This window comes from Vibrio sp. A37 (assembly GCF_059777565.1).
In genome coordinates, this window is the sequence record NZ_JBLNLI010000003.1 from 57,672 (window position 1) to 115,342 (window position 57,671).

The 57,671-nt window shown below is 42.4% G+C and carries 55 protein-coding genes and 1 pseudogene (2 of these 56 cut by a window edge); 22 read left to right on the forward strand and 34 right to left on the reverse strand.

Going from position 1 to position 57,671, the window contains the following annotated elements; translation table 11 throughout:
* The 4 genes from corC to miaB form a co-directional block, all read right to left on the reverse strand.
* On the reverse strand, positions 1-63 hold the beginning of the coding sequence (corC, locus tag ACM2FC_RS06305) for a CNNM family magnesium/cobalt transport protein CorC (RefSeq protein WP_498480037.1). 837 nt of this gene lie to the left of the window's left edge; only the first 63 of its 900 coding nucleotides appear in the window; it begins with the start codon at positions 61-63; the stop codon falls past the left edge of the window.
* A gap of 78 nt (positions 64-141) precedes the next feature.
* Positions 142-606: an rRNA maturation RNase YbeY gene (ybeY, locus tag ACM2FC_RS06310; protein ID WP_498480038.1), complete on the reverse strand. Its 465-nt coding sequence runs from the start codon at positions 604-606 to the stop codon at positions 142-144.
* A 5-nt stretch (positions 607-611) separates the two neighbouring features.
* Positions 612-1,706, reverse strand: a complete 1,095-nt coding sequence (locus tag ACM2FC_RS06315; protein ID WP_498480039.1) for a PhoH family protein — start codon at positions 1,704-1,706, stop codon at positions 612-614.
* Positions 1,707-1,843: 137 nt separating this feature from the next.
* Positions 1,844-3,268: a tRNA (N6-isopentenyl adenosine(37)-C2)-methylthiotransferase MiaB gene (gene miaB, locus ACM2FC_RS06320; RefSeq protein WP_498480040.1), complete on the reverse strand. Its 1,425-nt coding sequence runs from the start codon at positions 3,266-3,268 to the stop codon at positions 1,844-1,846.
* A gap of 227 nt (positions 3,269-3,495) precedes the next feature.
* Here miaB and ACM2FC_RS06325 point away from each other — a divergent pair, with 227 nt between their 5' ends.
* Complete coding sequence (locus tag ACM2FC_RS06325) at positions 3,496-4,662, forward strand: 2-octaprenyl-3-methyl-6-methoxy-1,4-benzoquinol hydroxylase (protein WP_498480041.1); 1,167 nt, start codon at positions 3,496-3,498, stop codon at positions 4,660-4,662.
* A gap of 79 nt (positions 4,663-4,741) precedes the next feature.
* Here ACM2FC_RS06325 and crr read toward each other — a convergent pair whose 3' ends face one another.
* The 5 genes from crr to cysZ form a co-directional block, all read right to left on the reverse strand.
* On the reverse strand, positions 4,742-5,251 hold the full coding sequence (gene crr / locus ACM2FC_RS06330) for a PTS glucose transporter subunit IIA (RefSeq protein WP_498480042.1): 510 nt from the start codon (positions 5,249-5,251) through the stop codon (positions 4,742-4,744).
* A gap of 114 nt (positions 5,252-5,365) precedes the next feature.
* Complete coding sequence (ptsI, locus tag ACM2FC_RS06335) at positions 5,366-7,090, reverse strand: phosphoenolpyruvate-protein phosphotransferase PtsI (RefSeq protein WP_498480043.1); 1,725 nt, start codon at positions 7,088-7,090, stop codon at positions 5,366-5,368.
* A 134-nt stretch (positions 7,091-7,224) separates the two neighbouring features.
* Complete coding sequence (locus ACM2FC_RS06340) at positions 7,225-7,482, reverse strand: HPr family phosphocarrier protein (RefSeq protein WP_498480044.1); 258 nt, start codon at positions 7,480-7,482, stop codon at positions 7,225-7,227.
* 302 nt (positions 7,483-7,784) lie between these two features.
* On the reverse strand, positions 7,785-8,753 hold the full coding sequence (cysK, locus tag ACM2FC_RS06345; protein ID WP_498480045.1) for a cysteine synthase A: 969 nt from the start codon (positions 8,751-8,753) through the stop codon (positions 7,785-7,787).
* A 170-nt stretch (positions 8,754-8,923) separates the two neighbouring features.
* On the reverse strand, positions 8,924-9,664 hold the full coding sequence (gene cysZ, locus ACM2FC_RS06350; RefSeq protein WP_498480046.1) for a sulfate transporter CysZ: 741 nt from the start codon (positions 9,662-9,664) through the stop codon (positions 8,924-8,926).
* Between the two features lie 293 nt (positions 9,665-9,957).
* Here cysZ and zipA point away from each other — a divergent pair, with 293 nt between their 5' ends.
* Both zipA and ligA read left to right on the forward strand, forming a co-directional pair.
* A complete protein-coding gene (gene zipA, locus ACM2FC_RS06355) occupies positions 9,958-10,923 on the forward strand; it encodes a cell division protein ZipA (RefSeq protein ID WP_498480047.1) in 966 nt (321 codons plus the stop codon).
* A gap of 69 nt (positions 10,924-10,992) precedes the next feature.
* Positions 10,993-13,002: an NAD-dependent DNA ligase LigA gene (gene ligA, locus ACM2FC_RS06360; RefSeq protein ID WP_498480048.1), complete on the forward strand. Its 2,010-nt coding sequence runs from the start codon at positions 10,993-10,995 to the stop codon at positions 13,000-13,002.
* Positions 13,003-13,127: 125 nt separating this feature from the next.
* On the opposite strand, the gene ACM2FC_RS06365 is transcribed toward ligA, so the two are convergent.
* The 5 genes from ACM2FC_RS06365 to ACM2FC_RS06385 form a co-directional block, all read right to left on the reverse strand.
* A complete protein-coding gene (locus ACM2FC_RS06365; RefSeq protein ID WP_498480049.1) occupies positions 13,128-13,586 on the reverse strand; it encodes an NfeD family protein in 459 nt (152 codons plus the stop codon).
* A 44-nt stretch (positions 13,587-13,630) separates the two neighbouring features.
* On the reverse strand, positions 13,631-14,551 hold the full coding sequence (locus tag ACM2FC_RS06370; RefSeq protein ID WP_498480050.1) for an SPFH domain-containing protein: 921 nt from the start codon (positions 14,549-14,551) through the stop codon (positions 13,631-13,633).
* A 333-nt stretch (positions 14,552-14,884) separates the two neighbouring features.
* The gene (locus tag ACM2FC_RS06375) at positions 14,885-15,739 is read right to left on the reverse strand and encodes a co-chaperone YbbN (RefSeq protein WP_498480051.1); all 855 of its coding nucleotides are present in this window, start codon (positions 15,737-15,739) and stop codon (positions 14,885-14,887) included.
* Between the two features lie 376 nt (positions 15,740-16,115).
* Positions 16,116-16,943, reverse strand: coding sequence for an SDR family oxidoreductase (locus ACM2FC_RS06380; protein ID WP_498480052.1), 828 nt, complete (start codon positions 16,941-16,943; stop codon positions 16,116-16,118).
* Positions 16,944-16,990: 47 nt separating this feature from the next.
* Entirely contained in the window at positions 16,991-17,905 is a 915-nt protein-coding gene (locus ACM2FC_RS06385) for a TIGR01777 family oxidoreductase (protein ID WP_498480053.1), read from the reverse strand.
* Between the two features lie 234 nt (positions 17,906-18,139).
* Between ACM2FC_RS06385 and yfcE the strand changes: the two genes are divergently transcribed.
* Positions 18,140-18,688 (forward strand): phosphodiesterase, encoded by a 549-nt coding sequence (gene yfcE / locus ACM2FC_RS06390; RefSeq protein WP_498480054.1) that lies wholly within the window; start codon positions 18,140-18,142, stop codon positions 18,686-18,688.
* A gap of 22 nt (positions 18,689-18,710) precedes the next feature.
* Here the strand turns inward: yfcE and ACM2FC_RS06395 are convergent, their stop codons facing one another.
* The 3 genes from ACM2FC_RS06395 to ACM2FC_RS06405 all read right to left on the reverse strand — a co-directional run bounded on the left by ACM2FC_RS06395 (position 18,711) and on the right by ACM2FC_RS06405 (position 20,453).
* Positions 18,711-18,989 carry an Rdx family protein gene (locus ACM2FC_RS06395; RefSeq protein ID WP_498480055.1) on the reverse strand — a complete coding sequence of 93 codons (279 nt, stop codon included), beginning with the start codon at positions 18,987-18,989 and terminating at the stop codon, positions 18,711-18,713.
* A 66-nt stretch (positions 18,990-19,055) separates the two neighbouring features.
* Positions 19,056-19,580 carry a regulatory protein ToxS gene (locus ACM2FC_RS06400; protein WP_498480056.1) on the reverse strand — a complete coding sequence of 175 codons (525 nt, stop codon included), beginning with the start codon at positions 19,578-19,580 and terminating at the stop codon, positions 19,056-19,058.
* Positions 19,581-19,595: 15 nt separating this feature from the next.
* The gene (locus tag ACM2FC_RS06405; protein ID WP_498480057.1) at positions 19,596-20,453 is read right to left on the reverse strand and encodes a winged helix-turn-helix domain-containing protein; all 858 of its coding nucleotides are present in this window, start codon (positions 20,451-20,453) and stop codon (positions 19,596-19,598) included.
* Positions 20,454-20,713: 260 nt separating this feature from the next.
* On the opposite strand from ACM2FC_RS06405, the gene htpG reads away from it, so the two are divergent.
* The 3 genes from htpG to hemH all read left to right on the forward strand — a co-directional run bounded on the left by htpG (position 20,714) and on the right by hemH (position 24,610).
* Positions 20,714-22,624, forward strand: a complete 1,911-nt coding sequence (htpG, locus tag ACM2FC_RS06410) for a molecular chaperone HtpG (RefSeq protein WP_498480058.1) — start codon at positions 20,714-20,716, stop codon at positions 22,622-22,624.
* A gap of 287 nt (positions 22,625-22,911) precedes the next feature.
* A complete protein-coding gene (gene adk / locus ACM2FC_RS06415) occupies positions 22,912-23,556 on the forward strand; it encodes an adenylate kinase (RefSeq protein ID WP_498480059.1) in 645 nt (214 codons plus the stop codon).
* A 100-nt stretch (positions 23,557-23,656) separates the two neighbouring features.
* Positions 23,657-24,610: a ferrochelatase gene (gene hemH / locus ACM2FC_RS06420; protein ID WP_498480060.1), complete on the forward strand. Its 954-nt coding sequence runs from the start codon at positions 23,657-23,659 to the stop codon at positions 24,608-24,610.
* Between the two features lie 71 nt (positions 24,611-24,681).
* Here hemH and dtpA read toward each other — a convergent pair.
* From dtpA to ACM2FC_RS06435, 3 genes and pseudogenes are all read right to left on the reverse strand, one after another.
* Positions 24,682-26,175 (reverse strand): annotated as a pseudogene (gene dtpA, locus ACM2FC_RS06425) (dipeptide/tripeptide permease DtpA); the annotation flags it as partial.
* 405 nt (positions 26,176-26,580) lie between these two features.
* Positions 26,581-27,045, reverse strand: coding sequence for a thioredoxin-dependent thiol peroxidase (gene bcp / locus ACM2FC_RS06430; protein ID WP_498480061.1), 465 nt, complete (start codon positions 27,043-27,045; stop codon positions 26,581-26,583).
* 15 nt (positions 27,046-27,060) lie between these two features.
* Positions 27,061-27,603, reverse strand: a complete 543-nt coding sequence (locus ACM2FC_RS06435) for a glycine cleavage system transcriptional repressor (protein ID WP_498480062.1) — start codon at positions 27,601-27,603, stop codon at positions 27,061-27,063.
* A gap of 281 nt (positions 27,604-27,884) precedes the next feature.
* On the opposite strand from ACM2FC_RS06435, the gene dapA reads away from it, so the two are divergent.
* Both dapA and bamC read left to right on the forward strand, forming a co-directional pair.
* The gene (gene dapA / locus ACM2FC_RS06440) at positions 27,885-28,763 is read left to right on the forward strand and encodes a 4-hydroxy-tetrahydrodipicolinate synthase (RefSeq protein WP_498480063.1); all 879 of its coding nucleotides are present in this window, start codon (positions 27,885-27,887) and stop codon (positions 28,761-28,763) included.
* A 47-nt stretch (positions 28,764-28,810) separates the two neighbouring features.
* Positions 28,811-29,848, forward strand: coding sequence for an outer membrane protein assembly factor BamC (bamC, locus tag ACM2FC_RS06445; RefSeq protein ID WP_498480064.1), 1,038 nt, complete (start codon positions 28,811-28,813; stop codon positions 29,846-29,848).
* 30 nt (positions 29,849-29,878) lie between these two features.
* On the opposite strand, the gene ACM2FC_RS06450 is transcribed toward bamC, so the two are convergent.
* From ACM2FC_RS06450 to ACM2FC_RS06465, 4 genes are read right to left on the reverse strand one after another with little or no spacing between them, the layout of a single operon-like run.
* Complete coding sequence (locus ACM2FC_RS06450) at positions 29,879-30,103, reverse strand: DUF2897 family protein (RefSeq protein ID WP_498480410.1); 225 nt, start codon at positions 30,101-30,103, stop codon at positions 29,879-29,881.
* A 2-nt stretch (positions 30,104-30,105) separates the two neighbouring features.
* The gene (locus tag ACM2FC_RS06455) at positions 30,106-30,792 is read right to left on the reverse strand and encodes a M15 family metallopeptidase (RefSeq protein ID WP_498480065.1); all 687 of its coding nucleotides are present in this window, start codon (positions 30,790-30,792) and stop codon (positions 30,106-30,108) included.
* A gap of 9 nt (positions 30,793-30,801) precedes the next feature.
* On the reverse strand, positions 30,802-31,935 hold the full coding sequence (gene dapE, locus ACM2FC_RS06460) for a succinyl-diaminopimelate desuccinylase (RefSeq protein ID WP_498480066.1): 1,134 nt from the start codon (positions 31,933-31,935) through the stop codon (positions 30,802-30,804).
* 10 nt (positions 31,936-31,945) lie between these two features.
* Positions 31,946-32,293, reverse strand: a complete 348-nt coding sequence (locus ACM2FC_RS06465) for an ArsC family reductase (RefSeq protein ID WP_498480067.1) — start codon at positions 32,291-32,293, stop codon at positions 31,946-31,948.
* 197 nt (positions 32,294-32,490) lie between these two features.
* Here ACM2FC_RS06465 and ACM2FC_RS06470 point away from each other — a divergent pair, with 197 nt between their 5' ends.
* Positions 32,491-32,772 carry a winged helix-turn-helix domain-containing protein gene (locus ACM2FC_RS06470; protein ID WP_498480068.1) on the forward strand — a complete coding sequence of 94 codons (282 nt, stop codon included), beginning with the start codon at positions 32,491-32,493 and terminating at the stop codon, positions 32,770-32,772.
* Positions 32,773-32,807: 35 nt separating this feature from the next.
* Here the strand turns inward: ACM2FC_RS06470 and ACM2FC_RS06475 are convergent, their stop codons facing one another.
* The 9 genes from ACM2FC_RS06475 to cobA all read right to left on the reverse strand — a co-directional run bounded on the left by ACM2FC_RS06475 (position 32,808) and on the right by cobA (position 42,208).
* Positions 32,808-33,149 carry a DUF2956 domain-containing protein gene (locus tag ACM2FC_RS06475; RefSeq protein ID WP_498480069.1) on the reverse strand — a complete coding sequence of 114 codons (342 nt, stop codon included), beginning with the start codon at positions 33,147-33,149 and terminating at the stop codon, positions 32,808-32,810.
* A gap of 79 nt (positions 33,150-33,228) precedes the next feature.
* On the reverse strand, positions 33,229-33,576 hold the full coding sequence (locus tag ACM2FC_RS06480; protein WP_498480070.1) for an AzlD domain-containing protein: 348 nt from the start codon (positions 33,574-33,576) through the stop codon (positions 33,229-33,231).
* Entirely contained in the window at positions 33,569-34,300 is a 732-nt protein-coding gene (locus ACM2FC_RS06485; protein ID WP_498480071.1) for an AzlC family ABC transporter permease, read from the reverse strand. Before ACM2FC_RS06485 ends, ACM2FC_RS06480 begins: the two co-directional genes overlap by 8 nt.
* Complete coding sequence (locus ACM2FC_RS06490) at positions 34,297-34,827, reverse strand: helix-turn-helix domain-containing protein (protein WP_498480072.1); 531 nt, start codon at positions 34,825-34,827, stop codon at positions 34,297-34,299. Before ACM2FC_RS06490 ends, ACM2FC_RS06485 begins: the two co-directional genes overlap by 4 nt.
* Positions 34,828-35,024: 197 nt before the next feature.
* Entirely contained in the window at positions 35,025-36,776 is a 1,752-nt protein-coding gene (locus ACM2FC_RS06495; protein ID WP_498480073.1) for a bifunctional protein-serine/threonine kinase/phosphatase, read from the reverse strand.
* 153 nt (positions 36,777-36,929) lie between these two features.
* The gene (locus ACM2FC_RS06500) at positions 36,930-38,399 is read right to left on the reverse strand and encodes a NarK family nitrate/nitrite MFS transporter (protein ID WP_498480074.1); all 1,470 of its coding nucleotides are present in this window, start codon (positions 38,397-38,399) and stop codon (positions 36,930-36,932) included.
* 18 nt (positions 38,400-38,417) lie between these two features.
* On the reverse strand, positions 38,418-38,750 hold the full coding sequence (gene nirD, locus ACM2FC_RS06505) for a nitrite reductase small subunit NirD (RefSeq protein ID WP_498480075.1): 333 nt from the start codon (positions 38,748-38,750) through the stop codon (positions 38,418-38,420).
* A gap of 9 nt (positions 38,751-38,759) precedes the next feature.
* Positions 38,760-41,324, reverse strand: a complete 2,565-nt coding sequence (gene nirB, locus ACM2FC_RS06510) for a nitrite reductase large subunit NirB (RefSeq protein WP_498480076.1) — start codon at positions 41,322-41,324, stop codon at positions 38,760-38,762.
* 29 nt (positions 41,325-41,353) lie between these two features.
* Positions 41,354-42,208, reverse strand: a complete 855-nt coding sequence (cobA, locus tag ACM2FC_RS06515; RefSeq protein ID WP_498480077.1) for a uroporphyrinogen-III C-methyltransferase — start codon at positions 42,206-42,208, stop codon at positions 41,354-41,356.
* Between the two features lie 454 nt (positions 42,209-42,662).
* Between cobA and ACM2FC_RS06520 the strand changes: the two genes are divergently transcribed.
* Positions 42,663-45,161 carry a molybdopterin oxidoreductase family protein gene (locus ACM2FC_RS06520; protein ID WP_498480079.1) on the forward strand — a complete coding sequence of 833 codons (2,499 nt, stop codon included), beginning with the start codon at positions 42,663-42,665 and terminating at the stop codon, positions 45,159-45,161.
* A 52-nt stretch (positions 45,162-45,213) separates the two neighbouring features.
* On the opposite strand, the gene ACM2FC_RS06525 is transcribed toward ACM2FC_RS06520, so the two are convergent.
* Positions 45,214-46,017, reverse strand: a complete 804-nt coding sequence (locus ACM2FC_RS06525) for a substrate-binding periplasmic protein (protein ID WP_498480080.1) — start codon at positions 46,015-46,017, stop codon at positions 45,214-45,216.
* Positions 46,018-46,290: 273 nt separating this feature from the next.
* On the opposite strand from ACM2FC_RS06525, the gene ACM2FC_RS06530 reads away from it, so the two are divergent.
* The 11 genes from ACM2FC_RS06530 to ACM2FC_RS06580 form a co-directional block, all read left to right on the forward strand.
* Positions 46,291-47,193: a Dyp-type peroxidase gene (locus ACM2FC_RS06530; RefSeq protein WP_498480081.1), complete on the forward strand. Its 903-nt coding sequence runs from the start codon at positions 46,291-46,293 to the stop codon at positions 47,191-47,193.
* 128 nt (positions 47,194-47,321) lie between these two features.
* Positions 47,322-48,455, forward strand: coding sequence for a flagellin (locus tag ACM2FC_RS06535; protein ID WP_498480082.1), 1,134 nt, complete (start codon positions 47,322-47,324; stop codon positions 48,453-48,455).
* Between the two features lie 234 nt (positions 48,456-48,689).
* Positions 48,690-49,823, forward strand: a complete 1,134-nt coding sequence (locus tag ACM2FC_RS06540; protein ID WP_498480083.1) for a flagellin — start codon at positions 48,690-48,692, stop codon at positions 49,821-49,823.
* A gap of 332 nt (positions 49,824-50,155) precedes the next feature.
* Positions 50,156-51,286, forward strand: coding sequence for a flagellin (locus ACM2FC_RS06545; protein WP_498480084.1), 1,131 nt, complete (start codon positions 50,156-50,158; stop codon positions 51,284-51,286).
* 76 nt (positions 51,287-51,362) lie between these two features.
* Entirely contained in the window at positions 51,363-51,794 is a 432-nt protein-coding gene (gene flaG / locus ACM2FC_RS06550; RefSeq protein ID WP_498480085.1) for a flagellar protein FlaG, read from the forward strand.
* A gap of 23 nt (positions 51,795-51,817) precedes the next feature.
* A complete protein-coding gene (fliD, locus tag ACM2FC_RS06555) occupies positions 51,818-53,815 on the forward strand; it encodes a flagellar filament capping protein FliD (protein WP_498480086.1) in 1,998 nt (665 codons plus the stop codon).
* Between the two features lie 3 nt (positions 53,816-53,818).
* Positions 53,819-54,124, forward strand: coding sequence for a flagellar protein FliT (gene fliT, locus ACM2FC_RS06560; RefSeq protein ID WP_498480087.1), 306 nt, complete (start codon positions 53,819-53,821; stop codon positions 54,122-54,124).
* Between the two features lie 13 nt (positions 54,125-54,137).
* A complete protein-coding gene (fliS, locus tag ACM2FC_RS06565; RefSeq protein ID WP_498480088.1) occupies positions 54,138-54,548 on the forward strand; it encodes a flagellar export chaperone FliS in 411 nt (136 codons plus the stop codon).
* A 257-nt stretch (positions 54,549-54,805) separates the two neighbouring features.
* Positions 54,806-56,278 (forward strand): sigma-54 dependent transcriptional regulator, encoded by a 1,473-nt coding sequence (locus tag ACM2FC_RS06570; RefSeq protein WP_498480089.1) that lies wholly within the window; start codon positions 54,806-54,808, stop codon positions 56,276-56,278.
* A gap of 3 nt (positions 56,279-56,281) precedes the next feature.
* A complete protein-coding gene (locus ACM2FC_RS06575; RefSeq protein ID WP_498480090.1) occupies positions 56,282-56,419 on the forward strand; it encodes a hypothetical protein in 138 nt (45 codons plus the stop codon).
* Between the two features lie 134 nt (positions 56,420-56,553).
* A protein-coding gene (locus tag ACM2FC_RS06580) for a DUF8605 domain-containing protein (RefSeq protein ID WP_498480091.1) crosses the window boundary here: on the forward strand, positions 56,554-57,671 show its 5' portion. It continues 130 nt past the right edge of the window; 1,118 of the gene's 1,248 nt are visible here — the first part of the coding sequence; its start codon is at positions 56,554-56,556; the stop codon falls past the right edge of the window.

A 57,671-nucleotide genomic window follows, 5' to 3' on the forward strand; every position in this document is an offset into this window, starting at 1 on the left:
ACTCGGACCTTCCGATTTTTCCTTTTTTCCCTCGGTAGACGGGGGAGAATTATCTTCGTTCATTGTCTATCTATGATGTAACGCTATCAGACGTGTGATAGCACACATTGTGTAGCTCATCGATATAACGGCTTTCGTGGGCTACTCCTTTTCTGCAAGATAGGGATCTTCGAACCCTAGCTCTTGCATAATTTTACTTTCGAGGGACTCCATCTCTTCTGCTTCATCGTCCTCGATATGATCATAACCTAGCAGATGTAGGCTACCATGTACAACCATGTGTGCCCAATGGGCGATTAAAGGTTTACCCTGTTGATTTGACTCATTTTCAACAACTTGCTTGCAGATAACCAAATCACCTAGCAGGTCTAACTCAACCCCAGGAGGCGCTTCAAATGGGAAGGATAGAACGTTAGTAGGTTTATCCTTGCCGCGATATTCAAGGTTCAGCTGGTGGCTTTCTTCTGAGTCAACGACTCGCACTGTGACTTCAGCGCTTGGTTGATCAGAGCTAACAGTATGAGAAAGCCACTGTTGAAATTGGGGCTCACTAGGAAGATTTTCAGGCTCTTCAACTGCAATTTGCAGATCAAGTACAACACTCATGAGTTTTAATCTACCTTAGTCATTACGGTGGTGGGCTCTAATTTTTGAGCTTCTAATAGCGTTGCTTCGCGCTCTTCACGGCGGCGCTTTTCATATTCTTTACGCTCTTTTTGATCTTGTGCTTCCCACTTTTCGTACGCGTTAACAATGCGAGCGACAACTGGATGGCGAACAACATCATCAGATTGGAAGAAGTTAAAGCTGATTTCATCGACATCGTTGAGAACTTCTACGGCGTGTCTTAGGCCAGATTTCGCGCCGCGAGGTAAGTCAATTTGTGTTACGTCACCAGTGATGACCGCTCGTGAGTTGAAGCCAATACGAGTCAAAAACATTTTCATCTGCTCAACTGTCGTGTTTTGACTCTCATCGAGAATGATAAAGGCGTCGTTCAGCGTTCTACCACGCATATAAGCGAGTGGTGCAACTTCAATGACGTTTCTTTCAATCAGTTTCTCAACACGTTCAAAGCCAAGCATCTCGAATAGGGCATCGTATAGAGGACGCAAATAAGGGTCGACCTTTTGACTCAAGTCACCCGGTAAAAAACCCAATTTTTCTCCAGCTTCAACCGCTGGGCGAGTCAGTAAAATTCGGCGAATTTCTTGACGTTCAAGGGCATCTACTGCGGCCGCAACAGCGAGGTAGGTTTTACCAGTGCCTGCTGGGCCAATACCGAAGCTAATATCATGGGTGACCATGTTGACTAAGTATTGTGCCTGATTTGGTGTGCGCGGTTTAATTACGCCTTTTTTTGTCTTAATGAACACTTCTTTGCCGTGTTCAATATTCGATTCTGAGCTTTGCTCTAGAATACCAGATTCTTTTACCGCTAAGTGAATCTGTTCAGGCTCGATATCTGGAATATTGCCTCGAATTGGCGCAGTGTCGACATAAAGGGATTTAACGATATCGAGAGTAGCTGCAGCAGTGTGAGGTTTACCAACGATAGTAAAGAAGTTACTTCTATAGTTGATTTCTACCCCTAAGCGGCGTTCTAGGTGTTTAATATTGTCATCAAAAGGGCCGCAAAGACTGGCAAGCCTGCGGTTATCGGAAGGTTCTAGAGCGATCTCTAGAGTCACAATTTTATTGCTCAATGTTGCCTCACAGTTCGGTCATTACCAGTACCCGATAACGACCGGGTACCTAATGACATTATATACCTAAATGACCTCAACGTGCACATTGGTGAAGAATTCTGCACCTTGAGGATCTTAAGGTCGAGTATTAGAGCTTATGGAGTAAAAGTGGCAACTCCAAGCTCGTCTTCACGTCGTGTTTTATCCATCATTTCTGATGGTGAAGTCACAACGCGAAGGTCCATTTCTTGTTCAGTTCTAACTAACTCACCACGCAGAGAATTTGGGAATACGTCGACAATGTTTACATCAACGAATTGGCCAATTAACTCAGCAGGGCCTTCGAAGTTTACGACTCGGTTATTTTCCGTACGGCCGCGTAGTTCCATCAAGTTTTTCTTTGACGGGCCTTCAACTAGGATCCTTTGCTCAGTGCCTTGCATTAAGCGAGAGTAACGCATTGCTTGTGTGTTAACGGTTTGTTGAAGCTCATATAAGCGCTCTTTCTTCACTTGCTCAGGAGTATCACAAGGATAATCTGCAGCTGGAGTACCCGGGCGAGGAGAGAAGATAAAGCTAAAGCTCATATCGAAATCAACGTCTTTAATTAGCTTCATGGTATCTTGGAAATCTTGATCAGATTCGCCAGGGAAACCAACAATAAAGTCAGAGCTGATTTGAATATCTGGGCGTGCTTTGCGTAGTTTGCGAATGATAGATTTGTATTCAATTGCCGTGTGTGGGCGCTTCATCATAGTCAGTACGCGATCTGAACCGCTTTGTACTGGTAAATGCAAGAAACTAACTAGCTCAGGAGTGTCTTCGTATACGGCGATGATATCGTCTGTAAACTCAAGTGGGTGGCTAGTAGTAAAACGAATACGGTCAATACCATCAATAGAGGCAACCAGTCTTAGTAGCTCAGCAAAAGAGCAAATCTCACCATCATGGGTTAGGCCGCGATATGCGTTTACGTTTTGACCTAGTAGGTTAACTTCACGTACGCCTTGTTCAGCCAGTTGAGCGACTTCATACAAGACATCGTCCATTGGGCGGCTAACTTCTTCACCACGAGTATATGGAACCACGCAGTAAGTACAGTATTTAGAGCAGCCTTCCATAATGGAAACGAATGCTGTTACGCCGTCTGCTTTCGGCTCTGGTAAGCAGTCAAATTTTTCGATTTCTGGGAAAGAAATATCCATAACAGGCGCTTCGTTACTTTGCGACTGTTTAATCATTTCTGGAAGACGATGCAGTGTTTGCGGGCCAAAGATAACATCTACAAACGGCGCTCGCTCACGAATGTGGTCGCCTTCTTGAGTTGCAACACAACCACCGACTCCGATAACTACGCCATCTTTCTTGTCTTTCAGCGTTTTCCAACGACCTAGTTGGTGGAAAACCTTCTCTTGTGCTTTTTCACGAATAGAACAGGTATTCAGTAATAAAACGTCTGCTTCTTCTGGCTCTTCCGTTAGCTCATAGCCGTTCGCCGCGTTGAGCAGATCAGCCATTTTTGATGAATCGTATTCGTTCATCTGGCATCCCCAGGTTTTAATTAGCAGTTTTTTACTCATCTCACTTACGCTCGTTCTATTTTGTCAATTTGGCGGACGCTTGTCTGCCATCAGTCATGCAATTAGGCGGCGTATTGTACTGCTTTCCACTCCCTGTTGCTAGTGGGCTATTGATGTTTGTTGGTTGTTTTTTGTTCAACAATATCCCTCAATTTTATGGGTATTCGACTTACTTTTTATCTCATAAGCCTTACAATATTGGCAATTAATATATTGGGTATCTGATAGTGCAAGAGCTAGAAAAGTTTGATGTAGTCATTGTTGGCGGTGGTATGGTTGGTGCGGCGTTGGCCGTAGGGTTAGCTAAACAGAATAAAACAGTAGCGGTAATAGAAGGTGCTAGGCCAAAGCCATTCCAAACTGAGCAAGCGATGGATATTCGTGTATCAGCGATTTCTGCCGCTTCCGTATCGTTACTAACGGAGCTAGGAGCTTGGGATTCAATACGACAGTTAAGAGTGTGTCCTTATCGCCGGTTAGAAACATGGGAGCACCCAGAATGTCGAACTCGATTCAATTCTGACGAGCTTAACCTTTCTGAGTTGGGTTTTATCGTAGAAAACAGATTGATTCAGCTCGGCCTATGGCAGCAATTCGAGCACTATGAGCAGTTGACTTGTTATTGCCCAGAGAAGCTTCAATCTATTGCTTTTGAAGAGAGCGGTTTAAATCAAGTAGAGCTGGAATCTGGTCGGGTGCTCGAGGCTCAATGGGTAGTCGGTGCGGATGGAGCGAACTCTTTGGTGCGTCAGATTGCCTGTATTGGTGTTACTGCATGGGATTATCGACACCATTGCATGTTGATCAATGTAGAAACAGAGCTCGAGCAGCAAGACATTACTTGGCAACAATTTACGCCTAAAGGCCCTCGTTCGTTCCTGCCGTTATGCGGCAATCAAGGCTCGCTAGTTTGGTACGATTCACCAAAGAGAATTCAGCAGCTTAGTGCGATGACCAATGAGCAGCTGCGTGAGCAGGTTCTGGCTGAGTTTCCTGATGAGTTAGGTGGTATCCAAGTGTTGCAACATGGTAGCTTTCCACTGACTCGACGTCACGCACAGCAATACTCGAAACGCAATTGTGTGTTAGTTGGAGATTCCGCTCATACTATTAACCCTTTAGCGGGGCAGGGCGTAAATCTTGGCTTTAAGGATGTCGAGGTACTACTGAAAGTGACTGGTGAAGTAGAGCCTTTGAGCCCTGATATGCTGAAGGAGTATGAAAAGTTACGCCGAAAAGATAATTTGCTAATGCAGACGGGAATGGACTTGTTTTATAAAGGATTTAGCAATAACAATTTGGCACTTAAGTCACTACGAAACATCGCACTTAAAGTAGCAGAGAACTCTGGGCCGCTTAAGCACAAGGTGCTCAAATATGCATTAGGGATGTGACTCACGGAAGTTCAATTATACAAAAACGCTGCTAGGAGCAGCGTTTTTGCAAAGAACTGTAAGGTACGTAGGTAACAGATTATTTAGTTACACGTAAAACTGGGGTTTCACCTACAGTTACAGCACCAGAAAGCTTGTTCAACTCTTTGATTTCGTCCATGTTTGAAATAACAACTGGAGTTAGAGTAGATTTTGCTTTTTCTTGAAGAAGCGCAAGGTCGAATTCGATTACTGTGTCGCCGACTTTAACTGTTTGGCCTTCTTCAGCAATACGCTTGAAACCTTCACCTTTTAGCTCAACTGTGTCAATTCCGAAGTGAACAAATAGCTCAACACCGTCATCTGACTCGATAGAGAAAGCGTGGTTAGTTTCGAAGATTTTACCGATTGTGCCATTTACAGGAGCAACCATTTTGTCACCACTTGGCTTGATAGCGATACCGTCACCAACGATCTTCTCTGCGAATACCACATCTGGCACATCTTCGATGTTTACGATATCACCAGAAAGAGGTGCGATAATTTCAATAGCACCAGCCTCGGCACTGTCGTCAGATACGAACTTCTTTAGTTTGTCAAACAGACCCATTGTGTCATGCTCCTAACGTTTGTTTATTCTGTCGAATTATAGTATACCAATGAAACAAAATAGACGACTACTTTTAGCCGCCTATTCAATCTTCATTTGATTAGTATCAGTAGATTATTGAGTTTTCTCTGCGATAAATCTTTCTACACAAGCTTCAATTTCAGCTGCTGTTGGCAGTGAAAGGGCTTCTTTAGCCATTGCTTGTACTTCCGCAAAGTTAGAGTTACGAATGACTTTCTTCACTTTAGGGATAGAAATTCCACTCATTGAGAATTCGTTCAGACCCATACCTAGAAGCAGTAGAGTAGCACGCTCATCACCTGCTAGCTCACCACACATACCTGTCCACTTGCCTTCAGCATGAGATGCATCGATCACTTGCTTAATGACAGTTAGAACAGCCGGTGATAATGGGTTGTATAGGTGAGAAATCATTTCGTTACCACGGTCAACAGCAAGAGTATATTGTGTTAAGTCGTTAGTACCGATAGAGAAGAAAGCCACTTCTTTCGCTAGGTGGTGAGCAATTGCAGCAGCTGCTGGAGTCTCAACCATAACACCGATTTCGATGTTTTCGTCGAACGCTAAGCCTTCTGCACGAAGCTCAGCTTTGTATTCTTCGATCGCTTTTTTCAGTTCGCGGATTTCTTCAACAGAGATGATCATTGGGAACATGATACGAAGCTTACCGTGAGCAGAAGCGCGTAAAATACCACGTAGTTGGTCACGCAGGATTTCACGACGGTCTAAGCTAATACGAACAGCACGCCAGCCTAGGAATGGGTTCATCTCTTTTGGCAGATCCATGTATGGTAGATCTTTGTCACCACCAATATCCATAGTACGGATGATGACAGCTTCACCGTGCATTGCTTCAGCAACGTCTTTGTATGCTTGGTATTGCTCTTCTTCAGTTGGAAGCGCGTCGCGGTCCATGAACAAGAACTCAGTACGGTATAGACCAACACCTTCGCCGCCGTTGCGTAGAATACCGTCACAGTCTTTTACTGTACCGATGTTACCGCAAACTTCTACACGGTGGCCGTCTAGAGTTTCAGCTGGTAGGTCTTTTAGTTTTGCTAGTTCTGCTTTTTCAGCTAGGAAAGAGTCGCGAACTTTCTGTGCTTCTTCAAGCTCAGCTTCAGAAGGGTTCACAATCAATTTGTTGTTGATTGCGTCAAGTACTAGCATGTCACCACTTTTCACTTGTTTAGTGATGTCGTTAGTACCCACGATAGCTGGTAGCTCAAGAGAGCGTGCCATGATAGAAGTGTGCGAAGTACGACCACCGATATCACAAGCAAAACCTAGTACGTAGTCAAGGTTGATTTGCGCTGTTTCAGACGGAGTTAAGTCGTAAGCCACTAGGATAACTTCTTCATCAATATCGCTTAGAGATACGATGTTGATGCCTAGTGCATTTTTTACAAAACGAGTACCAATATCACGAATATCAGTTGCACGTTCTTTAAGATATTCATCATCTAGAGACTCAAGAGCAGTTGCTTGCTCTTCGATAACAGTGTGAATTGCGTTATCAGCAGACATTTTGTCTTTTTTGATGAGGGTTAGGATTTCTTCTTCCAGCTCTTCATCTTCAAGCAACATGATGTGGCCTTCGAAAATCGCTTCTTTTTCTTCACCAAAAGTTTCAAGCGCTTTTTGTTTGATAGTTTCTAGTTGCGCAGAAGACTTGTTACGAGCGTCGTAGAAGCGTTGGACTTCAGTGTCTACTTGATCGTCAGAAATAGTTTCGGTGTTTAGGATAATTTCATCTTCTTGAAGTAGTAGAGCTTTACCAAAAGCAATACCAGGAGATGCTAGGATGCCAGAAATCATAGCGATACCTTAGTTGGTCAACATTATACAGAAGGGTTTAGACTCAGCTTACCGTTAGGTTTAGTCTAATTTGGAATGCATTGCCAACAAGGCCATTTGGTGGTGCCCAAAATGGCCTTGCAACGAACAGCTGATTAGTGAAGCTCGTCCATTAGAGCTACTAGGTGATCAACCGCTTGCTCAGCTTGAGGGCCTTCAGCAGAAATAGTCACTGTAGTACCTTTTACTAGGCCAAGAGTTTGTAGCTTGAATAGGCTTTTCGCACTAGCGCTTTTACCATTAGAAGTCACAGTGATGTCTGCATCGAAAGATTTCGCTTCTTTAACAAACTGTGCAGCAGGACGAGTGTGAAGACCGTTTTCTGCAGTGATTTCTACTTGCTTCTCGTACATGTTTAATACCCCGATTGATTTTACTTTGTTAGTTTCTTAACTGTCATTGGTTTAATTATTTACATGCCACCCGGTTTAGAAATGACATAGTGAAACAATTACAGCCATCATGCAGTTAATGACTTACAGCCGCGATATAAGTGAATTTTTTAATGCTCGCAACTGTTTAGATTTTTTCATGCTTCTTTTTTATTTTGAAGCTAAAAATAATAGTGTGCTGATATTACCAAAGGCTGAGCAGGGATCAACAAAAAAGCCCCAATTAGGGGCTTTTTTACACGAAAAATTGATTTCAACACATATTATTGAGTGTTTTCTTTCTCTGTGAAAATACCAGCAAATAACGCGGAACTTAAGTAACGCTCACCTGAGCTTGGCAAAACGGTAACAATGTTTTTACCTTTAAATTCAGGCAGTTCAGATATTTTGTTGGCGGCGACAACTGCTGCTCCAGATGATATTCCAGCCAATATTCCTTCTTCTTCCATTAGCCTTTTTGCCATATCGATAGCTTCGTCTGAGCTTACTGTCACAACTTGGTCAACAAGTTCTAGATCTAAGTTTGCAGGGATGAAGCCTGCACCAATGCCTTGGATTTTATGTGGCGCGGGCTGAATATCATCACCAGCTAGTGCTTGTGTAATTACAGGAGACTCGGATGGTTCTACGGCTACCGACGTGATGGCCTTGCCTTTTTCGCCTTTAATATAGCGGCTGACACCGGTGATAGTACCACCTGTACCTACACCTGCAACAAATACATCGATTTCTCCATCTGTTGCTTCCCAAATTTCTGGGCCCGTGGTTTTTTCGTGAATTTGTGGGTTTGCAGGATTACTAAACTGCTGCAGCAGCAAGTACTTGTCAGGGTTGGTTGCGACTATTTCTTCCGCTTTTTGAATTGCTCCCTTCATGCCTTTTGCCGCCTCCGTTAACTCAAGGTTTGCACCAAGAGCTTTTAGCAGCTTACGTCTTTCTAAACTCATTGATTCAGGCATAGTCAGAGTTAATTTGTAACCACGAGCTGCAGCGACGAAGGCCAAGGCAATACCAGTGTTACCGCTGGTTGGCTCAACAAGCTCGATACCTTCTTTGAGAATGCCGTCTTTTTCCGCTTCCCAAATCATGTTGGCACCAATACGACACTTAACACTAAAGCTTGGGTTACGTGCTTCTACTTTGGCCAACACATTGCCATTACTCACTCTGTTTAGGCGAATTAATGGTGTGTTACCAATCGTTAAGGAGTTGTCTTCGTATATCTTACTCATGGTTTCATCCTTTCTCTGGCATTTTTTTAAGCTACGTTAGCAGAATATGCTGACTATCAGAAATGACGAAATACCAAAAAGGTATAAGGTATAGTGAATTGGCTCGCTAATGTGAGAAATTGTGACATGAGGCGAATTCAGCCGATGCGGATTACATCGGCAGACAACAATCAGTTGTTTTTGAATTCAGAGACCCACATTGCTGTAGCGCCGCAAATGGCTACAGGGACGATAAACAGATTTACTATTGGAATAGAAGTAAAGAAGGCAACCAAAAAACCAAAGCTATAAACTTTTCCTTTTTTACTTTTCAGATCTGTTTTCATTTGATTAAAGGTTATCTTGTGATTGTCATAAGGGTAATCACAGTATTGCACTGCTAGCATCCAAGAGCTAAAAACGAACCATAAAATAGGCCCTAGTGTTTGACCAAAAGCAGGGATGAGTAACAAGATAAATAGCCCAATTGCTTTTGGAAGAACGTAGAGCAGTTTTTTCCATTCTCGTGCTAAGACTCTTGGTACGTCTTTAATGACTGACATAAAACCATCATCGTTTACACGATTACCAGTCAGCTTTTCTTCCACTTTTTCCGCTAATAACCCATTAAATGGTGCTGCAATGAAATTAGCTAATGTGCTGAAAAAATAAGAAAAAGTGGCAAGAATGGTAATGGCTAAAATTGGCCATAGTACGTAGCTAAGCCAAGACAGATAACTCGGTACTTGGCTGAGCATATGATCTATCCAACCATTGAGGTGAGAAAAAGCATAATATAGAGCTCCGCCAACTAATAGAATATTTGCTAGCAAAGGCAAGAGTACGAACTTTCTAATACCGGGTAGTTTGGCGATCTTAATCCCATAAAAAAAATACCCGAATCCTGTGCGATTTTTTTGAAATGTAGTCATGCGTATTTGTTATCTATAATTAAATGGTCACAGCTCATTCTACCGAACCTTTTTCAGAAAAAAAGCGTGGTTAGTGTCACGATATATTGACAAGTTCTAACAATATTCGGTTCTAAAACCCATATTAGTTTTGGTAAAGTAGGTTAACTGTGCGGAACCTACAGGTTAAAAACCTTAAACACGGCACATCTGTAACCAAACAACATGAAGGTCGGTCCGTCTTGCTAAAGTACACCTCTTTATGTCGTTTGGGGATAAGTACATCCAATGGACAATTAGCTTGAGAGTAAATAATGCAGGAATTGCGACTTGTACTCATTATTGTTGGCGCATTAGCAATAGGTGCGCTTCTTTTCCACGGTCTTTGGGCGAGCAAACGGGAAGGAAAATCTAAGTTTGGTAGCAAGCCTCTTGGGAAGCTTGATATGAGTTCAGCTCCAAGTCAGATAGATATGACAGAGGACATTGCTGCTGTTAAAAAGGCTGAGGTAAGTCGTAAAAAACGTAAAGAGCCTGATTTTAGTGCAAGTGGTGTGATTTCCGATCCGTTATTTGATGATTTTTCTTCTGAGCAAGAAAAAAAACAGGAGCTGACGACAGATCGAGATGAAGACCCATTACTCTCTACCGCAAGTGAGGTCGAAGATGTTTCTATGGAACCGCTTAATGAGGCAGCATCGTTAGAAGAACCTATTGTTGCGGAGCCTGTTGAATTAGAAGTTGAGACTGAGTTTTCGATGTCTTCAACTGTCGATGAGGATGAGATTGACGAAGTTGAGCCTGAAGTCGGTTTGACTCCTTCATTGGATCAAAATAAAACGCCTGATCCAGAGCCTCAAATGGAAGTTCTCGTTTTAAGTGTTCATTGTGCAAGCAATGAGCCCTTTGTTGGCACCAAGCTGTTTGATAGTATGCAGCAAAATGGATTGTTATATGGTGAAATGGATATCTTTCATCGTCATGCCGACTTATCTGGAACAGGAAAAGTATTATTTAGCGTGGCCAACATCATGCAGCCGGGGACGCTAAAACACGATGATCCTGCTGAATTTACGACCAAAGGCATCTCGTTTTTCATGACTTTGCCGTGCTATGGAGAGGCAGACCAAAATTTTAAGCTGATGCTGAAGACTGCTCAGCAGATTGCAGATGATTTAGGTGGGAACGTACTTGATGATCAAAGAAACCTGATGACGCCTGATAGGTTGTCTGCTTATCGAAAGCAAATTCAGGACTTTTCCACCGAAAATATAGCTTAAGCCGACCAAGTTTAAATAAAAGGCTCCTAGATGGAGCCTTTTTGATGTGACGAATACTAAGAGTTAATTATGTCTCAAACCACTCAAGAAAAACTAAACCAGTTAAAGCAATCTCTTCATTACCATTCTGTTCGTTATTACGTCGAAGATAGTCCAGAAATTCCCGACGCAGAATATGATCGAATGATGCGTGAGTTGTTAGAGATAGAAGAACAATATCCAGAACTTGTGACGCTTGATTCGCCAAGTCAAAGAGTGGGTGGCTCGCCTCTGGATGGATTTGAACCCGTCACACATGAGATCCCTATGCTTTCTCTTGACAACGCGTTTGACGATGGAGAGCTGGCTAGTTTTCAAAAGAGAATGCAAGACAGAATAGTGGGTGAAAATATAAACACATTCTGCTGTGAACCAAAGCTTGATGGACTTGCTGTAAGTCTTCTTTACGAAAATGGAGTATTAGTCCAAGCAGCGACACGTGGTGATGGTACCACAGGAGAAAATATTACAGAAAATGTTCGTACGATAAGCTCGATTCCTTTAAAGCTACAAGGAAAAGGTTGGCCAACCAGAATCGAAGTACGTGGTGAAGTCTTTATGCCTAAAAAAGGCTTCGAGAAGCTCAATGAACTTGCACTTAAAAAAGGCGAAAAGGTTTTTGTAAACCCGAGAAATGCAGCAGCTGGCAGTTTGAGGCAATTAGATTCAAAAATTACTGCAACACGGCCACTTGCGTTTTATGCCTATAGCGTAGGTGTGGTTGAAGGCGCTGTATTAAAAGCCAGCCACTATGAACGCTTTTTACAAATTAAAAGTTGGGGTTTACCCATCTGTCCTGAAACTCGCCGTGTTACATCCTTAGATGACGTTAAAGCATTTTATCAAGATATACTGTCTCGCCGAGAAGAGCTGGCCTATGAAATTGATGGTGTGGTAATTAAAGTTGACGGCATTGGACTTCAAGAGCGTCTGGGTTTTGTTGCGAGAGCACCACGTTGGGCCATCGCATATAAATTTCCTGCTCAAGAAGAGATCACGGTTTTAAATGATGTTGAGTTTCAAGTTGGTAGAACAGGAGCAATTACGCCTGTTGCAAAGCTTGAGCCAGTGTTTGTTGGCGGAGTAACAGTAAGTAACGCGACACTGCACAATGCAGATGAAATCGAGCGATTGGGTGTCAAAATTGGCGACTATGTCATTATTAGAAGAGCGGGTGACGTGATTCCACAAGTGGTTTCTGTCGTTTTAGACCGTCGCGGCGACCAAGTAAGAGAGATCGTTTTTCCAGAAAAGTGCCCAGTGTGCGATTCAGAAGTGGAAAGGGTAGAGGGTGAAGCAGTAACTCGCTGTACCGGAGGTTTAGTTTGCCAAGCCCAGCGCAAAGAGGCGCTCAAACACTTTGTTTCTCGTAAAGCCCTTGATGTTGATGGCTTAGGTGTAAAGGTTATTGAACAGCTGGTTGACAAAGAAATGGTTGAGTCGCCAGCCGACCTTTTCAAACTGTCTGCCGGCGTGATCACTGTGCTTGAGCGTATGGGCCCCAAATCTGCGCAAAATGTCGTAGATGCGTTGAACAAGTCAAAAGAAACGACGTTGCCCCGTTTTCTCTACTCGCTTGGCATTCGGGAAGTGGGAGAAGCAACAGCCGCTAACTTAGCGCAGCATTTCAAAACTTTATCTGGCATTGAACAAGCAACATTAGAACAACTGGTTGAAGTGCAAGATGTTGGTGAAGTTGTTGCAAATCATATTTTGGCATTCTTTGCTCAGGAGAATAACCAGAAAGTGATTCAAGAGCTAATTGAGCAAGGCATAACTTGGCCAGAAATCGAAGAGGTTGGTTCTGATATACCGCAACCACTAGCTGGTTTGACTGTTGTGTTAACGGGCTCTCTTTCCCAGTTATCTCGCACAGAGGCAAAGGAAGCATTGCAAAACCTAGGTGCAAAAGTAACGGGCAGTGTTTCGAAAAAAACCGATATCTTGTTTGCCGGTGAGGCTGCGGGTTCAAAACTCACCAAAGCTCAAGACTTAGGTGTTGAAGTTCGCACAGAGCAGGATTTATTGGACTTGATGTAAGTGTGAATTTATTTTTACCAAAGGTAAAAGGCCCACTTTAGTTGGGCCTATATAGCACTAAGATACTAATTAACCTTCAATTGTCTCGCGGATTAAAGTCAGCAAACTAGAACGAATTAGGTTGTTTAGTCGGTATTTTGGGCAATAATCACTAAGGTTATCCCGTCGACGGAGTCAACTTTCACTTTTGTGCCAGCTTTTAAGGTTTGCTCGCAGCATGCAGGCCATGTGGTATCACCAATTTTTATTCTGCCTCGGCCTTCTGGTAAGTCTTCATCCAATACGATGATTTTTCCGATGAGCTGTTTTTGCTTCTGATTTAAATCTCTTTGCTCGTCACTTTCTGTGTCTTTTTGCCATTGCTTGCGCCACCAAAGCCAAGTTGTGATGAGAGAAAGTACAGCGAAACTGATCCATTGGATTTGCCATTCAATCGGAATTATTGCCATAACAATGCCTACTAATACCGCAGAGATCCCAAGCCATAGAAAATAACCAGCGGTACCTAACACTTCGACAGCAAGAAGTGCAAAACCAAATGCTAGCCAGTGCCAATGGTTTAGGTGCTCTAATAGCTCTATCATATTACTCCTTAGCTCGATATCTCCACTTTAAAGCTCAACACGCTCTAATTGTTCGCATCTTTCGCTTTAAACATTTCAGCAATGCCAGCGACCGAGCCCATTAGGCCTGATGCTTCTAATGGTAGCATAATGATTTTACCGTTGTCGGCTTCACCAATAGACTTCAGCGCATTGGTATAGCCTTGAGCGATAAAATAGTTCACGGCTTTGATGTCACCTTGAGCAATTGCATTGGATACCATCTCTGTTGCTTTTGCCTCAGCTTCAGCGGCTCTTTCTCTTGCTTCCGCTTGCAATATCGCTGCTTGCTTTTCGCCTTCGGCTTTCAGTATTTCTGCCTGCTTTTGTCCTTCAGCTCGTAAAATTTCTGCTTGTCGGACACCTTCCGCTTCAAGGACTTCAGCACGTTTATTCCTTTCTGCTTTCATTTGAGCGTTCATCGCCGCAGTTAAGTCTGCCGGAGGTTGAACGTCTTTTATTTCAATACGGGTGACTTTAACTCCCCAAGGATTGGTCGCTTCATCAACGATAGAAAGCAACTTGGTATTAATCATGTCACGATGGCTGAGCATTTCATCAAGTTCCATTGAGCCCAAGACCGTACGCATATTCGTCAAAGTTAGATTGCGAATGGCATTCTCTAAATCATTAACTTCATAGGCCGCTCTTGCAGCATCGATGACTTGCACAAAACAAACGGCATCAATGGTGACATTCGCGTTATCTTTTGAAATGACTTCTTGAGCTGGGATATCCAATACTCGTTCCATCATATTGATTTTCTGGCCAATGCGATCGATAAAAGGAATGATTAAGTTTAAACCGGGAGTGAGTGTGTGAGTGAATCTTCCGAAACGTTCAACTGTCCAATTATTGCCCTGAGGGACGGTTTTGACAGCTGCAGCGACAACGACAACGACAACGACAACGAAAAAAATGACAGTAACCAAAGAATCAACATTCATGATAAAGCTCCATTTTTAATTAGTTGATTTATTTTGGCTCATATACCGTATTTGAACAAATGAATTTGCTAGAAGAACACCAAATAACCTGAATTTGGAATAATTTAGGCCTATAAGTACCGCTTTTTTCGCTCCTAACGTCGTTAAAATCAACGAAATAGAGTCACTATTGCTTATGATTTTTCCTAGTAATCCATCTAAAATATCGACACTGATATTTTCATCAGATTAATCTATTCAATATTTTGATTTTATTGACTATCTAATCCCAACCTCGGATGAAATAAAAAAGGCCAATACGGTTATTGGCCTCTGTATTTCCGTTGTTTGGTTTTAGTACATCAAAGAGTACAGTTGCCTACGGTATTTACTTGCAATGCTATTGCCTTGTCCCAAAGCACTTAGAATATCCATGAACGTCTTCTTTACGTTTCCGTCTTGTGCGTTGAGATCTTTACTTAGGAAGGACCATAGTAATTCTAGTGCCTCTTCATCTCTATTTACTTGATGATATTGAACTGCCAAGTCGTGCGCGGATTGGATATTCGTTGGATCAGCAGCTAAAGCTTTCTCTAGTGCTTGAACTTCAGGGCTATTCGCGGTTTGTTCGTGTAACTCTAATTTTGCTACCAAACCTTTATAGTAATTATCTTGGTACTCAAGTGGTATGTTATCGAGTAGCTTACTGGCTAATTCAAATTGCTGAGTTTCAAGTAGGCAGTCTGCCAGAGCTAACTTTACATCACCTTTTTGCATCAGTTCTTCTGGAAGAGATTGCAAGATTTTCAGTGCATCAGCATGGTTGCCTTGTTGTATAAGCTCCAATGCTTTATTTAGCTCCAATTCGTCTTGACTTGGTAGATGCTTATTTAGCATTTCTTGAACGTTAGCCAGTGTTTGTGGACCACCCAGCCCGTCTACTGGCTGACCATTCACAAAGAGAGCAATAGTAGGAAGTGCTTGAATACCGAATTGCGCAGCAATGGCTTGCTGTTCTTCGCAATTAACGAGTGCTAGAGTGAATGCGCCGTTGTACTGTTGGGCCAAGTTTCGTAGCTCTGGAATGATATCAGCGCTTTCTTGACTCATGGATGCCCAAAAATGAATGAGCACAGGCACTTGCATCGAGCCTTCTAGAGTTTGGTGAAAGTTTTGCTCGTTCAGTTCCACAATAAACGGTGATTGCATCGGTTGGTATCCCTTATTATTTGGCTTACCTATCAAATAAGGGTTGCAACTCTATTTTTCAAGGGGCCAGATGTGAAAAAACGCCGTGGTTCCACGACGTTTTTCACTACATTCATTGAATGTTAATACAAGACAAATAGCATGAGTGCGACACCCACACCTAGCCAATTCAACTGGGTTAATGTCATTTGCAAAGCACCGAATCTAAAGCTTGGGGTTAAATTTAGGTTGAGGAGTATTATTGATGAAATTGCACCGACTGAACCTCAACCATTATGTGCATAATGACAGCACTTTGTGACGATAAAATGACACTTGATGAGTTTTAGCTCTCGAAAGATTTAATTTAGTAATTCTATAGCCATTATTAATTCATTTAAGCCGCTTTTCTTAGTAATGAGTCTAGCCAGCGACTGGGCAACAGCCTTTTTAAAACGGCAAATACCTTTGTTGGCGTTGTGACTCGATAGCGATTTTTTGGCTTTGGAGACTCTAACGCATGCAATAAGGGTTTTATACATGATTCTGGTGGGAGGACAAACTGCTTACTCGATTGCTCCTTATCCAAGCGCTGCAACTGCTGCTTGTAAGCATTTGAATGAACGCTGTTTTCAATATCTATCCATTTTTTAAATGCTTTTAGTGCGTTAGCTCTAAATTGGGTTTCAATTGGTCCTGGCTCAATTAAACTAATGTTTATATCTGTTCCATACAACTCTAGGCGAATCGTATCACTCCAGCCTTCAATCGCGAACTTTGAGGCGTTATATGCTCCACGGTATTTCATAGCAGCAAAACCAAGAATGGAGCTGTTTTGAATAATTCTTCCTTGGCCATTTTTTCTCATTACGGGCAGGATATTTAACACCAACTCGTGCCAGCCAAAGAAATTAGTCTCGAATTGAGTTTTTAGAGCGTCAGTTGATAAGTCCTCAAGAGCTCCTGGTTGACCGTAGGCTCCATTGTTGAATAGAGCGTAGAGCTTACCATCGCATAACTCTATGGCTTCTTTAGCACCGCGCCTGACGCTTTCTATATCACTGACGTCGAGTTGAATGCAGGTAAGACCTTCAGATTTTAGTCTCTCGACATCGTCTGGCTTTCGGCAGGAAGCGATGACTTGGTAGCCTTTTCTGTGTAGAGCATGTGCACAGGTATAGCCTATGCCAGTAGAACATCCGGTAATGAGAATGGCTTTATTCATTGTTAATTATATAAGTATTAAAATTGAGTAAGTTACAGAGTAAAGGATCATGAAGAATGGTGTAACAGGTTTTTTAGTGCTGGCTCTAATCTTGAGAAGTTAAATTGGAATCCTAGCTCAGTCAGCTTTTTGGGCTTGGCTCTGGCACTATCGAATAAAAGGACCGAGCTTTCACCTAGAGCGAGTTTCAGTACCCATTTAGGTGTAAATAGAAAGTGAGGTCGTTTAAGAGACTTTGCTAGCTGTCGACTGAAGTGTTTATTCGTGACAGGGTGGGGAGCACACAAATTGAATTCGCCATGGGCGTGCGAAGTGTTGAGTAGATACAAAATACCTCGCACCATATCTTGGATGTGAATCCATGGCATGTATTGTTGGCCTTTTCCAATTGGCCCACCAAGCCCAAGTTTATAGGGAGTGAGCATTTTTTGTAGGGCTCCACCATCAGCTTTGAGCACGATACCTGTACGCAATAGACAAACGCGAGTCGACTCGGAACGGGCTCTTTTGGCTATTTGCTCCCAAGTTGAACAAACCAAATGAGGGAATTTAGGCTGACTGACATGCAAGCTTTCGTCAAACGGATGAGCTTCTTGATTTCCATAATAGCCAACTGCTGAGCCACTGATGAATACAGGGGGAGGCTCAGCACTTGCGTGAATAAGGTTGACTAACTGTTCGGTGATTATCCAACGGCTGTTGCAGATGATTTCTTTTTGCTTTCGGCTCCAGCGTTTATCCACTATGGGTTCACCGGCAAGGTTAATAATTGCGTCAAACCCATTGGCATCTCGAAGGTCCTCCAAAGAGGCAATATATTCTATATTTCCATGATCGATATGCTTTAACGTCTGTTTGGCTTGCAGTACGTTGCGAGTCAGTAGTACAACATCATAAGTGGTAAAGTGCTTCATAAGCTCTTTACCAATAAAACCTGTGCCGCCTGTTAGCAGTATCTTCATCACGCTTCCTTCCGTTGTGGTATCAGTATAGCAAGGGCTATCAGATATGAATGCGAAATATAGCATTCGTCCATTTGTACTATTTGGGGTTAACCGTGCTCCGATCATAGAAAATGACTAAGTTCTAGTACAATAATATTGAGCTAAATGGTGCGTAGGTGAAAGACGGTGGCGATCATAAAAGATCTCCCGTCTTGTCGACCACTACCAATAATAAGGTGAGAGTTTATAGTTATGAGTGCTTTATTTTTTGCATCTGACATTCACGGGAGTTTACCTGCTACCATCAAGCTGTTAGAGGCGTTTAACAACTCTGGAGCAAGCCAATTAATTCTACTTGGTGATATTTTGAACCACGGCCCACGTAACCCTGTTCCAATAGGATATAACCCTGTTGACGTCGCTAACAAGCTAAACAAATATGCTGAACAGATTATTGCCGTGAGAGGGAATTGTGACAGTGAAGTCGACCAAATGTTATTAGATTTCCCAATGATGATGGATTACGCATGGGTTTTACTCGAATCTGGGCAAAGAATGTTCATGACTCATGGACATCACTACAATATGGACAATCGTCCCAAACTGGCGCAAGGCGATATTTTAGTTTGTGGCCACACTCATGTTCCTGTTGCTGAGAGGTACCGCGATATTTTCGTACTTAATCCAGGTTCAGTGACTTTCCCACGCTCGGATTCTCGGCCTAGCTATGGACTCTATCGTCGAGGTGAATTCAATGTGATGTCATTTGAGGGAGAAGTAGTCGTAGCGACTGAATTGTAACTATATTTGGAACTCGAACGAATTAACGCACATCAGAGTGGCCTAGAGAACGCTCTGGGTCTATGACGTCTCTCACTCGTTGCTTAAGTATTTTTGCTTCTGGAAAACCACCGTCACGTTTTCTTTCCCATACGAGCTCACCATTGCAGAAAATTTCAAATCGGCCGCCTGTATCTGGGTGCAAGCTAACGGTCTCTATATCTTCACTAAAAGTTGATAGCAACTCTTGAGTAAGCCAAGTCGAGCGAAGCATCCAGTTGCATTGACGGCAATAGTAAATATCGATTTTAGCTTTTTCCATGATCCCAACTATGATTGGTCAGTCAAAATTAGAGGCACGCTTCGCACGCCTCCTCTATGAGATGTGTTAGTCAGTCGACAGTAATGTTGAGCCGTGTCCTAGGCTCGTAAGAAGCAAGGTTTTGCTATTTACAATATCTATTCGCCGACTTTGCTGAGAGTCCATGCGTATCAATTGAGTAATCAAATGAATTTGCTTTTGCGTGAATTCATTCGTCTCTGCTGAGGTCACGTCTTTAAACTCTTGTGGTGATACTATCAAGTAATCGTCACTGATACTCCATTTGCCTGATTCGGAGATATTAATGACATTGGTCAATACCACTTTATCATTTTCTTTAGCATAAAGACGAACGACGGACGAGCGAAGATAAGTGCCATTCGGCAGGTATTTTACGTTGGAGATTAGTGTTCCTTTTTTAACGGGGCCGATGGCCTCCTCTGGCATTTGGGTATCGATTACTGTGATCATATTCGACTGCCATTCTTGAGAGGTTAAAATTTGCTCTACTTTTAAATCGCTTCCCCAATAAAGCCACCCACTGAATAGTATGGAAAGACCTAATAGTGCTGCTGCTATTTTCTTGTTCATTTTAGACTCTCCGGTTTAATGACTACACACATTGCTTAGGTCTTTTTGGTTCGCAAAAATCCGAACTGTGACATTTTTATCGGAGTGTTGGGTTGAGTGGATATAATTCAACACCAATTGGTTATCTTGCCCACCAGTTGTAATTACCTCAACCAACGTTGAATTGGCGTTGTGCTTCTCAGTGTATTTTTGCACACACTGCTTTATAGAAGGAATCCATTTGTCGATAGGTGGGTGACTGGCCAAAGTTAACACAGGAATTTTATTCACTCTTGCTAAGCGAACAAACTTTGAGTCTGCGGGATGCGTAAACAGTACCACTATCAAAGGGATGATTATAGCTAGCAGCAGCATAGTAGCAACGGGCCAGCTAAATTTTGAGCGAGGTGGATCAGCCTTTTCTGCCTCTACTGAAGGTGTGATTACACTTGATAGAGGGGCGTTACTTTCCGATGAAAATGTCACATCGTTTTCTGTTTCGCAGGCAATATTTTCATCTGTTTCAACGTTATCATTCGCTAAAAGAGGGGTTGTTCTTTCAACGCTACATATCAATTGATAACCACGTTTGGGCACAGTTTTAACAAATATTGGAGATTTAGTTGAATCTTTGAGCATCTTTCTTAAAGTAGAAATTGCTTGAGTCAAACTTGAATCATCGACTTCAAAGCCTTGCTCTCGCCATACAAACTCGTGTAGCTCATTTCGTGAGACTACTTCATTTGGGCGCTCTGCAAGTAGTAACAATATTCGACTTTCATTGCTGCCAAGTCGGATTGTTTCATTGTCGCTAGCTTGGTCGACCAGAGAATTGTTGTTTGGATCAAAAGTAAATCGATTATCTAGAATAAACTTAGTACCAATATTGCTCATTGAATTCTTCTTTCTATTAGCTTATTTTTTAACCGAAACCTATTCTCAGTGTCCGTACCAAGCGTTCGTTCGTCAAGTTTTAGATTATTTGATAACATTTTAACTGCGAAGAATAATAAAAATAAATAAAAAAAACATCGTTTTTATGCTTTCTGACCTTGAATTTACACTTTTTAGCCTCATCTCTACAGCCGAAGCATTGTAAACAGCGCCCAATCAATGAGAATGCGCATAAATTTAGCAGATGTTACGGAGCTAATATGAGCGAAACTGCAACAATCAATAAAGAAACTCGAGGTTTTCAATCGGAAGTAAAACAACTACTTCATTTGATGATCCATTCTCTGTATTCAAACAAAGAGATCTTCTTGCGTGAGCTAATTTCGAACGCATCGGATGCCTCAGACAAGTTGCGTTTTCAAGCACTGTCTAACCCAGACTTATACCAAGGTGACGCTGAACTAGGCGTTAAACTTTCATTTGATGAAGCTAACAACACTCTAACTATTTCTGATAACGGAATTGGTATGAGTCGCGATGATGTCATTGAACATCTTGGAACTATCGCAAAATCAGGTACAGCGGAGTTCTTCTCTAAACTATCTGAAGAGCAAACCAAAGACTCTCAGCTTATCGGTCAGTTCGGTGTTGGTTTTTATTCGGCATTTATTGTCGCTGATGCAGTGACAGTAAGAACTCGCGCAGCTGGCCTTGCTGCTGATCAAGCGGTTCAATGGCACTCTTCTGGAGAAGGTGAGTACACTATCGAAGACATCAGCAAAGAGTCTCGTGGTACTGATATTGTTCTTCACATGCGTGAAGAAGGAAAAGAGTTCCTAAGTGAATGGCGTTTGCGCGAAGTGATCGGTAAGTACTCTGATCATATCGGTATTCCAGTTTCTATCTTAACCAAAGTGAAAGATGAAGAAGGCAAAGAAACCGAAGAAACTAAGTGGGAGCAAATCAACAAAGCTCAAGCACTTTGGACTCGTAATAAGTCTGATATCTCAGAAGACGAATACAAAGAGTTCTACAAGCACGTTTCTCATGACTTCGCGGATCCACTGCTATGGAGCCATAACCGTGTAGAAGGTAAGAACGATTACACAAGCTTGTTGTATATCCCGACAAAAGCGCCGTTCGATATGATGAACCGTGAACACAAAGCAGGCCTTAAGCTTTATGTTCAACGCGTGTTTATCATGGACGATGCTGAGCAATTCATGCCTTCATACCTACGTTTCGTTAAAGGTCTAATTGATTCAAATGACCTTCCATTGAACGTTTCTCGTGAAATTCTACAAGATAACAAGGTAACTCAGTCACTTCGTAATGCATGTACCAAGCGTGTTCTCACAATGCTTGAGCGCATGGCGAAAAATGACGAAGAGAAGTATCAAAGCTTCTGGAAAGAGTTTGGTCTTGTGATGAAAGAAGGCCCAGCTGAAGACTTCTCTAACAAAGAAAAAGTCGCTGGATTACTTCGTTTCACTTCAACAGAAGCTGATTCTGAAGAGCAAACTGTTGGTCTTGCTTCTTACGTAGAGCGTATGAAAGAAGAACAAGATAAGATCTATTACCTCACAGCAGACAGCTATGCAGCAGCTAAAAACAGCCCTCACTTAGAGCAGTTCAAAGCGAAAGGTATCGAAGTTATCTTGATGTACGATCGCATTGATGAGTGGTTAATGAACTACCTAACCGAGTTTGACGGTAAGCAGTTCCAGTCAATCACAAAAGCAGGTCTAGATCTAAGTAAGTTTGAAGACGAAGCTGAAAAAGAGAAGCAGAAAGAAACTGAAGAAGAGTTCAAGTCTGTTGTTGAGCGTACTAAAGAATACCTAGGCGATCGTGTGAAAGAAGTTCGCACTACGTTCAAACTAGCAACAACACCAGCTGTTGTTGTGACTGATGACTTTGATATGGGGACTCAAATGGCTAAGCTGCTAGAAGCTGCTGGCCAAGAAGCACCAAAAGTGAACTATATCTTTGAAATCAACCCAGATCACGAGCTTGTTAAGCGTATGGCTGATGAAGCTGACGAACAAGCATTTGGCCGTTGGGTTGAAGTATTGCTTGGCCAAGCGATGTTAGCAGAAAGAGGTTCGATGGAAGATCCATCTCAGTTCTTAGGTGCTATAAATACGTTGTTGGGTAAAGTTTCTCAATAAAAACCACTAAATAGAAAGGCTCGCGTTTGCGAGCTTTTCTTTTTTTATATTATCTTGTTGTAAAATAAGTGTATTTTCTAAGTTTTTATATTTTCGGTGAGAACTAAGAAAAACACTCGCTGAATAGACTCAACGCCAATAGTTTAAAATTTGTGTTAAACTATACAGCTTATACATTAAGAATCACACGAATGTTACTTTCGTGTGATAAAACTTAGACAATTTACATCGTTGTATCAATGGCTTACTTGTTTGATACACAGCATAAATTCTAAAGAGGATTACACATGCGCATCATTCTTCTAGGTGCTCCAGGTGCAGGTAAAGGCACTCAAGCTCAGTTCATTATGGAGAAATTCGGTATTCCACAAATTTCTACAGGTGACATGCTACGTGCTGCTATCAAGGCTGGTACTGAGCTTGGTAAGCAAGCGAAAGCAGTAATCGATGCTGGCCAACTAGTGTCTGATGATATTATCTTGGGCCTAATCAAAGAGCGTATTGCTCAAGATGACTGCGAGCAAGGCTTCTTACTTGATGGCTTCCCCCGCACTATTCCTCAAGCTGATGGTTTGAAAGATATGGGTATCGATGTTGACTACGTTATTGAATTTGACGTAGCAGACGATGTGATCGTAGAGCGCATGGCTGGCCGTCGTGCTCACTTGGCTTCTGGTCGTACTTACCACGTTGTTTACAATCCACCAAAAGTGGAAGGTAAAGATGATATCACTGGTGAAGATCTTGTTGTTCGTGACGACGATAAAGAAGAAACAGTTCGTGCTCGCCTAGGTGTTTACCATGAGCAAACTGCACCGCTTATCTCTTACTACGGTAAAGAAGCAGACGCTGGCAATACTAAGTACCTAAAATTTGACGGTACAAAGCAAGTTGCTGAAGTAAGTGCAGACATTGAAAAAGCGTTAGCTTAATCCTAAAAAGAACGCTAAAAATGTTAATAAAGAAGCGGCCTTAATGGCCGTTTTTTTATAGAATGTCAGTTATCCTCGCACTAATAACTGATTGAGTATCATGGAAAACAGCGACAAGAAAGGTGTTTTGCTGGTTAATTTAGGCACTCCCGACTCTCCAACTGCACCAGCAGTGAAAAAGTTTTTAAGTCAATTTTTGCACGATAAACGTGTGGTAGATATGAGCCGCCTGCTTTGGTGCCCAATTCTACATGGTGTCATTCTGCCGATCCGTTCACCTAAAGTAGCTAAGTCTTATCAGACAATTTGGATGGAAGGTGGCTCGCCGCTGATGGTGCATTCTAAAAATCAGGCAGCAAAATTAGAGAAAAGGCTAGGCTATCCAGTTGAATTAGGTATGAGTTATGGCTCGCCATCTTTAGAAACTGGCATTTCTAATTTGCTCAGTCAGGGAGTAGAGCAAATCGTTATTTTGCCGTTGTATCCGCAATATTCCAACACAACGACAGCTGCAGCATTAGACGCTATAACTCATGTATTTAAGCATTTGTCGACGATTCCATCTTACCGCTTTATTCGGGATTATTGCTCCCATCCAGGCTACATTAAAGCCTTAGCAGCCTCAGTTAAAAAAGCGTGGGATGAAAATGGTAAAGGCGATTACCTACTTTGTTCTTATCATGGTATCCCTAAACGCTTTGCTGACAATGGTGACATCTATCCTCAACACTGCGAACAGACAACCCAATTGTTAGCTGAAGAGCTAGGTTTGACGTCAGAGCAGATCGGTTTTGCATATCAATCTCGATTTGGCAGGGAAGAGTGGTTGAAACCGTATACAGATAAAGTTTTAACGTCTCTTGCTGAAAAAGGTATAGATAACCTCGATGTTATTGCTCCAGCCTTCTCTGTGGACTGTTTAGAGACATTAGAAGAGATTTCTGAGCAGTATCAAGAGTTGTTCTTAGAGTCTGGTGGCAAGCAATTTAACTATATTCCATGCTTAAATGATTCTGATGAACATATTGAAATGATGAGGCAGCTGGTACTATAGCTTATGCACTGTTCAGCAAACATAAAAAAACCGAAGCTGAAAGCTTCGGTTTTTTTATCAAAGGTGTTTTCTTAAGCAGTTTTTTCAGTAAGAGCGCTGCTTTCTGAAGCTCCACCGCGGCAGATACGTGTTAGCTTAGGGGCAATAATAAATGTGATTACTGCAATAGCTAGAGTCCAGTAACCAATTTGACCAAATACGTGACCATAAACAACGAGAGATTTGTGAGGGTCATTGATGTGAGCTGGAACAGAAGTTAAGCTCGCAACCCAACCTGCAACTACAGCTGCTGTAGCAGACGTTAGGAACCACATACCCATAGCAAAACCCATCATGCGTTGAGGAACTAGTTGAGCAACCATAGCTAGGCCAAGACCAGATACAAGCAGTTCACCGATTGATTGGAATGCATAGCTAGTAACTAACCAGTTTGAGCTTACAATACCTTCGTGGTTAGCAAAACCGACACTCCAAGATAGAACTAAGAACGAGATTGCGCACAGTAACATACCGATAGCAAACTTGAATGGCATTGATAAGCTATCACCTAAGCGGTTATACATTACCGCTAAGATAGGGCTAGCTATCATTATCCATAATGGGTTTAGCGCTTGGAATTGCTCTGGTTCAACAGACATACCAAAAACATCATGCGATACATTGTGAATCGCAAAGAAGTTTAAAGAAGTAGGCATTTGGAAGTAAAGCACGAAGAACACAACGCCCTGTAGCATTAGGATGAAAGCTACAATCATCTTTGAACGCTCAATACCAGAGATGCTGAAGGCTTCTTTAAAATAAAGAACAACAATAGCGATACCTGCAATAGCTAGGATGGCATGTGCAATAGATAGGTGTTGAAGCAAGTATGCGCATACAAAGCTCGCCACGATACTACCAACAACGACAAGTGTCATTCTACTCATGTTTACAGGAGCTAGGTCTGCTGGTGAACCAACGCCTCTTAGCATGCGTTGACAAAATACGAAGTTTACAACAGTAATGGCTAGGCCAATTGCGCTTACGCCAAATGCCATACCATAGCCTACCTTAGCTGCAACGTATGGAGTCAGAAGCATTGAGAAGAAAGAACCTAGGTTGATCGCCATGTAGTACATGGTGAATGCGCCGTCTAGGCGAGGATCATTCTCTTCATAGCACTTAGATAGAAGGCTAGAAGGGTTTGCTTTGAATAGACCATTACCAACAGTAATGAAGCCCATAGCCACAAAAATAAAAGTTGAGCCACCAATGTGAGACCTAGTTGTAGACAGGCCTAACATAAGATAGCCAATCGTTAAAATGATAGCTCCAAGAGTAATGGTCCGCTTGGTGCCAATAATTTTATCACCAATCCAGCCTCCTGCAGCTACAAAGCCGTAAACAAGGGCAGAGAAAGCACCAAATAAAACAAATGAGGTCGATTCTTTCATACCTAGTATTTGTACTAGGTAAACGGTAAGAATCGCTTGCATACCGTAAAAGCCGAAACGCTCCCAAAATTCTATCGAAAATATTAAATAGAAAGGCTTAGGTTGCTTGAATACATTCAAGTCGGACATATAGGTTTCCTGTAAATACGTTGTGTTTAGTCAATTAGCCTGACAAAAATTGTTATAATTTTATAAATATTTTGTTAACACAGTGGGTTAAGAATAAATAACCGAGGCAAATTATCACTGATAGCGATGACAATAAATAATAGAAATGCAATGTTAATTTCCAAAAATGAGTAAATTTTGCTGCATTATGTCTAGAAACTGTCAATTTTTTATTATATTTCCGCACGTTAAGAGAATGGGGCTTTTGACTGTGAAGGCGATGAAAACTAACGTTTTGTTTGGCTAATTTTTAGTTAGATAGATATTTTGACTAATTATGAATCTATTAATAAGTTTACGAACAAGGACAAGTTGAGTAGGAAAAAATGAAGTAGCCCATCAAAAAATAGGCCACTTATGCGCAACTAGTTATTTATTAAGGTAATCTAGAATAACTTGATGGTGATCTTTGGTCTTGAATTTGTTAAAGACGTGTTCAATTTTGCCTTGTTCATCAATTAAAAAGCTGATGCGATGAAGGCCATCGTATACTTTTCCCATAAACTTCTTCTCGCCCCAAACGCCGTATGAATCGGCAACAGCGTGGTCTTCATCAGAGAGTAAAGTGAAGTTTAGGTTATCTCTTTCAATAAACTTACCCAGACGTTTTACGGGGTCGATACTGACGCCTAAAACTACAACATTGAGATCATCAAGCTGTGATTTAATGTCTCTCAGTCCCTGAGCTTGTACTGTACACCCTGGAGTCATCGCTTTCGGGTAAAAGTAGAGTAGTACTTTTTTTCCTTTAAATTCAGAAAGGCTTACTGGCTCATCATCTTGGTTGTGCAGAGAAAAATCTGGGGCTACCGAGCCCGCTGTTAGAGTATTCATAATAAGAGCGTCCTTTTAAAGGTTGTTTTTTATAAATTTAATACTGCCTTTCACCAGTAGCTTTTCACACAAATCGTTAAAATCTTGTTTTAACGTTGATATGTCTGTTTCAGAGTCGAGCTTAGCAGCAATGGAAATATGGAATTGATTTTGGTTTAGATTCGTTGTCGATTTATCAATAGCTTGGGCACTAAGAGAGGCCAAGCCTATGTTTCTGTCTGCAAAAAATTGCGTAAATTGCTCAGTCAGCCCAAGCCTGTCTTCTGCTTCTATAACAATCTCTACATTACAGAAGTTGTCTTGAGTAGCGGGTGGAGTCGTACGTTTGGTCATGGTAATGATATCATTATCTTGTCCAAGTAACGGCAGTAGAGACTCGATGCGCGCGATGGCACTGGATAGACCGGATATCAGCATAATTAATGTACATTCGCTGCCAAATATTGCGATTCGGCTATCTATAATGTTGCATTCTGCATTGCTGACGAGGTGGACAATTTGATTACACATCCCGGGGCGATCAGTACCTATTGCGGTAATCACTAAATGTTGACTCATAGTAATCTTCTGTATGCTCCTTTATTTGGGAGTTAGCTTAGCATACGCCGAGAAATAATATATGTTAGCCGGATGATTTATTGCTTAGCCCAAGGTAGCAACACGCCAACTCGCTCTTTTGAAGCAGGCTGACCAAGCTATGACAAGTAAAGAAAGTAATTCACATATAAAAGAGGAAAGGTTGCAGAGCTCAAGTCTGTCATATCAAGATTATTAATCTCTTGTGTTTAACAATCAGCATACAGTACCATTCAGAAAGATATTCAATATTGGAGAGAGACATGTTTTCGGGAAGTATAGTGGCGTTAATTACACCATTCAATCATGTTGGTGAAGTGGATTTCATTGGCCTGAAAAAGCTAGTAGATTTCCACGTTGATGCAGGGACAACAGGTATCGTTGCCGTGGGAACCACGGGTGAATCCGCTACACTGACTGTCGAAGAGCATGTGAAAGTTGTCAATAAGGTGGTTGAGTTTGCCGATGGCCGTGTACCTGTCATTGCTGGTACAGGTGCGAATGCAACTCACGAGGCCGTTACATTTAGTCGCTTACTTAATGGCTCAGGCATTGCAGGCTGTTTAAGTGTCACCCCATATTACAATAAGCCTACGCAAGAAGGGTTATACCAACACTACAAAGCTATTGCAGAGGTCAGTAGTGTTCCTCAAATTCTATACAATGTGCCAGGTCGAACAGCGGTAGACTTGTTACCAGAGACGGTTGCTCGTTTATCTAAAATTGATAATATCGTTGCTCTGAAAGATGCAACTGGTGATTTGAGTCGAGTACAAATTCATCGTGAACTTTGTGGCGAAGATTTTATCTTACTAAGTGGCGATGATTCGACAGGGTTGGATTTTGTTAAGCACGGCGGGCAAGGTGTTATTTCTGTCACCAATAACATAGCAGCTGCAGATATGGCGAAGATGATGCAATTGGCATTAGATGGTAATTTTGAAGATGCTGAAATCATCAACCAACGTTTAATGACGTTGCACAAAAACTTGTTTATCGAATCTAGCCCAATTCCTGTAAAATGGGCAGCTCATCAGATGGGATTAATTGCTGATGGTGATTTGCGCTTGCCGTTGACTGTGTTATCAGAGCAAGCACAACCTGTCGTAGCTAAAGCTTTAACTGAAGCAGGTATCAATTAATTTGAGAAAAAGCCGGAGAATGTGCTTCGGCTCTTTTAGGAGTTTCAATGAAGTTTACTCACCAGCTAGTCGTTAGTTCGCTAGCTGTTTTAATATTAAGTGGTTGCTCTGACAGCCCAGCTCAACGTCGCGAAGCGAGAGGTGATTTTGATTATCTTTCTACTGCGCCAATGCAACAGTGGAAAGATCCTACTAACGTTCAACCACAGTTTTATACTAAATATCAGATACCAAAAGGCGATTACAAAGGTGCTATTGGCAAAGGTGTCGATATCCGTCCGCCTCAAGAAGTATTGGACTTGATACCCGGCACTCAAGTTGAACAAAGAAATGGCGATGCGATACTTTGGTTCTACAATCCTGAGCAACTTCCTAAGGTATGGCAAATCACAAAGAATGTGTTGCAGAACCGTAAGGTAGAAGCTCCCATTGAGACTGATAAAGAGATTAAAACGGGTTGGGTAACGTGGAACTTTAAAGATCAAGAGCAGCCAATTGGTGCGAAATACGATATCACCATGCTTCAAAATGAAGAGCGCTCGGGTATTAAAATTTCATTGATAGATTGGCGAAGTGGGAATAAAGAGGCATCTGCGACTGAGCTAGAAAAATCTAGATACTCTGCTTTGATGATGAATCTTATCACTAACCAATATGATGAGGACATGCGAGCGGAAGAGGCGAAAAAAGCTCAAGCACTTATCAAGCAAATTCCAATTACAATGGGAACTGACCGAAGTGGTCTGCCTGTTGTCATTGCTCGAATCCAGTACAACCTAGTATGGCAACGGATGCCGAGTATTTTGTCGACGATGGGCTTTACAGTTCAAGAGCGGAATCAATCGCAAGGCACGATTCAAGCCGAATACAAAACGCCAAATAGTGCTTATTGGTCAAGAGTCGGTGAAAAACCAATTGCTCTGAAAAGTGGTAATAAGTACACCTTCTTATTAGGTGATTTAGTTAACCGAACCTCGATCAACTTAACTAATTCTTCTGGTAAACCTGTTGATGAAGATGTATTGAAAGCTTTGGTCCCAATGCTAAAAGATGCGTCAGAACAACATCAGGTAAATAAGAAATAGAACCAACTTTAATAACAGAGGCAGACTTTTTTAGTCTGCCTTTTTTTTATCTGTTGGCTTTTCCTCGGTATGCTCAGCACGGCTCGTTTCTTCTTTTTCTTTGCTCAGTTCATTCAGTTTATCGAGATCCGTTTTGCGTTTATCGAGATAATCAAGCTTAATCTTGGCGGAGTATTTCAATGCAGCAATATTGCCTGCAACCACGCTGACAACGACAATAATGATAACCCAAGGGTTAAATAGCCATTCTATGATGTTCATGTCCGTCCTATTGGATTGATATTGATAACATATTGATTGTATATCTCATCAAGTAACGAGAATATGCTGTCACGTGCCAAAATCTCTGTTTTGCTCATCTGCTGGTGAATAACCTCAAGAGAAAGTTGGCTTAGACACTGTTTAGACGTGGATAAATGGCTAATATGCCAAGGTTCAATGGAGACACCACCTCGATTTTGATCATATGGGAAAAAGAATCCATATGTTGATATATTGTCGATCAGCCAATGAGAGAACTTTGATTGGTGACCAGATTGGTATTCCCAAGGTTCTAACAATAATTGACCTTCGTTTGGAAGCGAGCTGGCATCATAAACATCAAAATCTGTTCCCCAGTGATGTCGGCTAGTACCGGGTAGAGCGGACCAGTTTAGGATAGCTTGAATTCTTTCACTATCACTTAGTTCTCTAATATCAACTATGTTGTTGTCTGAGTCTCGAATAGTGAGTGCGCCAGACATTTTTCGATTCCATATCGATAGCTGATCATCAAAACTGCGAAAACCGCTGGCAATATGGAATTCAAAGCCCTCGTTTTCAGCAGCTAACTTGAGCCTTTGTAAGTCTTCTCCAACTTCGGGGTTAACTAAGAAGCTCTTTTTGCCAATCAGTATTGAAGTCAAATATGACGGGTCACTGCCAGTTAGCTGCGCTGGGGTCATAGCTCTCGTTTACCTTAACAAGTTTTCTAGTGTTTTTTCGTACATGTCGGTCAGTTTTTCTAAATCAGCGATACTGACACACTCGTTTATTTTGTGAATCGTTGCATTCACAGGGCCAAGCTCGACAACTTGCGAGCCCATTTTGGCAATAAACCTACCATCTGATGTACCGCCAGTTGTGAGTAGCTCAGGTGTTTTGTGGTTCACTTCTTCTACAGCTTTAACGACAGACTTAAGTAGCTCGCCAGAGCCAGTTAAAAATGGTTGGCCGCTAAGAGTCCAGTTTAGTTCATACTCAAGGCCATGTGCATCAAGTATTGAATGAACTTTTGACTTGATCTGATCGCTGGTTATTTCTGTACTGAACCTAAAGTTAAATTGAACACTAAATTCCCCAGGAATGACATTGGACGCACCAGTGCCAGAATACAAATTCGGTATTTGGAAGCTCGTTGGTGGGAAAAATTCATTACCGTTATCCCAAGTGGTTTCAACTAACTCAGACAATGCTGGCATTGCTTGATGCACAGGGTTATTTGCAAGGTGAGGGTAGGCTACGTGGCCTTGGGTTCCTTTAATGACTAAATCCCCAGTGATAGAACCACGGCGTCCATTTTTGATGACATCTCCAACATGGTGCGTACTAGATGGCTCGCCAACAATACACATGTCGATAAGCTCATCACGAGCCATAAGTGTATCTACAACTCGAGTTGTACCGTTTATAAACGGACCTTCTTCATCTGACGTAATTAAAAAGGCGATTGAGCCTTGATGGTTTGGGTTGTTGGCGATAAATCGCTCAACGGCCACAATCATACAAGCCAAGGAGCCTTTCATATCGGCAGCGCCTCGGCCATGTAAATATTCATCAATGACAGTGGGCTCAAAAGGGGGGGTGTGCCACTTAGTTGTATCACCAGGCGGTACAACATCGGTGTGACCTGCAAAAGCAAACAGCGGGGCTGAATTGCCACGTCGTGCCCAAAAATTGGTGGTATCCTCGAACACCATGACTTCAATTTCGAATCCAAGCTCTTTGAGTCGATTAATCATGACTTCTTGGCAGCCTGCGTCTTCAGGTGTCACGGATTCGCGGCTAATGAGATCTTTGGCGAGGGCTAAGGTTGGAGTATCAGACATTGGTGGTTCCTTATGAAAAAATCTTGGCATATTGCTCTGACTTAAAGCCGATGTGAAGGTTTTCATCTACCAGCAAAATTGGTCGCTTAATCATAGCGGGCATTTCTACCATCAGCTCGATTGCGCTTGCTTCATCCAGTGTCTTCTTTTGTTCGTCGGATAGCTGCCTAAAAGTGGTGCCTCTCTTGTTGAGAACGGTTTCCCAGCCGAGAGACTGACAAAATTTGCTAACAAGCGCATGGTCAATGCCTTGTTTACGATAGTCGTGAAATTGGTAGTTTATTTGTTGTGCGTCGAGCCATTTCTTGGCTTTTTTTATCGTATCGCAGTTGGGGATACCGAACATGGTTATGTTCATTGACTTCCTTAAAATTAGAGGGCGAACTAGGCCTTAAATCCTATCAGGAAGTGCGCTGAGACTCAAAAAGTCACAGTTTTTCTTTCTCTTCTAACACCACAAATTTTATAAGGGATTGGTGTCAATTTGATCAACCTCAATACCTCGACAGCGAAATTAGAAATAATGACGATTAAAGTTTTAACGAGGAGGTATCAATGGACTTGAGCCCTGTATTCGCTAGGCGCCTTTATATCGCATTATTGGTAGAGAGCCTAGAGAGGCCCAATGTGCCCAAATTAATAGCAAAGACTGGTTGGCCAAGGCGGACCATTCAAGATGTACTAAAAGCATTGCCTGGTTTAGGTATTGAGTTGATGTTTGTGCAAGATGGCAGACGTCACAACGATGGCTATTACCAATTATCTGACTGGGGTCCTTTTGACAGCCAGTGGGTGTTAGAGCGTCGCGCAGATATTGTCGATAGTGTGAGAGCATAAGCCAGAGCAAAATCTGGCTTCTCATCAGTGCTATGTTATTTAGCTAAAACGATGTAGGCAGCAAAAAGTACCCAGCTGACCAAAAGTAATGCCCATGGCAGTTTTGTTGTGCTTTTTAGTTTCGTTATCTGCGCTTTTTCTGCAGGTTCCGCAGGAGTATTGATCGCTACGGTTTTCTCCTTTTGTGCTTTTTTCTTGGCTTTATCTGCTTTGCGGTTCCTTTCTTTCTGTTGTTTTTTATAAAGCGCGATTCCTTTTTCAATGCCTTGCGCGATAAGACGGGTTTGTTCTTTTGTTTGTCCCGGCTTTTGGGTCGCTTTGGCAATTTTCATTGCTTCTTGTTTTGCTTCTTCAGATGCGACGATTTTGTTTTTCATTTTTAGAATAGTATGTGAGTTTTGCTTGCTAGAATATCACGAAGCCTTTTCGGTTTTACGGAAATTATCTGAGTTTAGGCTAATTGTATAAACTAAAGAGCAGTTCAATGGCTCCGTACGCCAAAACGCCAGCAAATACAGGCCAACCTAAAGATTTGGTTTTTCGCCAAACGATCAACGTGATTAGAATCCCGAAGCCAGTAGCAACCCAGCCATCTAAGGATGAGTTCCCTGGTACTAGAGATGCACCTAACATGGCTGCAATCATGAGTGGCCCTAAGATACTGAGCCATGTAGGCACACTATCCACAGATTTTTTACTGTGCTTGCCAGCAATGCGATGTTGCATCCACAGAGTAGGAATTAGCCTTAAAAAGTAGGTGCCAATAGCTGATATTAAAACGGCAACCCATAGTTCACTATTCATACGATTTACCCTTATTACGTGAGTGTGATTCCATCATGTAAAAAACTAGCGCACCACATAATGCAGCCAAAGGGATAGAAAGGTTGATGTATCCCATTAGTTTAAAAATTATCGAGACCAAAATAACGCTGAGCAATGTGAATGACCATATGCGAGAGTTGAACCTTGGGGCTAGAAGAACTAAAAATAATGCTGGTAGGGCAAAAGGCATGACACTGACAACTAAAGGCCAGCGTTCGATTAACTCTTCACCCGCAAGAGCGCCGAGAGCTGTTCCACCAATCCAGCTAAACCAAGCCACGATACTCGCTCCTGTAAACCAGCCTAGCCGCTCTTCTGGTTGTAGTTGAGGAAAACGAGTGTGTGATAGCGCGAATACCTGATCAGTTAAACCATGTAGGAGAAAAGGCCACCAACGGCTTTTTGTTATCCATTGGGCTATATTCGGTCCATAGACTAGATGACGAGCGTTGATGAGTAACGTCATAACGACGACTAACCAAAGTGGAGAGCCAGCGGCATACATGGCGACAAACAAAAATTGCGATGCGCCTGCGTAGATAAGTGTTGAGATAAGTATGGTATCTAAGGGACTAAAACCAGCTTGAACGGAAACTAAACCAAACGAAATCGCGACTGGAACATATCCACCAAGAAGCGGCATCGCTTCTTTTGCACCTACCATCCAAGGTGTATCCTTTAAAAGTGAAATTTGCGCTCTCATTTTTCGCCTCCTGGTTTGTGGTACTTAATCGTGACCAACAATGTCGCCCACGACGGGCCCGTTCGGTAAATATGAGGTTGATCGGCGGTAAAGCTATGACTTTGGCCTGCTGTCAGTTCACGAATATCATCGAGCGTACCGACTTCTAGTGTGCCGCTGATAATGGTAATGGATTCAGTTGTGCCGGCTGAGTGCCCTTCGGCTTGCCGACAAGTATTTGGTGCACAAGACATCCAGTAAGCGTCAACCTCAACTTCATCTTTGCCTTGATCAATAAGCCGAACTTGCACGCCTTCGTCGTAAACAGGCTCACTGATAGGAGCAACTAAATTACCAAAAGGCACATTAAGCCTTGCAGCAAGTCGCCATATTGTATCTAAAGTTGGGTTGCCGTTGCCTTGTTCCAGACGAGAAAGGTTAGACTTTGCCATACCTGCGTCAGCGGCCAATTGAGATAGTGAGAGCCCACGAGATAATCTCAAGCTCTGTATGTGTCTTCCTAAAATATCCAGAGAAGGCTTTTCCATTACAAATTCCATCGTGGCGTTCTTTATATAGAACGTTCTATATAAAGAACGCCACGATGTCAATGAATTTATAAAAACTCATTGGTTTTGTGATTGTGTTTTGACGTAAAGAAAAGTTCAGTAATGCTTCAAAGTTTAAACAAATTAACTCGTTAGAAATGGAGGTTAAACTGAATGCCAGTTAGCCTGTCTTTAGCTTAACGATTTAATAATGCCAATAGCTCTATGAGTGCTATTAAGGAAAATAAGATTGTTGTTCCTTTCCAAAATAAGATGGGATTTTTTTTTATTAATGGCTTACTTTGTAGCTCTTTTTGCAATTGCGTATTCGGAGTGTATAAATCGGTAATGAATTCGCTCATCACCTGATAGCGCTGGTTGGGCGAAGGGTGACAGGCTTTCTCAAGCGTTAAATTTACCCACTCAGGAATATCCGGTCGTAACGATTTTAAAGAGAGGTAGTTCCATTTAATATGCCTAGCGGTGCTAACAGATTGAGTAGAGCGAGTTTTAAACGGCAGCTCTCCTGTTAACATTTCGTAGCCGATGACGGCTATCGAAAACAGATCTGAAATAGTACTCGCTTTCCCAGTATTAATATATTCAGGGGCAGTGTAGTTTACGTCTCCCAATGGAATATCAGACACAATTTCAAGCTGTGCTTCGTCAAAGCCTTCGACTTGAGTAGAGCCAAAATCGATCACTTTTATCTGCCCATCTTCGGTCAACATAATGTTTTCAGGTTTCAAATCGCGGTGAACCATTCCCGCCCTCTGGAATACTCGCGCTGCTCTCACGATTTCGTCCAATATGTTTCTGACTTTAGCTAAGTCTGGAGTCGGGTTATCCACTATCCACTGACGCAAGGTGATCCCTTTTATTGATTCACACAATTGATACGCGAACTTTGAGTCATTTGGTGGAGAAAAAACCTTCATTACGTGTGGATTGTTGAGTTTATTACCGACCCAGAACTCGTTTGAAAATCCATCTAGGTACTCGTTGTCCTCACTGATGCATAAGGAAGGAGCCTTCAGTACGTATATTTTGCCGCTTATACTATCTGACACCTCATAAACATGACTTCGATTACTCGTGTGCAAGACTTTTTGCACGATAAAATCATCGATCTTATTGCCAACTTTAAGTGCTGGTGGAATAGAACGTTTCTTCATCAGTGCCTGATGTTCCAGCAATGTAGGTTTTGGAAGGTTAGTCACTTCGACAATTAAACAGGTTACGTTGTCTTTACTGCCTCTTTTGAGCGCTTTGTGGCAAATGTCTTCGCTCAAATCTTCCAAATTACGGAATTGTTCTTGAGAAAGCTCAGCCAAATCTGCATCGGAGAGAGTGTCGTGGATGCCATCTGTTGTGAGAATAAAGCGGTCACCGTTTTTTAAGTCTAATGTAGAGTAATCGATATCGACTTTTCTATCGACGCCAATGGCTCTAGTCAGGTACGACTTTGTTCCTAGAGCTTTGCGTTTATGATCTCTAGTTAGGAGTTGCAGTTTATTTTTGCGTAATAGATAAATGCGGCTGTCGCCGACATGAAAAACATGTGCAGTATTGGATTTGAAGATAATTGTGCTCAGAGTGGTAACTAGACTATTGTGATTTAAGCTCTGTTTCTCCCCTTGATGAAATAGCCAAGAGTTAAGAGCATCCAACACCTTGCTCACTGAGCGCTTTACACCCCAGCTATCAGGAGTTGTGTAGTAATCAAGAACAAATTGGCTGACACCTGTTTGACTTGCTTGGTGGCCAAAGTCGCTGCAACTCGCTCCATCAGCAACACATGCCACTATACCTTTAAGTTCAAGCTCGCTGTGATCAGCTGGAGATTTTACGATTAGAGCATCTTGGTTCTGTTTTCGAGGCCCAGATAACGATCGTCCACCAAATCTAACGGCTAGCCTAGTTGGTTTATCTACGGATGTTACAATCATCTTCGGGCCCTATAGTACTGATAATATTTATAAAAACATTACACTTTATAAGCTCTATGGTGCATAAAAAAATATCAAGGCAATATAAAAAACTCTGATTGTGTAACCGGAGCCAAACTAATAAAACAAGTTTGGCTCCGGTTACCTCCTTGGTTAACTGGAAACATCGATCAGAGTCACACTACCATCTTCATTCACTTCGGCTATCTGACCTTTTGGTTCTTCCATTATCAGCAACACAAGGAAGCCTAAAACAGCGGTACCCGCAATGACAAAGAAGAAGGTTTGATAGCTAACAAAGGAGAGAACGGTTAAATATACGACGGCACCAACGTTGCCGTACGCGCCGGTCATGCCTGCGATCTGCCCAGTCATACGGCGTTTGATTAGAGGTACGGTTGCAAAAACGGCCCCTTCTCCCGCTTGTACAAAGAAAGAACAAGCCATTGCAGCGACAACCGCTAACCAAACTGGCCACTCTGATCCGATTTGTCCCATCAAGAAATAACCTGCCGCTAAGCCAGCTGTTAAGATGAGAAGAGTTGGTTTGCGCCCGAACTTATCAGAGATCCATCCTCCACCAGGTCGTGACATCAAATTCATAAATGCATACGCTGAAGCGACCATTCCTGCGACGACTGGAGACAATGAAAATGTGTCCAAGAAAAACAGCGGCAGCATCGATACGACGGCTAGCTCTGAGCCGAAAGTAGCGAAATAGAGCACGTTTAGAATCGCGACTTGCTTAAATTTGTACTGATGAATTGGCGCGACATCGTATTCAAAGACGGTTTTATTAATTTTCCAAAGCTGACTCACTTCGTATAAGTACAATAATGCTAAACCAATATAGATAGCGTAAACCACTGTACCCGACAATACGCTGGCACCACTTGGCGATAGCTTCCAAGCCAAAAGAGCTAGTGCAGCATACATCGGAATTTTCATGATAAGTAATAGGAAAAAATCACCAACACTGGTTACTTCCATACCGGACATATGCTTGGGCTTAAAATAGGTAGAGCCTTTTGGTGTATCAGAAACGTTTTTGTAGAACACCACAGAAAAGAGTACGCAAATTATACCAGTTAGACCTATCGCATAGCGCCATCCATCGTCTCCTCCGAACCAAAGAGCGATTGTGGGCAAGGTAAATGCTGCCGCAGCTGAGCCAAAGTTTCCCCACCCGCCATAAATTCCTTCCGCTGTACCTAATTCATTATGCGGGAACCACTCGGAGACCAAGCGAATACCAATTACAAAGCCTGCTCCGATAAAGCCGAGTAGAAAACGGGCGATTGCGGCTTGTAAGAAACTATCCGCCATCGCAAACATAAAACAGGGGATAGAGCAAATAACTAGTAGCGAAGTGTATACGATTCGAGGACCATACTTGTCGGTAAACATACCAATTAATACTCGTGCAGGTATTGTGAGCGCTACGTTTAGGATTAGTAAAGTGGTGATTTGCTCCTTATTTAAACCAAGAGATGTTTTCACCATTTCAAGTAGTGGAGCAAAGTTGAACCAGACTAAAAATGTGATAAAAAATGCCATCCAACTTAGGTGGAGAACTTTCATTTTGCCTTTAAAAGACAATATTGAAAATGAGCTGTTATTCATTTTGTAAATCCTTTTTGATTAAGCTGCTATTGCAATTTGAACTTTGCCTTCAAATGTTCGAACCCCGTAGGTTTTAACTTGCAAAGAGCTATCTTCTAGGCACGATCCGTCTTCTAAATGGAAGTGATGTTTGTACAGGGGAGAGGCAACATATGGTGAACCATCAATTGATCCCATGATTCCTCTGGAAAGGACGTTCGCTTTTCCGGCCGGGTCATAATTTGATAGGGCATAGAGCTGTTGGGTTCTTTCACAATAGAATATTGCTATTTGATCGTCGTTTACTTTCGCACATACGCCTGTTTGAGGAACCAAATCAGCCTTGTTGCAGACAGTTAACCAATTTTTCATAAAGTTCTCCTATCGCACTTCAATTACGTTGATTGTGTCGGTTGATGGATGCTTTTCTTCAGTAGCTGGAGGATCGACGGGCATACGCTGGCCTCGAACTGTTTGATACTGTAAGGAGTTATCTCCACTGTCGCTGTTCACAAAGTGGCTGAAACGTTTGAGTTTCTCAGGATCGTTAATGGTGGTTTTCCATTCGCATTGATAGTGGCTAATACTGTCGGCAAGTTCTTTTTCTAGCTCTTCACCTAGGCCTAACTTGTCTTCGATGATCACGGATTTTAGGTAATCTACACCACCTTCCATATTCTCTAGCCAAACTGAGGTTCGCTGCAGTCTGTCGGCGGTGCGAATATAAAACATGAGTACGCGATCGATGTATTTAATCAGCGTGGGTTCATCAAGGTCGGTAGCGAATAAGGTTGCGTGACGCGGACGCATTCCGCCATTCCCACACACGTATAAATTCCAACCTTGGTCTGTAGCAATGACACCAATATCTTTAGACTGGGCTTCTGCACATTCACGGGTGCAACCTGACACAGCGAATTTTAGTTTATGGGGAGAGCGTAGCCCCTTGTAACGATTTTCAATATCAAGAGCTAATTGCACGCTGTCACCTACACCATATCGACACCAAGAAGTACCAACGCAAGATTTAACCGTTCTGACAGATTTTCCATATGCATGGCCTGTTTCAAAACCTGCGTCGATGAGCTTTCTCCATATTAGAGGCAGCTCATCTAACTGAGCACCAAACATATCGATACGCTGGCCGCCAGTAATTTTCGTGTACAGATCGTACTCTTTAGCTATCTCACCAATAGCAATCAGTTTATCTGGGGTAATTTCCCCCGCTGCGACTCGTGGGACGACAGAATAAGTACCATCTTTTTGCATATTACCAAGGTAGATGTCATTGGTGTCTTGCAGCTCCATATGTTCTTTCTTAAGGATGTAGTCATTCCAGTAAGACGCGAGTATTGAGCCAACTGTGGGCTTACAAATATCACAGCCAAGTCCTTGACCGTGTTTCGATAGCAGTTGTTCAAACGTTCTGATTTTATTGATGCGAATAATGTCGCCTATCTCCTGGCGCGAGTAGCTAAAGTGTTCACATAAATGGTTGTTTACTTCGACACCGAGCTGGCTGAGTTCACTATCTAATACTTGTTTGGCTAAAGCGCTGCATCCACCACAACCTGTTGAGGCATTTGTGGAGGACTTAAGTTCTGCCATCGAGGTGCAGCCACTTGCTACTGCTTGCTTGATTGCTGATTTGGTGACGTCAAAACATGAACAGATAACTGCGGAGCCGGGGAGGGCATCAACGCCAATAGCGGAAGAGTCATCATCGACTGTGTTCGGCAAAATGAGTACGGAAGGATTTTCCGGTAGTGGCATGTCATTGAGCTTCATTTGCAAAAGAGTGCCGTAAGCATCGGTATCACCGACCAAGACTGCACCAACTATTTTTGTTCCGTCAGAAGAAATAATTAAGCGCTTATAAACTTGGTCTATTTCATCGCTATAAGTGTAGGATTGAGCTCCCTCAGTCTTGCCATGAACTTCACCAATGCTTGCGACACCTACTCCCAGTAGCTTTAGCTTGGTACTCATGTCTGCACCGGTAAACTCAATCGCATCTTTTTCCGTTGACAAGATGTGACTAACAGCGACTTTAGCCATTTGATAGCCAGGAGCGACTAAACCAAAAATTCGATTCTCCCAAAGCGCGCACTCACCGATGGCGTAGATATCTTCTTCACTGGTTTGGCAATAATTGTTGATAACGATACCGCCTCTTTCACCCATTCCAATATCAGCCTGCTTCGCCAGTTCATCCTGCGGGCGAATCCCCGCTGAGAATATGATCATATCTGTTTCCAGGTGGCTTCCATCGGCGAAATTCATTCTATAGCGACACTCCAGACCCTCAACAATTTCGGTCGTCGCTTTTTCTGTGTGAACCGTCACGCCAAGTGCTTCGATTTTCCTTTGCAGTAGACAACCACCACCTTCATCTAATTGAACAGCCATTAGCCTTGGTGCAAATTCGACGACATGTGTTTCAAGCCCTAAGCTTTTTAGAGCGTTTGCTGCTTCCAAGCCCAACAGACCGCCGCCAATGACAACTCCTGACTTACTTTCTAAGCTCGCCTTTTCAATTGCGTCTAAGTCTTCTATGGTTCGATAGACGTGACAGTGGCTGCTATCTTTACCTGGAATATTTGGCACGAAAGGGTATGAGCCAGTTGCCAATATGAGTTTATCGTAGCTTTCTGTTAATCCGTGTTGAGTTTTAACCAGCTTATTTTCTTTATCAATCTCAACAACTTTATCATTCACTACAAAATCAACATCATTGTCTTGGTAATACTCGACGCTAGTTAGGGCTAAATCTTCAGCCGTACTTCCACCAAGATAAGAAGTAAGTTGTACCCGGTCATAGGCGAGTCGAGCCTCTTCGGCGAAGGTAATAATCTGAATGTCTTGACTCTTTTCCTTGAGCATCAATTCAATAAATTTGTGGCCGACCATGCCATTGCCTACAACGACAATTTTTTGCTTTGCCATTATCTATTTCCTTTTGATTGTGTGGGTTACTACGCCGATTTTGGTAGTAAGGTGATTGGGGTGAGGTGGGCCATAGTTGCTGACTGCTCGTTCCTTTGAACTCGATGACTACCTGATAGCCAAGTCAGCCAGTTCAACTCGTCGTATATTTTGACGACGTCACCAATCACGATGAGCGAGGGTGATTTCAAATCGAACTCCTCTTTTAAGTCTGTTAATTGGTACAACTTACCGACTATATTTCTTTGTTTTGGAGTGCAGCCATTTTCGATAATTGCTACTGGGGTTTCACGACTTAAGCCTGCGCTGATTAGCTCTTCTGAGATAAGTCGGGTTTTGCTTAACCCCATATAAACGACCAGCGTTTGATTCAACTTTGCAAGTGAACGCCAATCAATGGCTAAATCAGTATTGGCGTGTGCAGTGATAAATGTGCAACCTTGAGCGAGTCCACGATGAGTTAAGGGTATGCCTGCGTAAGCGGTACATCCAGATGCTGCAGTGATTCCTGGAATCACTTGAACTTGAATACCTTTCTTACTCAAAAAAAGCATTTCTTCTCCCCCGCGACCAAAGACAAACGTATCTCCTCCTTTTACACGACAAACATGCTTCCCACTCATAGCAAGATCAGCCATGATCTGATTAATTTCGTCTTGAGATCGACTATGTTGACCTTTCATTTTTCCTACATAGATGGTTTCCACATGAGTTGGGAAAGTGCTGCGGATTTCCTTACTGACTAGGTTGTCATAAACAATAACATCTGCGCTGTTGATAGCTTTAGCGGCTTTAATGGTTAGTAACTCTGGATCGCCTGGTCCAGCGCCAATTAAGTAGGCTTTGCCAAAGGCTTTATTGATTCGTTTGTTTGCTTCACTCATCACCTAGCTCCTGCATTAAGCTCTTTATGTAAATCGTATGACATTACTATTTCAGGTCAGCAAGGACAGTGCCAGATTAATAATTAAGCATGTTTCAATGGGGTTAAGTTTATTAAAAACAATAATATAAACACTGTTGTTGAGCGGTTTTTTTAGTTTTCTAATGCACGCAATTTAAGCTGTATTTGTATAAAATGAGCGCTGTTGGTGCAAAACGAATTAAGTTGGTGCAAATTTCATGTTTACTGCCTTTTTGGGGTGATTAAAATACATACCACTTTGGTGGTATTTGTGTTTAAATGATTGAAAAATAATAACAAAAAAATAATTTTTTTGTTTTTTCTATGTTGGGTTGTCTGGCTTGTAAATTGCAGAAATATTCTAAAGTTTTGTCTGGAGTTCGTTAGCCCGTTAGGAAGAATGACTCTAGTTATGCCGCGAGAGTAGGTGATAGATGACAGATTCAAAACATGGATGGATTAAGACAACCTGTGCGTATTGTGGGGTTGGTTGTGGAATTGAAGCAAGACCGTTGTCGTCAGGCAAATTAGAGGTTCGAGGAGATAAGTCTCACCCTGCGAATTATGGGAAGCTTTGTACTAAAGGTATTGCGCTAGGAGAAACAGTCGTGACTGATGGTCGCTTGCTGGCCCCTATAGTACGAAGTAAAGATCTGGAAGAGGAGGTAGACTGGCAAACAGCTACGGATCTAGTGGCTAAGAAATTCTCGGATACAGTCAAGCAATACGGGTCAGACTCTGTCGCTTTTTATGTCTCTGGTCAGCTACTCATTGAAGACTACTACGTTGCCAATAAATTGATGAAAGGTTTTATTGGTAGTAGCAATATAGACAGTAACTCTCGCCTTTGTATGGCTTCCGCTGTTGCGGGCCACAAAAGAGCGTTCGGCGCGGATATCGTTCCTGTTTGCTACGAAGATATAGAGTACAGCGATATGGTTGTGATAGTCGGCTCAAATTTAGCATGGTGCCATCCAGTATTATTTCAACGATTACGCTCAGTGAAGCAGGCGAACCCAGCTTTAAAAGTTGTCGTTATTGATCCTAGAAAGACCGATACCAGCGAAATAGCCGATACCCACCTTTCAATAAACTCAGGCTCCGATGTTGCTCTCTTTAATGGTTTGCTCTGTCATTTATTTGAATCAAACGCAATTGATAGTGATTTTATAGAGCAATGTACTGAAGGTGTTGAGCAAGCTTTAATATCCGCTCAACAAGAAAGTTCCTTACAGGATATAACAGGGCTTACTAACCATGAGATCCAAGCTTTTTATACTGATTTTGCTCAGACAAAAAAAATTGTCACTATCTATTCTCAAGGGGTAAATCAATCCTCGCAGGGAACAGATAAGGTTAACAGCATCATTAACTGTCATTTAGCGACAGGAAAAATTGGTAAAGTTGGGTGTGGTCCTTTCTCAGTAACGGGGCAGCCGAACGCCATGGGAGGGAGAGAAGTTGGCGCTCTAGCGAATATGCTTGCTGCTCACATGGAGTTTGACAACGACCAGCATAGAGAGCTTATCAGTGAATACTGGAATACAAGTCAGCTGGCAGAAAAGCCTGGCTTAAAAGCCGTTGATATGTTTCAAGCGATCAACAGTGGGAAGATAAAAGCGATTTGGATTATGGCGACGAATCCAGCCGTGAGTTTACCCGATACGCATAGGGTAGTTCAGGCTTTAAGAAAGTGTCCATTTGTCGTTGTTTCTGATTGTGTAAAAGAGACTGATACAACGAAGCTTGCTGATGTACTGCTTCCAGCTCAAGGGTGGAGTGAAAAGTCTGGTACAGTCACTAATTCGGAAAGGCGTATATCTAGACAAAGGCGGCTGCTACCTTCCCCTGGCATGGCGAAACCTGATTGGTGGATTATCTCGAAAGTGGCTCAGAAAATGGGATTCTCTCATGCGTTTGATTATTTGCATGAAGGTGAGATCTTCCAAGAATATGCTGGGCTCACATCATTTGGGCAGGAATACTCCCGTCGTGCTTTAGATCTAAGTGGACTGGCTTCTCTTGATGAAGGGCAATACTCACAAATGAACCCGCAGCAATGGCCAGTTTTGAATCATCAAACAGAAATCGTGCAAAAGCGATTGTTTGAGAATTGCCAATTTTTAACTTCAAATGGTAGGGCGCGATTCATTGCAGTCCAATGCAAGCCTCTCTCCAGCACAGAAAAGGCTCATCGCTTAACCCTCGAACTTAATACAGGAAGAGTCAGAGATCAGTGGCACACGATGACCCGTACCGGGCTTTCGAACAGTTTAGCTGGTCACTCTCCTGAACCATTTATATTGATCCATCCATCCACCGCTGAACATTACAATTTGCCATTGAATACGTTAGCGAAAGTCTCAAATAATAGCGGCAGCGTTATTGCTCGGGTCAAAACTACCGACACTGTGGCACGCAAGCAAATCTTTATGCCTATCCATTGGAGTGACTCAAACGCTAATGCTGGTAAACCATGCAAACTTATTCAAGCCAATGTAGACCCTTTGTCTGGTCAGCCGGAATTTAAAGCGGCCCCTGTAGAGGTTAAGCGATTTGAGTATTCTGCTATCGCTATCGTTCTTTGTCGCGAGAAGTTGGTAGGTTTGGAAGTGGGCTATTGGTGTCGCCAAAAGGTGTCAAATGGCTACCTCTACCGAGTTGCCTGTAATCAGAGCTGTGAAACTCTTGTTTCTCATATTGTTAGTACATTGGGTAGTGCTCAACAGGTTCGCCACTTTGAAACTAGACAGCCGGAAGAGTGGTTACGTGTTGAGGCAACGAAACAGTCTTACCAGTCAATTATTTTCGCAAAAACAAGCGACTTGTGGTTTGAGCAAGCAGATGTTGATACAAAGGTTGAACAGTTCAATCTCAAGTTTGAAGAAGAGGCAGGTTTTGAGCTATTTAGTGAATATTCGGTCAGCTGCTAATTGTCCGTAAAGCAGCTGACGAAGTAAGTTGTCAGTGGGGAAACTGAGGAGCTTAATGAATGATGCTATATTGTTTTAGCACTGTCTCGGTTAGGGGAGGGGCTGAAATATCCCAACTCGATAACTTGCTTTCTAAATATCCCTTTTTAGAAAAAACTTTTAGAGCTGCTTGGTTAAACTTCTTCACGAGCGCTTTATCCGTTGAAGCTTTTGGAAATGCGACAAAGTAAAGTAACTGTTTGTCCTCCCACGCATACTTGACACCTTTTACATTGAATTGTTTGATTCTAAATTCGCCTAGAGCCCTATTGCTGTAGTAGGCATCAATTCGGTTGGATGCAAGCATTCTGATTAAATTTCCATCTTCATCTCGTTTCTCTAGGATCTTTATTGGCTGTAGTCCTTCATCTATCATTTTTTTCCTTAAGTTCCCTAGCGAGTTTGAGGTATTCGATGGGCCAAACACTCCAACTTGAAGTGACTGTAAATCTTTCAAGCTATTAATTTGTCCTTTATGGTTGATTGGTACAAATATGCCGTATTCGGTCAGCATGAACGGAACGGAAAAATAGAATTTTTCAGCGCGTTTGGGGAACCAGCCAAAAGGAAATATACCGTTGGCTTGCCCTTTGGCTATCAAGTCTTTTGCCCGGCGAGTGGGCAGCGTATTGAAGGTGCAATTATCGTTCATTTCTTTGCACACATCACTAATTAGCTCCATAAAGGGGCCTTTCGGCTTCCCATCCACATTTTGGGAAAAAGGCGGGAACTTAAAGGTTAAAAACTTTAAGTCTTCAGCTTGCGCTTGAAAAGTGAACATGAGTGGCAGTAGACAGAGGTAGGTTAGCTTCCACATAAGCACTCCTTGCTATTTTTTCCATTAATATAATTAATAGTCCGGTGTTATGTTATTTATAGCACTAAGAAGCTAAGTTAGTGATCTTTTTGTAAATTAAAGTGGGTGAAATGATATTTTTGTAGAATCCAGCGTGGGAAATTGCTGTCTTCTATTTTTGCAACTTTCGATTTATTTGCTGTAGAAATTTGACTTAGTTGGATACATTGCTTTTTATACGGAATTAATATCGTCCATTATCAATTTCCATTTGCTAATTAAAGGGAACAAGTTATGTCGCAACCTCAGAGTGCTATTCTTCCTGAAGCTGGGCCATTCGCTCAATACACATTGTTGAAAATTAAAAGTAACCATGACTTAGTCCTTGAGCAGTTGAAGAAACTGCCCACTATCGTAGAGGAAACCAACAAGGCTCAAAATGGCGCTGATGTGAAGCTTTCCGTTGCATTTACAAAACAATTCTGGCTCAAGCTTGATGCACGAATGCCAGGTGAATTGATCGACTTTCCTCAGCTTGGACAAGGTGATATTGTTGCGCCAAGCAGTGATGTAGACGTGCTGATTCATTGTCACTCACCTCGCCATGATCTGCATTTCTATCTGCTCAATACACTTATGGCTGAAATCTCACAATACGTTGAAGTAGTGGATGAAACCAATGGTTATCGCTACCTAGACTCCAGAGATATGACTGGGTTTGTCGATGGTACGGAAAATCCAAAACAAGCTCAGCGCACAGAAGTGGCGATTGTGTCAGAAGGTGAGCATATTGGTGGAAGTTACGTCATGGTGCAGCGTTTTGTTCACAATCTTCCGTCATGGAATGAATTGTCTATGGTTCAACAAGAACAAGTTGTTGGCCGAACTAAACCAGACTCAATTGAACTTGACGATGTACCAGATACATCACATGTGGGACGTGTTGATTTAAAAGAAAATGGTAAAGGTTTAAAGATTGTTCGTCACAGTTTGCCTTATGGCAGCGTAACGAGTGAACATGGCCTGCTGTTTATCGCCTATTGCAATACATTACATAACTTTAAAGCCATGCTCGAAAGTATGTATGGTGAAATAGATGGCACAACCGACCACTTATTAAAATATACAAAAGCGGTAACTGGCGCGTATTTCTTCGCTCCTTCAGCTGAACTTTTTGAGAAACTCACGACTAAATAAATTATCTTGCAGAAGTGATTTTTCGAGCCATGTCATGAAACCGAGCGCCATTGCTCGGTTTTTTATTAAAGTATTAACTTCAATGGCCGATACGAAAACTAGGAAAGTTTAATTTAGGCGCACGTATCATGCCCATTACCGTTAATACGAATGTTGCGGCAATGGTTGCACAGAAGAACTTAGGAAATGCAACCGACTTGCTGAATCAATCCTTGGAGAGACTCTCTTCAGGGTATCGTATTAATAGTGCGAAAGATGATGCTGCTGGCTTACAGATCTCCAATCGATTGGAAGCACAGATGCGTGGCTTGGACGTCGCAGTAAGAAATGCCAATGATGGTATTTCTATTTTGCAAACGGCAGAAGGAGCGATGAGTGAGTCGACGGCCTTGTTACAAAGAATGAGAGACCTTTCACTCCAGTCAGCAAACGGCTCAAATAGTCGCTCAGAGAGGACTGCACTTCAACAAGAAATCTCGGCACTTAACGATGAATTGACTCGAATCGCTGAAACCACGTCTTTTGGGGGCAGAAAGCTTCTCAATGGGTCATTTGCTAATTCTGCTTTCCAGATAGGCGCAAGTTCTGGTGAAGCGGTGCAATTCTCATTAAGAAATATGCGCCCAGACGGTATCGAAATGGGAGGCTTTAGCTATCAAGCACAAGCAATGGCGCCTCCTGACTGGAAAGTTAGCCAAGGTAACCAAATGCTCATCATGAAATACGTTGATGCGTTTGGAGAGCAGCAAAGTATCGAAATTAAAGCCAAGCAAGGCGACGATATTGAAGAACTTGCTACTTATATAAATGGTCAAACAGATAAAGTATCGGCATCTGTCAACGATAGTGGTCAGTTGCAGATCTTTATGGCAGGTAGTGAAACAGCAGGTACGGTATCTTTTTCGGGTAGCTTAGCCGATTCACTCAGTATGTCTGTTACAGGATATGAAACGGTCAATAACATTAATGTCACCGATGTGGGTGGAGCTCAGCGAGCCGTTTCTATTATTGATACCGCATTACAATATGTCGATAGTCATCGCGCAGAGCTTGGTGCAATGCAAAATAGATTCAGTCATGCGATTTCTAATTTAGACAATATTAATGAAAACCTAGCTGCATCGAATAGCCGAATTAAAGACGCCGACTACGCAAAAGAAACAGTACAAATGTTGAAGCAACAGATTTTACAACAAGTGAGTACGAGTGTATTGGCTCAAGCCAAAAAGCAGCCTAACCTTGCTCTTCAACTATTAAAGTAGGCTGAGGTTTTCGGCAGAAAAATATAAAGCTTTAGAAATAATTTACAGTAAATTTCCACTTTCTCTCACCTCATCACGTTTATACCTATCCTCACGATTTTTAGATAAAAAACCTCAACAAAATCCTAAAGAAATCTGCTCCAAAGTCGTTAATAAAAGTAACTCAAACAGAACAACTTGGTTTTCCGAGACGTCGGAAACCGTTACTTCGGAAAATCAATTGGAGAAACAATCATGGCAGTTAATGTAAACACTAATGTCCCAGCAATGACAGCTCAACGTTACCTAAACATCGCGAACCACAAACAAGAAACAGCGATGGAACGATTGTCTTCTGGCTTTAGGATCAATAGTGCAAAAGATGATGCTGCAGGTTTACAAATTTCCAACCGACTAACATCTCAAAGTCAAGGGCTAGGTACTGCGGTACGAAATGCAAACGATGGTATTTCAATCGCTCAAACAGCGGAAGGTGCAATGGCAGAAAGCACCACTATTCTGCAACGTATGAGAGACCTGTCTCTACAATCAGCAAACGGTTCTAACTCCAAATCTGAGCGAGTGGCGATTCAACAAGAAGTAACTGCACTCAATAAAGAACTAAACCGAATTGCTGAAACAACGGCATTTGGTGGTCTGCGTCTACTCAATGGTCGATATGGCACTGAATCTTTCCAAATCGGCTCGAACAGTGGTGAAGCTGTTATGCTATCTCTAATGAGTATGCGTAGTGATGACTCTACGATGGGTGGAATGTCTTACATCGCCACTAACGGTAAAGATGCAAATTGGGGGGTACCTCAAGGTGCGAGTACAATGACAATTAGCTTTACCGATGATGAAGGACAACAGCAAGATATATTAATAGAAGCGCACCCAGACGATGATATTGAAGAATTAGCAACGTTCATCAATGGCCAAAATGAGTATATTGATGCGTCAGTTAATGAAGACGGACAACTTCAATTATTCGCCGGCAACAACAAAGTCAGTAGTCCAATCAGTGTATCGGGCCCATTAGCTGGCGAATTTGGTTTCCAAGAAGGAAAAGCAGTGACTGTCGATACGATCGACGTAACAACGATAGGTGGTGCACAAGAGGCAGTAGGTATTATTGACTCGGCACTTGTTCATGTAGACAGCAACCGTGCACAGCTAGGTGCGTTCCAAAATAGAATGTCTCATGCAATTAGTAACTTGGATAATATTCATGAGAATGTAAATGCATCAAGAAGTCGAATCCGTGATACCGATTTTGCGAAAGAAACAACCGCACTAACCAAGTCGCAAATTCTTACTCAAGCTTCAAGTACTGTTTTGGCACAAGCGAAGCAAGCGCCAAATGCAGCATTAGGATTGCTACAGTAAACAGTAAGAATAATCTCGACAAACAACAAAAGGGCCAATTGGCCCTTTTGTTGTTTTAGCATATCAGTTCTCCAACTCAGCCCTTCCAAATATTAAAGTGAAGTATTTTGTTCTTTCTTATCAAATCAAGTGATTCACCAAACTTATGCTTTCATGCAATAAATTAAAAGTCTTTGATATTAAAGTATTTTTAAATATTACAAAAAATAATTTAATTTTTTTCTAAAGGTTATTTTTTGTTCGCCGTTAAAGGACTGAGAGAAATGAGATATGCCAAAGTGAGGTGAGAGACACTGCGGTATGTCATTCTTTAGCCAAAGGAGATCAACAATATGTCGATTAACGTAAACACGAACGTACCGGCTATGACGGCGGAGCGCTTTTTGAATAAAGCAACCGAAGGCGTCGATCGAGCCATGGAACGTCTCTCATCCGGGTACCGGATAAACAGTGCTCGGGATGATGCGGCAGGCCTGCAAATTGCTAACCGTTTGACTTCGCAAAGTCGAGGTTTGGATATGGCAGTAAAAAATGCGAACGACGGTATATCCATTGCACAAACCGCAGAAGGTGCGATGGGTGAGTCAACCAACGTTTTGCAACGTATGCGTGACCTCGCGCTTCAATCCTCTAACGGTTCCAACTCTCGCTCGGAACGGGTTGCGATTCAACAAGAAGTCGCAGCTTTGAATAAGGAACTGAATCGTATTGCTGAAACCACATCTTTTGGTGGTAATAGGCTGCTTAACGGTACTTATGGTAACCAATCATTCCAAATTGGTGCCGCCGCGGGTGAGGCGGTCTTGTTATCTATGGGTAATATGCGCTCTGATACTCGGGATATGGGTGGTACTAAATATGTCGCAACAGAAGGTAAAAGTGCTGACTGGACAGTGACATCTGCAACTGATTTAACACTGAACTATACTGATAACAATGGTGAGGCAAAAGAAATCACGATTAATGCTAAGCAGGGAGAGGATATAGAAGAACTTGCGACGTATATTAATGGTCAGACTGCAGACGTTCAGGCGTCTGTCGGTGAAGACGGCAAGTTACAGTTGTTTGCGTCATCGCAAAAAGTGAGTAGTGACTTGACGATAAGTGGTGGTCTAGGCTCAGAAATTGGGTTTGGAGCAGGACAAGATGTGACCGTTGCTGATATTGATGTGACCACCGTCGCAGGCTCTCAATTAGCGGTTTCGATAATTGATGGTGCTTTGACCACGGTAGATGAACAGCGAGCTTCGTTGGGTGCATTCCAAAACCGTTTTAGCCACGCAATTAGTAACCTTGAGAACATTGATGAGAACGTTAATGCGTCTCGAAGTCGGATTCAAGATACTGATTATGCGAAGGAAACGACCGAAATGACGAAGCAGCAAATATTGCAGCAAGCCAGTACCTCCGTTTTGGCACAGGCGAAGCAAACACCATCTGCAGCTCTTAGCTTATTAGGTTAATCGGTAGGTTCTAACCGAGCTTATTGGGAAGGGCGATATGATGATTGCCAACCTATAAGGTGGAAGGGAGATTGTTATGGAAATACCATCCAACACATCGAACATCCAGCCTTACGGCTCACAAAGTGGCATTAAATTTGCTTCAGAAAACGATAACGCTCAACGTATTTCCTCGAAAAGTGAGGGTGTTGAAGGCGCTTCAGAGGTAAATCAAAGGCACACGAAGTCGGTTGAAGCTGCAATAGATCTCGCTCAACAGCGGGAGAGGCTCAATAAAGCAGAGCGTGCCAAGATGATGGAGCAGATGAATGAGTTCATCTCCTCGATTAACACTGGTTTGTCATTCCGAGTGGACGAAGAGGCCGGTAGGGATGTAGTGACGATCTATGAAGCGAGTACTGGTGATGTAATACGCCAGATACCAGAAGAGGAAATGCTAGAGGTGTTACGACGCCTTAAAGCTCAGTCAGGCCGATTTTCTTCGGGCTTACTGAATGATAAGGTTTAATCGTAGTTTTTTGAGGTGATTTGATGAGCTTAGGCCCAATGGGTATGAATTCTGGCATGGATATTAATTCCATGGTCAGCAAGATTGTTAATGCGGAGCGTGTTCCTAAGCAGCAACGTATTGATGATCAGCAGGCTAAGAATGATGCCAGTATTAGTGCTTATGGTCGGCTCAGAGAGTCGCTGGATACGATGAAAAATCTCATGATGAAGTTTCGTCAAGAGAAAGCGTTTGCCGCAAGAAAAGTAGAAACCACAAATGAAAATGTGGTTTCTGCTACGGCAACCACTGAAGCAATCGCTGGTAGATATGCTATCGATGTGTTGCAGCTTGCTCAGAGTCATAAAGTCGCGTCTGATGTATTACCAGAAAACGCGAAGTTTGGCCCGGGTAAGCTGCAGATTTCCTTAGGTGATCAGCAGTTTACCGTTGATGTAAAAGACAAATCCAAACTTGTTGATGTGGTTCGCGGCATTAACAATTCCAAATCCAACCCCGGTGTCAGAGCCTCCATTATCAATGATGTGGATGGCCCTCGGCTAATTGTTGCCTCCACGACATCCGGCCAAGAAAACAGAATCAAAATTAGTGCTGAAGCTCAAAGTGGCGATCCACTGAAAAAGCTCGAGTACAAAACCCTTGAAGAACGTGTTAAAGACTTAGAAAAAGCACGTGCTAACGCTCAAGAACTGATTAGTCCATTGAGTGAAAAAGAGAAAGAGTTAGCAAAACAAATTGCCGATAAAATCAGCGATGCGGCAAAACAGGTCGACGCGGAGATTGCGCAAGAAGTGCAGCAAGTGGCTCAGACAGTTCAAGCTGAATCTGGTGCTGGCGAAGCGGCTGGAGAGCTTTCCAGTGCTGCAGTTACCGCAGCTGCTGCGGCAGCGGAAGCGGCAAAAAGCCTGAAGCCAGAAGATAGAATTCCAGGCTGGTCTGAAACTGCTTCAGGCACTTTACTCGATTCTTACTGGGAGCCAGAAGTAGAGCTTGATGAAAAAGCGATTGAAAAGGCTCCAGATGTACCGGGGTGGTCAAACACGGCTTCCGGTACATTGACGGATTCTTACGTCACTCCTAAAGAAGCGCAGGTTATTCTTGATAACAAACTCGCACAAGAAAAAGCAGAAATTCAGCGTGCAGTTGTAGCTGGTGAAATAACACCGGAAGAGGCTAAGCAGAAAGAAAGAGCTAGACTTACTCCTGAAGAGCGGGCTTATCTAGAGAAAGTGGACAAAGCAGATGCAGATCTTAAAGCTGCACAAGAGTCTTTTGATACCTACCAAGGCATGGCCGAAGTTCAGGCAGCACAGGACTCTAAAGTGGTGCTCGATGGAGTTGCACACCTTTCAAGTGAAAATAATATTATTGAGGATGCCATTGAAGGCGTTGATCTGACACTGAAAGGGAAGTCGGAACCCAATAAAGCACCTTCTGAAATTGATATTGAGTATGACAGACAAGGTGTACGCGATGATATCGAGCAATTTGTAGCCGCTTATAACCAGTTTTATCAGTTGTCTCAGCAACTTGGCGGTGTTGATCCAAGAACAGGACAGGCTGGACCACTGTCTGGAGACAGTGTCGTTCGCAGCTCAGATGCTAAACTTAAAAGACTGTTTTCCACCGATATAGAACCAGCACCAGAAAACTTAAAGACCCTGACTGAATTTGGGATTACCACCACAAGACAGGGTACATTAGAGATCAACTATAAATTGTTAGATAAACAAATTAATAATAATTTTAATAAGTTATCTGAATTTTTTGGCGGAAATAAAGGATTTGCTAAGCAAGTTGAAGATACAATTCAACAGATGACAGGTGTTACGGGTGCTATTCGTACTCGGGAGAAAAGCCTAACAGAAAGCAATCGCCGTTTAGGGGATGATCAATCTGCACTTGATCGAAGAATGGATAGTTTAGAGAAACGGACGCACGCAAAATTTGTCGCAATGCAGGACGCTACAGGAAAAATGCAGTCTCAGCTTGCAGGAATGATGAATGCGTTAGGTGGATAATCAATGAAGCCTGAGCTTACGCAAATATGTGACTTAAATAAAAAAATTAGATTGTGCATTACAAAAAATGAAATTAATACTGAAGAACTTGCCGAATTTGTCGATATAAGGGAACAGATACTGCATACAGTTATTACAGGGATTAAAGCTGATCCGAATTGTGTTAATAAAGAAGAGTGGAAATCTGTCATTCTTGAGACACAATTAGTAGTAGAGCTGATGCAATCAAAAACTGCTGAACTCGGGCAAGTTTTAAAAAAGTATCGACATGGTAGTAAATCGGTACAGCAATATAAGAAGTTTTTATAGGAAGAGGGAAATTATGCGTGGTTCTTTACAGGCATACAAGAAGGTATCCGTTGATAGCCAGCTCAGTGCGGCCTCCCCGCATAAAATCGTTCAGATGCTGATGGCTGGAGCTATAGAGCGTTTGATTCAAGGCAAGGCTGCTATGCTGCAAGGCAACATCCCTTCTAAAGGTGAGCGCTTAGGGAAAGCGTTAGACATTATTATTAGCTTAAGAAGTTGCTTGTCGATGGATGATGGTGGAGATGTGGCAAAAAATCTCGATCAACTTTATGAATTTATGATCACTCAGATTGCAGAAGCGAACCATAAAAATGATCCACAGCCTTTAGATGATGTTATCGATATTATTCGTGAAATAAAGTCAGCATGGGATAAAATTCCTTCAGAGTTTCACAACCTGACTGCATCAGACGTAAACGCGTAAATATCAATTATAGTTTTAACAAATGTCACATAGCATAAATGCTTGGTTGTCTTATTTTTTTTATCAAATAAAATGTATTTTAAAACTACCTAGCAATTTGTAGGTAGTGTGGGTATGTCAACTAAATGGACTAGTGGTTATTTTTGGCTGACGTAGCAAAGTTGTCTATTTGTAGGCAAGGTTCTATTGTTATCAATGTGATAACTTAACCGTTTGCACAGCCATAAATTTCAATATGAAGGCAATCATTCTTCCCTATGCAAGGTTTAGCTAAACTACTTGTGGTTGAAGATAATGCTCAAGAGCGTATCAACCTGAGTAATATATTAGAGTTTGTTGGAGAGCAGTGTGAGATTATCTCTTCCAACCAATTGAATGATCTGGATTGGTCCAAGATCTGGTCTGGCTGTATTATTGGTTCCTTAGATGGAAACAAACTATCTGTAGAGCTGAGCGACAAACTATCCTCTGCACACCATATCCCTTTGCTGATTGCAGGCAAGCATTCTTATTCACTAGACGATTACCCCCACTTTGTTGGAGAGCTTGAGTTTCCTCTAAACTATCCGCAGCTAAGTGAAGCGCTACGCTATTGTAAGGATTTTCTTGGTCGAAAAGGTGTGGCTGTCGACTCTTCTCTTAGTGATAGCACCTTATTTAGAAGCCTTGTTGGTCAAAGCCCTGGCATTCGAGAAGTACGCCACCTAATAGAACAGGTGGCTTCAACTGATGCAAATGTACTGATTCTGGGTGAATCGGGTACGGGGAAAGAAGTTGTCGCTCGAAACATTCATTATCATTCCTCTCGTAGTAAAGGCCCATTCGTACCGATAAACTGTGGTGCCATCCCTCCTGAGCTATTAGAAAGTGAATTATTTGGCCATGAAAAAGGCGCATTTACTGGTGCAATAACGGCTCGAAAAGGGCGCTTTGAACTCGCAGAAGGAGGGACCATTTTCCTCGATGAGATTGGCGATATGCCAATGCCAATGCAAGTAAAACTGCTAAGGGTGTTACAAGAGCGCAGTTTTGAAAGAGTCGGTGGTAACACCACAATACAAGTTGACGTGAGAGTGGTTGCAGCTACACATCGTGATTTGGAAAAAATGATCAAAGATGGCGAGTTTCGAGAAGATTTGTACTATCGCTTGAATGTCTTCCCGATTGAAATGCCGGCTCTGAAGGATCGCAAAGAGGATATCCCTTTGCTTCTTAGAGAGCTAATGGTTCGACTAGAGTCTGAGATGGGAAGGCCTATTTGCTTTACACCACGGGCGGTGAATTCATTAATGGAGCATAGTTGGCCTGGTAATGTGCGTGAGCTTGCCAACTTGATTGAAAGAATGATTATCTTATATCCAGACAAGTTGGTCGACGTGAATCATCTACCCGCGAAATATCGATATAGTGATATCCCAGAGTTTCAACCTGAATATAACACTCAACTTACTGTTGAGGAGTTGGAGCGAGAGACACTTGCAGAAGTCTTTTCTGAAAATTTTCAGCTTGAACAAGAGCCGCAGGCACTGGCGGTGAACGGCTCCCAGCCCCCTCAATCGATTCCTCCGGAGGGTATCAACTTAAAAGAGATGCTAGCCGATCTAGAAATCAACCTGATTAACCAAGCTCTGGATCTACAAAGTGGTGTTGTCGCAAGAGCTGCAGATATGTTGGGTATGCGCAGAACCACCTTGGTGGAGAAAATGCGTAAGTATAACTTGCAACGATAGAATATGCTTCAAGCGTCTATTGGTATTGCATTCAAAGGTTCTTTCAATCACAACATCGCGGATAAGCAAACTTTATCCTATGCTGGTATAAACAACGGTCATCATATGAGTAAATTATCTAGTAGTGGGTATTTAGCCTAGTTAGCAAGTTGTGTAGAGTACGGTGAGTTTTTATAACTTACTGTTAATTCTAACCGTATCTTGAAGTGCTTTTGTTGCTCGGGCCTAGATAGTTGCTTATTATCACAACTCGCAATGAACTATATAGGATAAACATGCGTAATCTAGTTTTATTGGTGATGATGTTACTAGCGCTGCCAGCTTATGCGCTAACCAAGGTGGACTTGTACAACTCTCATATATTGTTGGGTAAAGATGCGAAGGACGCCAAAGTCGCTGATTCTGATGCCCGTAAGCAGGGAATGAAAAATGTTGTAATCAGAGCCTCTGGGGATCCAAATGCAATTGACAATGAAGTGATTGCCAAAGCACTAAACGATAGCTCTCGTTACATAACCCAAATCAGTTATGCCACTGAAGATCAAAATACGTATCTCAATATGCGCTTCAGCGCCCCTCAAATTCGTTCATTGCTAACACAAGCTAAATTACCATTTTGGCCGTCGATGAGGCCGAATATTCTTGTCTGGGTAATCGAAGATAATGGCTATGAACGTCAAATTGATTGGGAACACTCTAACTCACCAGTATTGAAAGAAATTCGTGAAGCGGCGAAAGAACGCGGTTTACCTCTTACGGTTCCTGTCGGCGATTTTGATGACATTACCGGAACATCAGCTTCTGACTTCTGGGGTGGGTTTGTTGTTCCAATGAGTAAGGCTAGTCAGCGTTACCCGGCTGACGCAGTACTTGTGGTTAAGGTAGAGCAAGGTAGTCGTTTATCTTGGACGCTATATGATCAAAAGCCTTCTTCGATGGTCGATACGACGGCGGTTCCAGTAACAGGAAATGATTCGGGGGATGATGCGGGCACTCAAATGGTGAATGAGATTAGTAATTACTACGCGAAGAAAAGTGGCGTAGTCATTGCGAGTGAGTCTTCTGAGTCAGTCAAGACACAATTTACCAACATCAATACCGCACAAGATTTCTTTAAACTTGAAAATAAGTTGAAGGCACTGAGCTCCGTAGCATCTCTAGACGTATTAAGCATTGAAGGCTCAACGGTGATGTTTAGAGTTCACTTGTTAGCACCAGTCGATAGCTTCGAGCAGGAAGTGTCTCGTATGGGGGGAGTCACAAAAATAGAAGCTGATGAAATTCAGCAGCCAGCGATGGATTCTGCGAACCCCAACAATTCTCCAGCGGCAGGTGCTATCAGTCCTGCTGATGTTAATGGTTCAACAGGTGGGGTGATAAACCAGTCACCTAA

Coding starts and splice junctions, on each gene's coding strand:
- ACM2FC_RS06520 (WP_498480079.1), top strand. CDS start 42,663: ATGACAGATTCAAAACATGGATGGATTAAGACAACCTGTGCGTATTGT.
- ACM2FC_RS06485 (WP_498480071.1), bottom strand. CDS start 34,300: ATGAGAGCGCAAATTTCACTTTTAAAGGATACACCTTGGATGGTAGGT.
- zipA (WP_498480047.1), top strand. CDS start 9,958: ATGCAGGAATTGCGACTTGTACTCATTATTGTTGGCGCATTAGCAATA.
- ybeY (WP_498480038.1), bottom strand. CDS start 606: ATGAGTGTTGTACTTGATCTGCAAATTGCAGTTGAAGAGCCTGAAAAT.
- ACM2FC_RS06540 (WP_498480083.1), top strand. CDS start 48,690: ATGGCAGTTAATGTAAACACTAATGTCCCAGCAATGACAGCTCAACGT.
- ACM2FC_RS06340 (WP_498480044.1), bottom strand. CDS start 7,482: ATGTACGAGAAGCAAGTAGAAATCACTGCAGAAAACGGTCTTCACACT.
- adk (WP_498480059.1), top strand. CDS start 22,912: ATGCGCATCATTCTTCTAGGTGCTCCAGGTGCAGGTAAAGGCACTCAA.
- ACM2FC_RS06495 (WP_498480073.1), bottom strand. CDS start 36,776: ATGATTGTAACATCCGTAGATAAACCAACTAGGCTAGCCGTTAGATTT.
- nirB (WP_498480076.1), bottom strand. CDS start 41,324: ATGGCAAAGCAAAAAATTGTCGTTGTAGGCAATGGCATGGTCGGCCAC.
- nirD (WP_498480075.1), bottom strand. CDS start 38,750: ATGAAAAATTGGTTAACTGTCTGCAACAAGGCTGATTTGGTTCCTCAA.
- flaG (WP_498480085.1), top strand. CDS start 51,363: ATGGAAATACCATCCAACACATCGAACATCCAGCCTTACGGCTCACAA.
- ACM2FC_RS06395 (WP_498480055.1), bottom strand. CDS start 18,989: ATGGAAAAAGCTAAAATCGATATTTACTATTGCCGTCAATGCAACTGG.
- ACM2FC_RS06435 (WP_498480062.1), bottom strand. CDS start 27,603: ATGAGTCAACATTTAGTGATTACCGCAATAGGTACTGATCGCCCCGGG.
- ACM2FC_RS06575 (WP_498480090.1), top strand. CDS start 56,282: ATGCTTCAAGCGTCTATTGGTATTGCATTCAAAGGTTCTTTCAATCAC.
- bcp (WP_498480061.1), bottom strand. CDS start 27,045: ATGAATACTCTAACAGCGGGCTCGGTAGCCCCAGATTTTTCTCTGCAC.
- ACM2FC_RS06480 (WP_498480070.1), bottom strand. CDS start 33,576: ATGAATAGTGAACTATGGGTTGCCGTTTTAATATCAGCTATTGGCACC.
- ACM2FC_RS06570 (WP_498480089.1), top strand. CDS start 54,806: ATGCAAGGTTTAGCTAAACTACTTGTGGTTGAAGATAATGCTCAAGAG.
- ACM2FC_RS06405 (WP_498480057.1), bottom strand. CDS start 20,453: ATGAGCAATATTGGTACTAAGTTTATTCTAGATAATCGATTTACTTTT.
- yfcE (WP_498480054.1), top strand. CDS start 18,140: ATGAGTGCTTTATTTTTTGCATCTGACATTCACGGGAGTTTACCTGCT.
- ACM2FC_RS06475 (WP_498480069.1), bottom strand. CDS start 33,149: ATGAAAAACAAAATCGTCGCATCTGAAGAAGCAAAACAAGAAGCAATG.
- ACM2FC_RS06490 (WP_498480072.1), bottom strand. CDS start 34,827: ATGGAAAAGCCTTCTCTGGATATTTTAGGAAGACACATACAGAGCTTG.
- ACM2FC_RS06470 (WP_498480068.1), top strand. CDS start 32,491: ATGGACTTGAGCCCTGTATTCGCTAGGCGCCTTTATATCGCATTATTG.
- dapE (WP_498480066.1), bottom strand. CDS start 31,935: ATGTCTGATACTCCAACCTTAGCCCTCGCCAAAGATCTCATTAGCCGC.
- cobA (WP_498480077.1), bottom strand. CDS start 42,208: ATGAGTGAAGCAAACAAACGAATCAATAAAGCCTTTGGCAAAGCCTAC.
- ACM2FC_RS06400 (WP_498480056.1), bottom strand. CDS start 19,580: ATGAACAAGAAAATAGCAGCAGCACTATTAGGTCTTTCCATACTATTC.
- bamC (WP_498480064.1), top strand. CDS start 28,811: ATGAAGTTTACTCACCAGCTAGTCGTTAGTTCGCTAGCTGTTTTAATA.
- hemH (WP_498480060.1), top strand. CDS start 23,657: ATGGAAAACAGCGACAAGAAAGGTGTTTTGCTGGTTAATTTAGGCACT.
- ACM2FC_RS06380 (WP_498480052.1), bottom strand. CDS start 16,943: ATGAATAAAGCCATTCTCATTACCGGATGTTCTACTGGCATAGGCTAT.
- ACM2FC_RS06370 (WP_498480050.1), bottom strand. CDS start 14,551: ATGAATGTTGATTCTTTGGTTACTGTCATTTTTTTCGTTGTCGTTGTC.
- fliD (WP_498480086.1), top strand. CDS start 51,818: ATGAGCTTAGGCCCAATGGGTATGAATTCTGGCATGGATATTAATTCC.
- ACM2FC_RS06455 (WP_498480065.1), bottom strand. CDS start 30,792: ATGACCCCAGCGCAGCTAACTGGCAGTGACCCGTCATATTTGACTTCA.
- fliT (WP_498480087.1), top strand. CDS start 53,819: ATGAAGCCTGAGCTTACGCAAATATGTGACTTAAATAAAAAAATTAGA.
- ACM2FC_RS06465 (WP_498480067.1), bottom strand. CDS start 32,293: ATGAACATAACCATGTTCGGTATCCCCAACTGCGATACGATAAAAAAA.
- ptsI (WP_498480043.1), bottom strand. CDS start 7,090: ATGATTTCTGGCATCCTAGCATCTCCTGGTATTGCTTTTGGTAAAGCT.
- ACM2FC_RS06385 (WP_498480053.1), bottom strand. CDS start 17,905: ATGAAGATACTGCTAACAGGCGGCACAGGTTTTATTGGTAAAGAGCTT.
- htpG (WP_498480058.1), top strand. CDS start 20,714: ATGAGCGAAACTGCAACAATCAATAAAGAAACTCGAGGTTTTCAATCG.
- crr (WP_498480042.1), bottom strand. CDS start 5,251: ATGGGTCTGTTTGACAAACTAAAGAAGTTCGTATCTGACGACAGTGCC.
- ACM2FC_RS06375 (WP_498480051.1), bottom strand. CDS start 15,739: ATGCAATCACCGTTTATTGTGGAACTGAACGAGCAAAACTTTCACCAA.
- cysZ (WP_498480046.1), bottom strand. CDS start 9,664: ATGACTACATTTCAAAAAAATCGCACAGGATTCGGGTATTTTTTTTAT.
- fliS (WP_498480088.1), top strand. CDS start 54,138: ATGCGTGGTTCTTTACAGGCATACAAGAAGGTATCCGTTGATAGCCAG.
- dapA (WP_498480063.1), top strand. CDS start 27,885: ATGTTTTCGGGAAGTATAGTGGCGTTAATTACACCATTCAATCATGTT.
- ACM2FC_RS06525 (WP_498480080.1), bottom strand. CDS start 46,017: ATGTGGAAGCTAACCTACCTCTGTCTACTGCCACTCATGTTCACTTTT.
- ACM2FC_RS06535 (WP_498480082.1), top strand. CDS start 47,322: ATGCCCATTACCGTTAATACGAATGTTGCGGCAATGGTTGCACAGAAG.
- ACM2FC_RS06365 (WP_498480049.1), bottom strand. CDS start 13,586: ATGATAGAGCTATTAGAGCACCTAAACCATTGGCACTGGCTAGCATTT.
- ACM2FC_RS06500 (WP_498480074.1), bottom strand. CDS start 38,399: ATGAATAACAGCTCATTTTCAATATTGTCTTTTAAAGGCAAAATGAAA.
- ACM2FC_RS06545 (WP_498480084.1), top strand. CDS start 50,156: ATGTCGATTAACGTAAACACGAACGTACCGGCTATGACGGCGGAGCGC.
- ligA (WP_498480048.1), top strand. CDS start 10,993: ATGTCTCAAACCACTCAAGAAAAACTAAACCAGTTAAAGCAATCTCTT.
- miaB (WP_498480040.1), bottom strand. CDS start 3,268: ATGAGTAAAAAACTGCTAATTAAAACCTGGGGATGCCAGATGAACGAA.
- ACM2FC_RS06530 (WP_498480081.1), top strand. CDS start 46,291: ATGTCGCAACCTCAGAGTGCTATTCTTCCTGAAGCTGGGCCATTCGCT.
- cysK (WP_498480045.1), bottom strand. CDS start 8,753: ATGAGTAAGATATACGAAGACAACTCCTTAACGATTGGTAACACACCA.